Annotated in this window: 38 protein-coding genes (2 of these 38 cut by a window edge); 19 read left to right on the top strand and 19 right to left on the bottom strand. The window is 35.2% G+C overall.

Going from position 1 to position 57,671, the window contains the following annotated elements:
• Positions 1-137, top strand: the end of a protein-coding gene (gene uppP / locus E7Z81_RS02200; protein WP_292743547.1) for an undecaprenyl-diphosphatase UppP. Its footprint begins 700 nt before the window's first position; the window shows 137 of its 837 coding nt (coding positions 701-837); its start codon lies beyond the left edge, outside the window; it ends in the stop codon at positions 135-137.
• Positions 138-567: 430 nt separating this feature from the next.
• On the opposite strand, the gene E7Z81_RS02195 is transcribed toward uppP, so the two are convergent.
• From E7Z81_RS02195 to E7Z81_RS02185, 3 genes are all read right to left on the bottom strand, one after another.
• Positions 568-972, bottom strand: coding sequence for a hypothetical protein (locus E7Z81_RS02195; protein ID WP_292743546.1), 405 nt, complete (start codon positions 970-972; stop codon positions 568-570).
• Between the two features lie 84 nt (positions 973-1,056).
• On the bottom strand, positions 1,057-2,124 hold the full coding sequence (gene cobT, locus E7Z81_RS02190; RefSeq protein ID WP_292743543.1) for a nicotinate mononucleotide-dependent phosphoribosyltransferase CobT: 1,068 nt from the start codon (positions 2,122-2,124) through the stop codon (positions 1,057-1,059).
• Positions 2,117-2,620, bottom strand: a complete 504-nt coding sequence (locus tag E7Z81_RS02185) for a hypothetical protein (RefSeq protein ID WP_292743541.1) — start codon at positions 2,618-2,620, stop codon at positions 2,117-2,119. Before E7Z81_RS02185 ends, cobT begins: the two co-directional genes overlap by 8 nt.
• Before the next feature lie 79 nt (positions 2,621-2,699).
• Between E7Z81_RS02185 and E7Z81_RS02180 the strand changes: the two genes are divergently transcribed.
• The 8 genes from E7Z81_RS02180 to E7Z81_RS02145 all read left to right on the top strand — a co-directional run bounded on the left by E7Z81_RS02180 (position 2,700) and on the right by E7Z81_RS02145 (position 12,640).
• On the top strand, positions 2,700-4,298 hold the full coding sequence (locus E7Z81_RS02180; protein ID WP_292743538.1) for a bifunctional N(6)-L-threonylcarbamoyladenine synthase/serine/threonine protein kinase: 1,599 nt from the start codon (positions 2,700-2,702) through the stop codon (positions 4,296-4,298).
• 164 nt (positions 4,299-4,462) lie between these two features.
• A complete protein-coding gene (locus E7Z81_RS02175) occupies positions 4,463-5,884 on the top strand; it encodes an ATP-binding protein (protein WP_292743535.1) in 1,422 nt (473 codons plus the stop codon).
• Between the two features lie 230 nt (positions 5,885-6,114).
• Entirely contained in the window at positions 6,115-6,666 is a 552-nt protein-coding gene (locus E7Z81_RS02170) for an XTP/dITP diphosphatase (protein WP_292743532.1), read from the top strand.
• Positions 6,667-6,719: 53 nt separating this feature from the next.
• Positions 6,720-7,118, top strand: coding sequence for a 30S ribosomal protein S15 (locus tag E7Z81_RS02165; protein WP_292743529.1), 399 nt, complete (start codon positions 6,720-6,722; stop codon positions 7,116-7,118).
• Positions 7,108-8,442, top strand: a complete 1,335-nt coding sequence (locus E7Z81_RS02160) for a DHH family phosphoesterase (protein ID WP_292743736.1) — start codon at positions 7,108-7,110, stop codon at positions 8,440-8,442. The genes E7Z81_RS02165 and E7Z81_RS02160 overlap by 11 nt, the downstream gene beginning before the upstream one ends.
• 1 nt (position 8,443) lies before the next feature.
• On the top strand, positions 8,444-9,631 hold the full coding sequence (locus E7Z81_RS02155; RefSeq protein ID WP_292743525.1) for an aconitase X catalytic domain-containing protein: 1,188 nt from the start codon (positions 8,444-8,446) through the stop codon (positions 9,629-9,631).
• A 122-nt stretch (positions 9,632-9,753) separates the two neighbouring features.
• On the top strand, positions 9,754-11,139 hold the full coding sequence (locus E7Z81_RS02150; RefSeq protein ID WP_292743522.1) for a Mur ligase family protein: 1,386 nt from the start codon (positions 9,754-9,756) through the stop codon (positions 11,137-11,139).
• A complete protein-coding gene (locus E7Z81_RS02145; RefSeq protein WP_292743519.1) occupies positions 11,132-12,640 on the top strand; it encodes a Mur ligase family protein in 1,509 nt (502 codons plus the stop codon). The genes E7Z81_RS02150 and E7Z81_RS02145 overlap by 8 nt, the downstream gene beginning before the upstream one ends.
• On the opposite strand, the gene E7Z81_RS02140 is transcribed toward E7Z81_RS02145, so the two are convergent.
• Entirely contained in the window at positions 12,635-13,036 is a 402-nt protein-coding gene (locus tag E7Z81_RS02140; RefSeq protein ID WP_292743516.1) for a pyridoxamine 5'-phosphate oxidase family protein, read from the bottom strand. The two genes, E7Z81_RS02145 and E7Z81_RS02140, sit on opposite strands and share 6 nt — an antisense overlap.
• Positions 13,037-13,246: 210 nt before the next feature.
• Here E7Z81_RS02140 and E7Z81_RS02135 point away from each other — a divergent pair, with 210 nt between their 5' ends.
• Positions 13,247-15,565, top strand: coding sequence for a DEAD/DEAH box helicase (locus E7Z81_RS02135; protein WP_292743515.1), 2,319 nt, complete (start codon positions 13,247-13,249; stop codon positions 15,563-15,565).
• A 1-nt stretch (position 15,566) separates the two neighbouring features.
• Here E7Z81_RS02135 and E7Z81_RS02130 read toward each other — a convergent pair whose 3' ends face one another.
• The 4 genes from E7Z81_RS02130 to hisS are packed head-to-tail and all read right to left on the bottom strand — an operon-like array spanning position 15,567 to position 19,879.
• Complete coding sequence (locus E7Z81_RS02130; protein WP_292743512.1) at positions 15,567-16,322, bottom strand: sugar phosphate isomerase/epimerase; 756 nt, start codon at positions 16,320-16,322, stop codon at positions 15,567-15,569.
• 4 nt (positions 16,323-16,326) lie between these two features.
• Positions 16,327-18,171 carry a PINc/VapC family ATPase gene (locus E7Z81_RS02125; protein ID WP_292743509.1) on the bottom strand — a complete coding sequence of 615 codons (1,845 nt, stop codon included), beginning with the start codon at positions 18,169-18,171 and terminating at the stop codon, positions 16,327-16,329.
• Between the two features lies 1 nt (position 18,172).
• Entirely contained in the window at positions 18,173-18,580 is a 408-nt protein-coding gene (gene hisI / locus E7Z81_RS02120; protein ID WP_292743506.1) for a phosphoribosyl-AMP cyclohydrolase, read from the bottom strand.
• A 3-nt stretch (positions 18,581-18,583) separates the two neighbouring features.
• Positions 18,584-19,879 carry a histidine--tRNA ligase gene (gene hisS / locus E7Z81_RS02115; RefSeq protein ID WP_292743503.1) on the bottom strand — a complete coding sequence of 432 codons (1,296 nt, stop codon included), beginning with the start codon at positions 19,877-19,879 and terminating at the stop codon, positions 18,584-18,586.
• 186 nt (positions 19,880-20,065) lie between these two features.
• On the opposite strand from hisS, the gene E7Z81_RS02110 reads away from it, so the two are divergent.
• Positions 20,066-20,911: a shikimate dehydrogenase gene (locus tag E7Z81_RS02110; protein WP_292743500.1), complete on the top strand. Its 846-nt coding sequence runs from the start codon at positions 20,066-20,068 to the stop codon at positions 20,909-20,911.
• Between the two features lies 1 nt (position 20,912).
• Positions 20,913-21,602, top strand: a complete 690-nt coding sequence (locus E7Z81_RS02105) for an ATPase (protein ID WP_292743497.1) — start codon at positions 20,913-20,915, stop codon at positions 21,600-21,602.
• Here E7Z81_RS02105 and E7Z81_RS02100 read toward each other — a convergent pair.
• A complete protein-coding gene (locus E7Z81_RS02100) occupies positions 21,599-23,104 on the bottom strand; it encodes a replication factor C large subunit (RefSeq protein ID WP_292743494.1) in 1,506 nt (501 codons plus the stop codon). The genes E7Z81_RS02105 and E7Z81_RS02100 overlap by 4 nt on opposite strands.
• Positions 23,105-23,113: 9 nt before the next feature.
• Positions 23,114-24,061, bottom strand: coding sequence for a replication factor C small subunit (locus E7Z81_RS02095; RefSeq protein ID WP_292743491.1), 948 nt, complete (start codon positions 24,059-24,061; stop codon positions 23,114-23,116).
• Positions 24,062-24,209: 148 nt separating this feature from the next.
• On the opposite strand from E7Z81_RS02095, the gene E7Z81_RS02090 reads away from it, so the two are divergent.
• The 3 genes from E7Z81_RS02090 (at position 24,210) to E7Z81_RS02080 (ending at position 27,065) form a co-directional block, all read left to right on the top strand.
• Positions 24,210-25,169: a zinc metalloprotease HtpX gene (locus E7Z81_RS02090; RefSeq protein ID WP_292743488.1), complete on the top strand. Its 960-nt coding sequence runs from the start codon at positions 24,210-24,212 to the stop codon at positions 25,167-25,169.
• Positions 25,170-25,177: 8 nt separating this feature from the next.
• Complete coding sequence (locus tag E7Z81_RS02085) at positions 25,178-25,909, top strand: tRNA (adenine-N1)-methyltransferase (protein WP_292743485.1); 732 nt, start codon at positions 25,178-25,180, stop codon at positions 25,907-25,909.
• 112 nt (positions 25,910-26,021) lie between these two features.
• Positions 26,022-27,065 carry an acyltransferase gene (locus E7Z81_RS02080; RefSeq protein WP_292743483.1) on the top strand — a complete coding sequence of 348 codons (1,044 nt, stop codon included), beginning with the start codon at positions 26,022-26,024 and terminating at the stop codon, positions 27,063-27,065.
• On the opposite strand, the gene E7Z81_RS02075 is transcribed toward E7Z81_RS02080, so the two are convergent.
• The gene (locus tag E7Z81_RS02075; RefSeq protein WP_292743481.1) at positions 27,066-27,923 is read right to left on the bottom strand and encodes an alpha/beta hydrolase; all 858 of its coding nucleotides are present in this window, start codon (positions 27,921-27,923) and stop codon (positions 27,066-27,068) included.
• A gap of 180 nt (positions 27,924-28,103) precedes the next feature.
• Here E7Z81_RS02075 and E7Z81_RS02070 point away from each other — a divergent pair, with 180 nt between their 5' ends.
• The gene (locus E7Z81_RS02070) at positions 28,104-29,996 is read left to right on the top strand and encodes a SpoIIE family protein phosphatase (protein WP_292743478.1); all 1,893 of its coding nucleotides are present in this window, start codon (positions 28,104-28,106) and stop codon (positions 29,994-29,996) included.
• A 47-nt stretch (positions 29,997-30,043) separates the two neighbouring features.
• Here E7Z81_RS02070 and leuS read toward each other — a convergent pair whose 3' ends face one another.
• Positions 30,044-32,899, bottom strand: a complete 2,856-nt coding sequence (gene leuS / locus E7Z81_RS02065) for a leucine--tRNA ligase (protein WP_292743475.1) — start codon at positions 32,897-32,899, stop codon at positions 30,044-30,046.
• 10 nt (positions 32,900-32,909) lie between these two features.
• Positions 32,910-33,698 (bottom strand): NAD+ synthase, encoded by a 789-nt coding sequence (locus tag E7Z81_RS02060; protein WP_367263000.1) that lies wholly within the window; start codon positions 33,696-33,698, stop codon positions 32,910-32,912.
• 65 nt (positions 33,699-33,763) lie between these two features.
• Here E7Z81_RS02060 and E7Z81_RS02055 point away from each other — a divergent pair, with 65 nt between their 5' ends.
• Positions 33,764-34,159: a nuclear transport factor 2 family protein gene (locus tag E7Z81_RS02055; RefSeq protein ID WP_292743471.1), complete on the top strand. Its 396-nt coding sequence runs from the start codon at positions 33,764-33,766 to the stop codon at positions 34,157-34,159.
• 285 nt (positions 34,160-34,444) lie between these two features.
• Here the strand turns inward: E7Z81_RS02055 and E7Z81_RS02050 are convergent, their stop codons facing one another.
• The 3 genes from E7Z81_RS02050 to E7Z81_RS02040 form a co-directional block, all read right to left on the bottom strand.
• A complete protein-coding gene (locus E7Z81_RS02050; RefSeq protein WP_292743468.1) occupies positions 34,445-34,681 on the bottom strand; it encodes a hypothetical protein in 237 nt (78 codons plus the stop codon).
• 180 nt (positions 34,682-34,861) lie between these two features.
• Entirely contained in the window at positions 34,862-38,656 is a 3,795-nt protein-coding gene (locus E7Z81_RS02045; RefSeq protein WP_292743465.1) for a hypothetical protein, read from the bottom strand.
• A gap of 261 nt (positions 38,657-38,917) precedes the next feature.
• Positions 38,918-55,000 carry an Ig-like domain repeat protein gene (locus E7Z81_RS02040; RefSeq protein ID WP_292743462.1) on the bottom strand — a complete coding sequence of 5,361 codons (16,083 nt, stop codon included), beginning with the start codon at positions 54,998-55,000 and terminating at the stop codon, positions 38,918-38,920.
• Between the two features lie 237 nt (positions 55,001-55,237).
• Here E7Z81_RS02040 and E7Z81_RS02035 point away from each other — a divergent pair, with 237 nt between their 5' ends.
• Both E7Z81_RS02035 and E7Z81_RS02030 read left to right on the top strand, forming a co-directional pair.
• On the top strand, positions 55,238-55,846 hold the full coding sequence (locus tag E7Z81_RS02035; protein WP_292743459.1) for a TetR/AcrR family transcriptional regulator: 609 nt from the start codon (positions 55,238-55,240) through the stop codon (positions 55,844-55,846).
• 19 nt (positions 55,847-55,865) lie between these two features.
• Positions 55,866-56,468, top strand: a complete 603-nt coding sequence (locus E7Z81_RS02030) for a TetR/AcrR family transcriptional regulator (protein ID WP_292743456.1) — start codon at positions 55,866-55,868, stop codon at positions 56,466-56,468.
• Between the two features lie 3 nt (positions 56,469-56,471).
• On the opposite strand, the gene E7Z81_RS02025 is transcribed toward E7Z81_RS02030, so the two are convergent.
• From E7Z81_RS02025 to E7Z81_RS02015, 3 genes are all read right to left on the bottom strand, one after another.
• Positions 56,472-56,648: a hypothetical protein gene (locus tag E7Z81_RS02025; RefSeq protein ID WP_292743453.1), complete on the bottom strand. Its 177-nt coding sequence runs from the start codon at positions 56,646-56,648 to the stop codon at positions 56,472-56,474.
• Complete coding sequence (locus E7Z81_RS02020) at positions 56,645-57,094, bottom strand: FAD/NAD(P)-binding oxidoreductase (RefSeq protein WP_292743450.1); 450 nt, start codon at positions 57,092-57,094, stop codon at positions 56,645-56,647. The genes E7Z81_RS02025 and E7Z81_RS02020 overlap by 4 nt, the downstream gene beginning before the upstream one ends.
• A gap of 548 nt (positions 57,095-57,642) precedes the next feature.
• On the bottom strand, positions 57,643-57,671 hold the final stretch of the coding sequence (locus tag E7Z81_RS02015; RefSeq protein ID WP_292743447.1) for a HEPN domain-containing protein. The gene runs 343 nt beyond the window's last position; only the last 29 of its 372 coding nucleotides appear in the window; the start codon falls outside the window, past its right edge; the stop codon is at positions 57,643-57,645.

The raw sequence follows: 57,671 nt of genomic DNA, 5'->3' as shown, positions 1-57,671 counted from the left end.
CATCAGTCATAGCAGGATATATGGCTATCAAATGGATGTTGGATTTAATTAAAAACAGAAGTTTGGATATCTTTGCTTTTTACTGCTGGATAGTTGGTATAGTGGTATTTATAGGCTCAGTTGCCCATATATTCTAGATATTGAATTGAATTTAAAAAAAGAAAATCAATTATCGTATGATAATTGATTATTTAATTACTTTAATTTTTTTAGTTAAGGTAGTGGTTCCATAAGTTTTAGTTTACTTGAAACCTACTTTAACGGTATATTTTTTATTTGCTTTCAGGTTAATAGTAAGTTTTGCCTGTCCTTTGCTGTTTGTTGTTTTGTAATATGTTTTACCGTTGATTTTGAATTTAACTCTAACATTTTTTATTACTTTTTTATTTGCATCCTTAAATGTAACAACAAATTTTCCTTTTTTACGTATTGTAGTTTTTGAAGCTTTAATGGTTGGTTTAACTACTTTAACTTTTATGGTCTTTGTAGTCGCTGTATAATTTTCATTTCCTTTGTAAACAACTTTTATATTGAAAGTATTAGGAGTATCCTTAATACTAAAAGTAGCTATTCCGTTTTGTTGGTGGTTGAAGTATAGGTTTTACCTGCCATTACGATAGATACCTTTTCATCAGCAATGCCTTTATTATTTCCGTCTATTAATTTAACAGATAATTTTTTGCTGGTTTTATAATATTTTGTAAAATCATTTACAATCAGAGTGGTATAATTTGAATGCACATTCAGGTTCAATATCTGATTGTCGATTTTTGCATAAACTACCTCGTCACCGGCCCCAGGCTTAATGTTAAAGGTTGCAACATCGTTAACCAATTTTTGTGTAATAGTTTGTGAATCAGTGTAGACTGTAACTTCTAACGGAAGATTAATGCTTTCATTTAATTTATAGATTTCTTTTGTTTCATTGTCAAAGTAATAATCTAATTGAAAAATTTCAATGGTATTGTACAATAATTCTTTGCATTATGTTGGTAATGTTCAAAATTGTAAAGTTGTGGTGGGTTGTAAATTAAAAAAAAGTAGAGATAAAAATCTCTATCTGCAAACTTTTTCTATTTTCTTTCTAAGTTTTTCCTGAGAATTTCCTAAAGCAAGTGCACTGTACATTGCACCTCCGGCACCTGCACCTTCTTTAACAAATCCTTTTAGGTAATTTCTTAACCCTTCATGTTCTGACTCTTCGAATTTCGGGTCTACAACATTAACGGTAATGTTATCATCAATCTGTTTTAATATTCCGAATAAATCTGCAGTTTCATCGCCTGCAACAAAGACTGTAGTGGCTAGGTTAATTCTTGAAAAGTCAAAGCTAGGCTGGATGGATTTGATGATAGCACATGCGGCAGCCATTTGAGTTCCGCCTGCCAGAATAATAGGAATGTCAGAGCCCAGAACTATTCCGGCTATTGCAGGAAGTGTAGGATCTCCCACTGCACCGATTGCCTGCATTGCATCAATATCGTCTGTTTCAGGGTCAAGGCCGGCATTTTTCAGTCCTTCATTTACAACTTCTGTTTTCATGTCATGAGGATTATGCGGCATGCTTCCGCTTACTTTTTCATTAGCATCATATCCAAGTGCCCTTAAGACTCCCAATGCAGTTGTAGTTCCTGCAGCTATGCTTTCACCTATGAGAAGCATTTCATGTCTTCTTGATAATTCAGCACCTAAATCTTTAGCGTTTTCAAATATTTCTAAAGGATTCAAAACACCTTTTCCGGTTCTTATGTCTCTTCCGTATTCCTTTCCAAGGTTTACATATTCCACATCAGGTTTGATTTTAGAACCTGCATCAACAATAACGAATGGGATATTTGAAAGTTGAAGTGCTGCTTTTGTAAGTCTTGCAGGTGTAGGTGCAGCCGCATCGCCCACAACAGTTTCGGCAGGGGCTTCACAACATCTGACTTCGCCCAATACCATAAATTCAACATCTGAAGCGGGAGTATATTCTGTTAAATCAGCTGAAGGTCCAGCACCTGAAATTCCATCGATTAATGAGGTTTCAGTTGTTCCAATTGTAAGTAAAAATACTGGATCATCACATTCCTGTAATTTTTCAGTTAATTCACTTGATCCGTAAGTTTTAATTCCTTCAATCATTGTTTTCACCCTGTTTTTTCAATAAATCTATAATAATCTTGTTCTGATTAATAATCTTTTTATTCTGGAGCATGATTTTCTTTAACATTTCCATTTCAGGAAGTTCATCATCTGTTTTAAATGTTTTCCCGTCTCTTGCCCTAGGCGGAATTTTAATTTGTTCTTTTGGAGGAAGCTTCTCTTCTTGTTCTGGCATTGCAGGAACTACTCCTTTGGAGGCGCTGTCTTCTCTAGATACAAAATCCACATATCTGTGTGTGACCTTGTTTTTTCCCCTTTCTTCCAATAGTTCCATTAATCTTGCATCGACATTGTCGACTCCTACAAGTTCTTCTTGTTCAACTTCATGAATCAGTCTTTTTTGAATGTTGTATGCATTGTAAATAGGTATTCCTCTTGCATTACATTCGTTTTTAAACATATCATGAATGTTAATGTCTCCAGTTAATTGTTTCACTCTTTTCTGCTCAAGAGTATTAGCACTATAAAATCCCATGTTTTCACTTTTGTTTTTTGAATTAAAAAAATATTTTTATATTTTTAAATATTAATATATAGTTAATTAAATTTTTTAGTTGATTATTTTGATAAGTTTAGGAATTGAAGGAACTGCGGAAAAGACTGGTGTAGGCATTGTAGATAGTGATGGAAATATTTTAGCTATGGCTGGAAAACAACTGTTTCCAGAGGAAGGCGGTATCCATCCAAGAATTGCAGCAGAACATCACGCAGAATGGATTCCTAAATTGATACCTGAGGCAGTTGATCAGGCAGGTATTTCATATGATGATATTGATTTAGTTTCTTTTTCACAGGGGCCGGGTTTAGGTCCTGCATTAAGGATAGTTGCAACTTCTGCAAGAACCTTGGCGTTATCCTTAAAAAAACCTATAATTGGTGTCAATCACTGTATTGGACATGTTGAAGTTGGAAAGCTCGACACCGGTGCAGTCAATCCAGTATCTCTTTATGTAAGTGGAGGTAACAGCCAGGTAATAGCTTATGAAAGCGGAAGATACAGAATATTTGGTGAAACTTTAGATATTGCCATCGGTAACTGTCTTGATCATTTCGGACGTGAAACTGGTTTGGGCCATCCTGGCGGACCGGTTATAGAAAAACTTGCAAAACAGGGTTCATACATAGATTTGCCGTATATTGTCAAAGGTATGGACTTTTCATTTTCAGGACTGCTGTCAGCTGCACTGCGCGAACATGAAAAGGGAACAGCAATGGAGGATATATGTTTTTCACTTCAGGAAACTGCATTTTCCATGCTTGTTGAAGTAACTGAACGTGCACTTTCCCATACTCAAAAGGATGAGGTAATGTTATGTGGAGGGGTTTCAGCAAATTCACGTTTAAGAGAAATGCTCAAAACAATGTCTGAAGAGCATGGTGCAAAATTCTACATGCCTGAAATGAAGCTCTGCGGTGACAATGGAGTCATGATTGCATGGCTCGGACTTCTGATGTGTAAAGAGTTCGGACCGATGGACTTGAAAGATACTGGAATAATCCAGAAATTCAGGACTGATGAAGTTGACATTCCATGGATTGACAATTCAAAAAGCTATCTGACTTTACCTGATGAACTGATAGCAAAAGGCGCTGAATCAAACATTGTAAAATCAGATTACCTGGGTGAAAAAGCAGTTTTAAAAGACAGAATCCCTAAAGGATACAGAATTTCCGAAATCGACAATAAAATCAGAAGGGCAAGATGCAAGCTGGAAGCCAGGTTATTGTCCGATGCAAAAAGAGCAGGCGTTGTCACTCCGATTTTGTATGATGTTAACTTAGAGGACAAGTCAATTTTAATGGAGGAAATTGACGGAGTAATGGTTAAAGACATTATTGATGATGATTTGGCCTTTAAAATAGGTGAAAACATTTCCAGACTTCATTCTGCAGATATCATTCATGGTGACATTACAACTTCCAATATAATGCTTCGCGATGGCCAACTTGTTTTCATTGATTTCGGCCTTGGAAGACATTCCACTCTTGATGAGGATAAGGCAGTCGATTTACTTGTTTTAAAAAAATCATTGCAGAGTATTGACTATAATTTGGCTGTAAAATACTTTGACTGTGTTTTAAATGGATATGATAATGAATCCATTGTTAATACAATATCTGATATTGAGTCCCGTGGAAGATATACTCACTAGTTGTCTTCTAAATGAAATCAATTTTACAATTTGAGGACAATTTTTCTAAGTGACTACAATAAAACGATTTAAAATCAATTTTTAATTAAAATAACAATTTAAAAACCTTTAAATATTAAATTAAACTAATTATTATCAATTAATTTAGCTTTAAAGGTTTTATCATGAAATTTAAAATTTTCTTAAGCAGTAACCAACAGGAATTTGAAAACGAACGTGAGTTTGTTAAACGCGAAATCGAACAGGATTATGTACTAAATAGGTTTTTTGAGGTATTTTCATTTGAAGAAACATCTGCTTCAGGTAAAACTCCTGTTGAACTATATTCTCATGAGGTGGTTAATTCAGATGTGTATATAGGTTTGATTGGTTCTGATTATGGGAATATTTCGGAATCTGGAATATCTGCAACAGAATACGAATATAATCTCTTCAATAAGGCTCACAATGACGTGTTAATATTCCTTAAAGATGTTAAATTCAGGGAAGATAATGTCAATACTTTCATTGAAAAAATAAAAGATGAACATAGCTATCAAACTTTCAAAGACAAATATGAATTATATTTTGAAGTTAGAAGAAGTTTATGTGATTTTTTAGAAAAGAATTTGATTAATTATAGGGCTTATGATTCTGAATTGTTACTTGACTCTTCATGTGATGATGTCGATATGGAAGCTGTTGAAATGTTTTTTAATAGTGTGGACTATAGTCCTATTAAAAATTTAAGAGATGAAAAAGGACTAGTTAATGCATTATCAACAATTAATGCAGGTGAATATTATAATGGCGAGTTTAAATTGAATGTTGCAGGGGCATTATTTTTTGCTAAAGATTTATCTAAATTTAATATTCCTCATGAAGTAAAAATGGTTCATTTTTTTGATGATAGTGGATTTAAAAAATTTGAAAAAAATGTTTCAAACACTTCATTAATTAAAGTATTGAAGGAATGCGAAGAATTTTTCTTTAAACATACTCGCCATATTTCAGAAGTAAAAGGTTTTCATAGATATACTTCTCATGAATATCCATTCAATGCTATACGTGAAGCGTTAGTGAATGCTTTAGCACATAGAGATTATACTATATCTTCAGCATCAGTTAATTTTTATATTTATCCAGATAGAATTGAAGTAAAAAGTCCAGGACGTTTAAAATATCCATTAAATATTTATAATTTTGAAGAAAATGAACCAATTCATAGAAACGCCAATATTTGTAATATTTTTTCTAATACAATATATATGGAGCATGTGGGTAGGGGAATTAAGCAAATGAGAGATTTGATGAAAAATCATGGTTTGGATGAACCTGATTTTTTTGAAAATAATGATTTTTTTAAAGTAGTATTTAAAAGTAATTATATCCTTAATTATTCAAATGGTTTAAATGATAGGCAAATTAAATTTTTAAGAAGTGAAAAATCCCAAATTACTATTTCACAGTATCAAAAAATGTTTAATGTATCTAGAAACACTGCAATACGAGATTTAAATAAATTAGAAGAAGAGAATTTTGTAATAAAATCTAAAAATGGAAGAATAAATATTTTTAAAATAATTTCTGATGTTGGTATTAAGTAATTAATTATTCAATGACTCATATCAACCCATAATTTTGGGTTATATTAATGAAAATTTGGGTTATTTTAAATCGATTTTGCTTTCAATTATTATCTCATTTCAGTTTAGTAACCCTAATTTAATTGTTGGTTGAGATAAAAATTAATTAAGGATAAGAAGTACTGAAATTTTTTTCATTTCATACTTTTTACCAACATCTATAATAAAAATTAATTTCATATTTAAAAGATATGATAACATTTATAACTGGTAACGAACATAAAGTTAAAGAAGCAGAGAACATTTTCAAAGATTATGACATTAACTTGAAGCATATTGATTTAGGTTACACAGAACCTCAGGGAACTCTTGAGGAAGTGGCCATATCAGGCGCAAAATATGCTTGTCATGAACTTGACTGTCCTGTGATTGTTGAAGATGCTGGTTTATTCATTAAAGCTTTGAATGGATTTCCTGGAGTGTATTCTCATTATGTTCAGGATACTATTGGAAATCAGGGAATTTTAAAGTTATTAGCAGATTCAAATGACCGTTATGCCGAATTCAGGTCAGTTATTGGGTACTGTGCCCCCAATTCTGAGCCCAAGACTTTTTTAGGCAAGGTGTCAGGTGAAATCGCAGTTGAAGAAAGGGGAGATTTAGGATTTGCTTTTGATCCGATTTTCTATGTTCCTAGTGAAGGTAAGACCTTTGGGGAACTGACAACTGATGAAAAAAACCAATTTTCACATAGAAAAAATTCTTTAGAAAAATTCATAAAATGGTATTCTTCTAGAGAATAGTTTAACTTAATTGGGCTTATTTAAGATTTAAAAAATTTAAAGAGGTTTATATTATGGCAAGACCAGAATGGGTAACTTATAGTGATGAAGAAATTGAAGAAATGATTTTAAAATTTAACAGAGAAGGTAAAAGTACTTCCGAAATCGGTATTGTATTAAGAGACCAATACGGAATTCCATCTGTTAAAGATGTAACTGGTGAAAGAATTACTGAAATCTTAAGAAGAAACGGTCAAGCTGGAGAATACCCAGAAGACTTATTAAACTTAATCAAAAGAGCAGTAAACATCAGAGATCACTTAGAAGAAAACCCTAAAGACTTACACTCAAAAAGAGGTTTAACTATCATCGAATCAAGAATCAGAAGATTAGCTTCTTACTATGTAAGTGAAGGTAGATTACCAGAAGGTTGGAGATATAATCCAAGAGAAGCAGCACTCCTTGTTAAATAGAGCTAGTGAAGCTACACGTATGCTCAAGGAGCATATGGAAAATGATTCAGTTATAAGATTAATTTCTCATAACGATGCTGATGGAATTTCCGCAGCCGCTGTTATAGCTAATGCTTTGGCTGAGGAAAATATTCAATTCCATACTACAATTGTCCCACGTCTAAAAGAAGATATGGTAAATCAGCTTAGAAGTGAAAAGTATGATTTATTTATCTTCTCAGATATGGGAAGTCCATTTATAAAGGAATTTAACACTTATAAACATGATGTCATCGTTGCAGATCACCATCAGGTAGACGATACTGAAAGTGAGAGCAATGTCGTCCACATCAACCCTCACCTTTTCGGTGTTGACGGTAGTAAAGATTTATGTGGTGCGGGCTCAGCTTATTTGGCCATTCGTGATTTGGATAAAAAACATTTGGCTTATTATGCTCTGGTTGGAGCATTTGGTGATATGCAAGGACAAGGCGGATTCACTGGTGTTAATAAACTAATCCTTGATGATGCCCTTGAAAGTGGTAATCTGGAAATTCATGAAGGCTTAAAGATTGTTTCCAAATCAACTGAACCGATTTTTAAATCTTTAGCTTATACTTTTTCACCTCCTCTTCCTGGAATAAGCGGTGACTTTGACGGTGCCCGTGAATTTTTAGAGAAGATGAATTTATCTTACGGAATTAAATTCACAGATTTGGAAGATGAAGAAAAAGATTTGCTAAAAGATGCGCTGATTACTATTAATCCTGATATTTTCGGTGACTGTTACACTGTTGCAAAACAGGTGCCTATGTTACGTGATTTGGAAGAATTCTCTTATATTCTCGATGCTTGCGGTAAAAATAAAAAACAGGGCTTGGGTTTAAGTATTGCTTTAGGTGAAAAAGACCAGGCTTTGGATGCCGCCTTAAGACTGCAACGCCAATACCGTGACCAGATTGTCAAAGGTCTTGAATGGATTAAAAAGGAAGGTGCTCAACAGTTAAATTCAATTCAGTATTTGTATAGTGAAGACAAGGTATTGAAATCTGTAATGGGAACTATTGCAAGTATTGGATTGTCAGTTGAGATATTGGATGATTCCAAACCGGTTATTGGAATGTCACGTCTTCATAAGGATATTAAAATTTCAGGCAGAACCACAAGGGATATGGTTGCAAAAGGCGTTAATTTAGGAAAGGCCTTAAAAGATTCTTCAAATAATTTTGGGGGTACTGGAGGCGGTCACGATATTGCTGCCGGTGCTATGATACCATATGAAAGCAAGGATAACTTCCTGCATATTGTTGATGAAATGGTTGAATATCAATTAAATGGTGATTAACATGTTTTTAACAAACGAAGAACAGCAAATGTGTGATGGAGAGTTCGGTGAAACTATTAGGAAAAGCATGGATATTCTTGTTGCTTTAGGAGATATCTATGGAGCTTCCAAATTGGTTGACATTACTTCTGCACAGGTTTCTGGAGTTTCTTACAAAACTATTGGGGATGCCGGTTTAGAGTATCTTGAAGATTTGGCTCTTGATGGGTCTGGAAAAGCTACTATTAATGCTTCACTCAATCCTCCTGGAACAGATTTGGACAACTGGGAAAAATTAGGGTTTCCAAAGGACTTTGCAATTAAGCAAAATCAGATTGTAGATGCATATGCAAATCTCGGAATATCTAAAACATGTACCTGTACACCATATCTGGTAGGTAATGTTCCAAGATTCAGGGACCATGTTTCCTGGTCAGAATCTTCAGCCGTTGCTTATGTTAATTCTGTAATTGGTGCTAGAACAAACCGTGAGGGAGGCCCTGCAGCTCTTGCAGCAGCTATTGTAGGTAAAACTCCATTATATGGTTTTCATTTAGAGGAAAATAGGCAGGCAAATCTTGTTGTTAATGTAACAACTGAATTGAAAGGCGCTGATTTTGGAGCGTTAGGCTACATTATCGGTAAATTTGTCGGTGGAGGAGTGCCTTACTTCAAACTTCAAAACACTCCAAACAACAACGATTTGAAAACCCTTGGTGCGGCTCTTGCTTCATCAGGATCTGTTGCACTTTACCACGTGGAGGATGTTACTCCTGAAGCCAATTTAATTGACAGTGGTGAAATTGAAGATATAATGTTCATTTCAGACAAGGAAATCCAAGAAACCCGCCAGAAATTAACAACAACAGATAAAGAACCTGACCTTATTTGTTTAGGATGTCCTCATGCATCACTTGAAGAAATTAAACAAGTAGCTGGTATCGTACAAGGTAAAACAATAAAAAACAAATTGTGGATTTGCACATCAGTTAGCGTAAAGGCAACTGCTGACAGAATGGGTTACACAGAAATAATCGAATCCGCAGGTGGAAATGTTGTATGTGACACCTGTATGGTTGTGGCACCTATTGAAGAGATGGGCTTTGAGGTAATTGGTGTAAACTCTGCAAAAGCAGCAAATTATGTTCCATCAATGTGTGGACTTGATGTTGTTTATAATGATGTAGAAAATCTTATTCAATTCGAATAAGGTTTTTAATATTCTTTTTTTTTAAATTTAACTGACAAATTCGAATAAAATTTTTTTTAATTAAAACTTTAAATTAAATAAAAACTATAAATTAAACTAATAAATTGTGAGGAAGACTTTTTATGAATTATTTAGTTGTTGGTGCTGGAAATGCAAGTAGGCCTGTTGCAAGATTGCTAAATTATTTGGGCCATCAAGTTGTTATAACTGATTTAAAAGACATTTCAGAATTTAAAATAGAATTTCAAAGAAGTTTAATTGAAATGGAAAAAGAAGGAGTTACTCTGGATTTAGCAAATAAAGACCCTTCTGTTGATGGCTTCGATGCGGTTTACATGCCTCCGACATTACCTGAATCAGCTCCAATAGCTCAAAAAGTAAAAAATTCAGAATTAAAAGTTTTAACCAATGAAGAATTCTCAAAAACTGTTAATGATTTGATTCCGGTAGACATTATCGGAATTACCGGAACCATGGGTAAAACAACCACTACATTCATAACTACAAGCCTCTTCAAGCAGGCTGGTTATAAGGTATGGTCATGTTCATCTTTAGTAAACAACTTGGTTTCAGAAGCTATTATCGATGGAATTGTTAAAGGTAAAGCACAGGACTGTGATATAGCTATTTTTGAACTTCCTCATGGTACTATAGGCCTTTTGGACAGGCTGGATATTAAAATTGGTCTTTTAACCAACATAGCAGAAGACCACCTGTCTGAATTTGGAGGCTCCCTTGAAAAATACCAGCAACGTAAATTGGTTTTACAGGCAATGAGTGAAACATTCATAGCCAATAATTCCTGTCGTGACATTATCGAAAGCGTTAGGGATGATGCAATTTTCTATGCTCTTGATGAGGATGTTGACTTCAAGGGAACAGTTGGAGATAAATCATTAACAATCAAATCAAAAGATGTGGAATTCACAACTCCGTTCAATATGATGAGCTACTTCTTTGAAAATTCTGTTGCGGCATCAGCTGTTGCCCTGACATACGGAGTTGCTAAGGAAGATATTATTGATGCCTTAACCGTATTTAAAGGACTGCCTGCACACATGGAAGATGTCGGCGATTACAATGGCAGAAAAGTAATTCTTGATTCTGCATTCTTGTATGATGGAATGAAAATCACCTTGGATTATTTCAAGGATGAAAGTGTAGTGTTATTCTTAGATCATTTTGATACATTGTCCGTTAGAGACAAGGCTGAAGTTGGTCAGTTAGTAAGTGGATATGACATTAAGACAGTTATTGCTAGTGGATTTAACGAAGTTACACAGGAAGTAGAAATGGAAGCTGCTCAGGAGATTTTAGATGCAATAACCAATCCAAAAATTGAAAAGGTGGCTGTGGAAAACATTGAAATCGCAGCATGTGAAACCTTCAAATATTCCGAACCTGGAGATATAATTCTCCATATGGGACCGCTTATAGCATATGACAGGCTAACTACAGTCGATAAGATTATGAAGGGGCTTGAAGAAGGGAGTAAAAAATATGAATAAAAATAAGACCTTTGGAGTTATTGGTGTTTGCGGCGCAAACGGAAATTTAATAGCAAGAATTTTAAAACAAAGAGGCTATAACGTAATTGGGACAGATTTGTCATTCAAAAAAGACTGCCGGTTTGCAAATGCCCTTGAAGGATATGACATTGAAGTGTACTATGGAAAGACTCCCGATAAATTTTTCGAAAAGTCCGATATTATAATTCCTCCTGCAAGTTTGCCTAAGGATTCTGATGTATTGAAAAACTGTGATAAACCTATTTTAGGAATTGATGAAGTTATTGATATGATTCAGCCTGAAAAGCCGGTATTTGGAATAACCGGAACCAACGGTAAGACAACTTCAACAACTCTTCTCAAAAAAATAGCTTATGATAACGGAATCAAACCATGTGAACATGATTTGGAAGGCATGCAGGGCAATGCCGAATATATTCCTATCCTGCAGTCAAGATTAAATGGCGATGTGGGAATTCTGGAGGTAGGAACCTTTGGAGTTCCGGGCACTGTCGGAAAAATTGTAAAAAACACATCCATGTCAGGAGGTTTAATTACCAACATCACTCCGGACCATTTAAGAGATCTTGGAAGCTTCATGGATTATGCTAATGTTAAAGCGGAATTCATTAAGGAATTGGGAATAGGACAATTGGTTGTTAATGCACATGACCCTACAATAGTTGGACTGTTGCGTGAACTTGACTTTAAAGGTGAGGTCATAACATTCGGTGTAGACGAACTTCCGGATTCAATAGGTATGAAAGAATGTGTATGCGGTCGTGAAATCGCAGTTAAGGAAATCATTTCAGGATGCGGATATTACTTCTGCCAATGCGGAGTTACAACCCCTCAGGTGGATTATATTGCAACCAATGTAGATTTGCCTAACAGGACTTTTGACTTGCACACTCCTACAGAGAAATTGACAGTTAAAATGGGTGTGGATGGTCTACATAATGTTTATAATATTACTGGAGTCATTATTGCGGCTCACAAATTTTTAGATTTACCTTACGATAAGATATTGCCATCTATTGCAAGTTTTACAGGTGTCAGCGGTAGAATGGAGGAAGTCGCTCAAGTTAAAGGTAAGGACATATTTGTTGACTTTGCTCATAACCCCGCAGGTGTTGAAACAGTCTTAAAGGAATTTAAAAAATTGCATGGTGACTTTACTACTGTTATAACAGTTTCATCCGAATCAGGATACAAGGGTGATTTGGACATTTTCAACAGTGTTTTGAAATTCTCTAAATTCATAGTTCCTGCATCCACAGCATCCCAAAAGATTGCCTCTGAAAAACTCACTGAAAATCCTAAATTGAATGACAGGATATTTTTAAATTATGTAAGTGATTTTACAAAAACAGGAACAATGGGTGCATCTAAAAATCAGGTTAGGGATGGTATTAAAAAGGCTTTAAATTTAGATTGTGAAATGGTAATAGCTATTGGTGAAGCTGCTACCAAATACAAATCTTTAATCTTTGATTTATAAGTCGTATGTTTTAGGTGGATTTCCTGAGAAATCAGCAATAGTTGCTTTTCCTGAGACTGTAAATACTTCAAATGTTGGATTCTCAGCAGTTTCATATAATGCTTTTACAAGTTCATTTGAGTCGATTACTTTTTGTTTTAACTCTATAGAATCAGTGAATTCAACTTTACCTGCAATTCTTAACCATGCGAATTCAGGGGTTGCAACTGTTATTTCACAGTTAGGGTTTGCATCTAATTCTTTAAACATTGGTTTGGTGTTTGCGGTACAGAAGTATGGTTTTTCATCTTCATCAAAGTAAAAGAGAATTGGTCTTACTTTTGCGTTTCCGTCAAGTCCACTGGTTGCTAAATATATTAAAGAGTTTTCTTTTAAAAAATTTATTACATCACTCATTTTTTCTATCTCCTAATAGTTTGTTGTTTATAGTTTATTTCAAGGTATATAAAGGTTTTTTGTAACTAACAGGTAACTAAGTAACCTGTTGGTAACTGGGATTACTTATCATATGCTCTCACTAATCTTTTATAAATAGAAAAAATTAATATGATAGTAAGGGTTATTGGTAAACTCATTTTATATTCATTTAAGTTTGAAGGTTGAATTATGGCTAATTATATTTCACATCCTTTGATTAAGAAAGATTCTATTGAGGCTAGATTGTATCAGCAGATTTTAGCGGGGGATGTATTAAAAAAAGGAAATACGATGGTTGTTGCACCTACTGCATTAGGTAAAACTATTATTGCAATACTTGTAGCTGCAGACAGGCTTCAGAAAGTTAAAAATTCAAAAGTTTTAGTTCTCTCACCATCAAAACCTTTAGCCATTCAACATGAAGACAGTTTTAAGGAATTTTTAACCCTTCCATGCACTTCCATTACAGGTGCCATAAAAACTGATGAGAGAGTTAAAAGATGGGAAGAGTCTAGAATTATTTCCGCAACTCCTCAAACAGTTGAATCTGATCTATTAAATGGCCGATATGATTTATGCAATGTTTCTCTCATTGTCTTTGATGAGTGCCATCATGGGGTCGGTGCCTATTCCTATGTATATTTGGCTTCCCGTTACGTTCAGGAATCCAATTACAATTTAATTTTAGGCCTGACAGCGTCTCCCGGATCAGACAAGGCAAAAATCAAGGAAGTGTGTGAAAACCTTTATATCCAGAACATTGTTGTCAAAACTGAAGATGACCATGATGTCAGACCATACTTTAATCCTGTTGAAATCGACTGGGTTAGAGTTAAGATGAGCAGTGAACTTGAAAAAATCAAGAAATATGTTGATAAGGCCTTAAAAGTCAGATTAAAAGCTTTAAAAAATATGGGCATTATAAGAACAGTTTCTGTAGGCAAAGTCGATATCCTTAAAGCAAGAGGAAGAATTCAGGGAGAGATTGCAAGATCCGTCAACCCTGACAAAGACCTGTTCCAGGCAATCTCAATTTTAAGTGCTGTAATCAATATTCAGCATTCCCAGGAACTGATTGAAACCCAGGGTATTCAAACATTCAACAAATATATTGCCCGTTTACGAAAAAAGAAAACAAAAGCGGCTAAATCTCTAATGTGGGATGATAATTTCGGAAGAGCTGTTAAAATGGCTCGTGATGCTGAAAGGCATGGATGGGAACATCCAAAACTCAGGGAAGTAACAAATATTTTGAAAAAAGAACTTGGAACTGGTGACGGTCAGACCAAACTCCAGTCCGACCGTGTAAGCGGTAAGGATGAAAAATCATCCAAAATCATTGTTTTCACTCAGTACAGGGACACTCTCGAAATGATTCATGAAAAACTTGAAAAAGAGGGAATCAAATCTGCAAAATTCTTCGGTCAGGCTGCAAAGGACGGTAAAAAAGGACTCACTCAAAAAGAACAAAAAGCAATCATAAAATCATTCAGAATGGGAGAATATGACGTGCTTTTATCAACAAGTGTTGCCGAAGAGGGTATTGACATTCCTGCTGTTGATTTGGTTGTTTTATATGAGCCGGTTCCATCTGAAGTTCGTATGATTCAGAGAAGAGGTAGGACCGGACGTAAAAGAACCGGCCGTGTCAAAGTCCTGATTACCAACGGTACAAGAGATGAAGCCTATTACTGGTCCAGTGTAAGAAAAGAAGAAAAAATGAAATATCAGTTAATTGATCCGAAAGTTTTGGAAGAGCTTAATGCGTCTGCAGTTGAGAGAATGGAAGACCAGAAAAAAATTAAAGTAATTGAAAGACCAAAGGTCGAAAAATCAAAAACTGTTGTTTTCGCTGATTCTAGAGAGGGCAATTCCAAGGTAATTAGGCATTTGTCTGAAATGGAAATGGATGTTAAAGTTAGGTCCATGGCTGTTGGAGACTATCAGGTCAGTGATGAAGTTGTAATTGAGAGAAAAACAGCAAAGGATTTTGTTGACTCCATAATTGACAAAAGATTATTCAAACAAGCCCGTGAATTGTCTGAAGAGTTTAAACGTCCGATTCTAATTTTAGAGGGGGATGACATTTACAACGGTATGATTCATCCGAATGCTGTAAGGGGAACTATTGCGGCGATAGCGATTGATTTTGGTATTAGTATTATTCCTACAAGAAACTCTGAAGATACTGCTGCTATGATAAAAAGAATTGCTGTTCGTGAACAGACTGGTGAAAAAACTCCTATTCAGATTAGAACAGATAAAAAACCGGTAAGTTTATGGGAACAACAGTTGTTTATTGTAGAATCTCTGCCTAACATTGGTCCTGTAAATGCCAAAAATTTGCTTCAGCATTTCGGCAGTGTTGAAAAGGTCCTTAACGTTTCTGAAAGTGAGCTTCAGGAAGTTGATGGTATTGGTGAAAAAACTGCTAAAAATATAAGAAAAGTAGTTGAATCTGAGTATTTGTATTTCAATAAAGAAATTAAAGAAAAAAAACTTCTTTAATTTAAATTTTAAAGTTTTTCTTCATATATTCATAACTATTTTTTATGGAATCGTAATCATTTACTTCGATGATATAGATGCCATCAAAATTTTTTTCCTCTAAAGTATTGACTATATCATTTAATGCAATAGAGCCTTCACCTAATGCAAGGTGTGAGTCATCATCACCAAAATTATCATGGATATGTATGTGTTTAATTGAATCAAAAATCATCTCGTCTGCGGCATATCCTGCATGGTTTGCATGACCGATGTCCAATGTCATTGCCATGTCAAGTGATACTAACAAATCATTCAAATCATTGATGTCATAATAAATCATGGACTCAAAAGTAGGCATGTTTTCCAGGGTTGTCAAAACGCCCAAATCATTTGAATAATCCCTAAGTTCTTCACTTGATTTTCTTACGCAGTCATAGACCTCTTTGAGGAAATATTTTCTAGGTAAATAGGAAGCCAGCCCAGGATGCACAACAACCGCTTCAGCGTTAATCTTATTTGCCAAATCAATTGAATTTTTTATTTGCTTAATTGAATTCAGTCTGCTTTTTTCCTGAAGGGATGCAATATTGACATCCATAAAAGGAGCATGGATACTGTATTTGAGGTTATAGCTTTCTAAAATATCTGTGTCAAACTCTTCTGTTGGAAACTGATGTACCAATTCAGTGTATTCAATTCCTAAATTTTCAATAAATTCCAATGTGTCTTCTAAAGGTCTGTCTATTCCTGCAAGAGATGATGCACCAATTTTCATATTATCACTGTTTTCTAACTGCTGTAATTTCCAATCCCATCTCAATAGCGTCCAAGATGATATCGGACAATTCAATTCCGTTTTTAATTTTAATTTCTCCTTTTTTGGAGGTAGTGGCTGTAAGCAGATACTCTCCGTCAATAAGGATATCAAAGTTCTGTCTTCCGTTTTCTCTTCCCAATTCCAAAATCATCTGTTTTCTGGTATGTGTGATGTCTATTTCAAATGGAGTTTTATCAACAGGTTTTTCATCAATGATTTCCACTCCAAGGCTTATTCCGATATCACGTTCAATCTCGGCAATTCTCTTTCCATTTTTACCGATAATTTTTGGAACGTATTGATCCGGAATGTAAATGTTTGCTCTGTCGGGAGAGATTACTTCAACTTCAACTTTGGCTTTTTTAGGAAGGATTCTTTTTATTTTTCTTAAAATTTCCGCTTCGGCAATGATGTCAACGGAAGATTTTTGTTTTTCACCGGTTGATGTTCCGTTTACCAGATTCATATCCATTACAATGGTCTGTTCACCGTAAGTGTAAATTTCATTTTTAAGCTCGCCGGTTTCAAAGTCCCTTACTTCAATTACCGGTCTTGCAAGGTCTGCTTCTTTCATACCGGTTGGAACTTTAACGGTCATTTTTGTTTCATAAACGCTTGTAACTTTACCGTTTTCAATATAAATGCTTGTATCCACGATTGATGGAATTACTCCAAGTTCAACCCTTGAAGCGATTCTCTGAATTGCATCTATCGGACGTGTTGCATGGACGACTCCAATCATTCCTACCCCTGCAAGTCTCATGTCTGCAAATATGTTGAAATCGGTATTTTTCCTGAGTTCGTCATATATAGTGTAATCTGGTCTTACAAGCAGTAACACGTCAGCAGTATTTTCCATGCTTCCTTCAAGTGGAGCATATTGGGTAATTTCATCCGGCAGCTGCAGGTCTCTTGGTGATTCCATTGTTTTAACAATCTTATTCAATTTTGAAGAGTAGTATTTGGCGATTGCCTGAACAAATGTGGATTTACCTGCTCCCGGTGAACCTGAAATCAATATTCCTTCAGCGCTGGTTCTGATTCTTTCCAGTAATTTGTCTGAAAGGTTATATTCGTCCAAGCTGATGTTTGCCACAGGTTTGACTGCAGTAATTTCCAGAGCTTCGGCAAAAGGGGGATATGCAATTGAAATCCTGTACTCCCTTGACTGAACAACGAATGAACCTTCCATATCTGATTCAAGATAAGTCTTCGGATCATTTTTTGCTTTTTCAAGAATCTCTTCAACAATATCTGAAAGTTGTGAATATGAATATGGTTTGTTTTCCAGTTTAACAAACTCAATATGGCCAGGAGTTCCTTTTTTAGCCATTGGAGCAACGTGTTCCTTTAGATGAACTGACATTGTTTCACTGTCAAATAAGCGTTCTATGGAAAGGGGAATTTCTGTATATGTCTGTTTGAAATAATGAACCGGAATTCCCTGTGCCTTTGCCACTTCGGCCTGAACCTTGTCATTTGTAAGCAATGTTGCAAATTCTGATCTTGCAAGGTCTCTGATGATGCTGTCTATTTCTCCGCTTTTGGCATATCTGATATCATAATTGGTAGGACGTTTGCCTTTAAAGCTGATTGCCAACTCACCGTCTTCCTGCATTTCCTGAAGTTTTTTAAGTTCTTCCAATCCTTTTCTTCCTTCGGCCCTGTTGGCATTAGCCTGATGTTCTAACTCACAGACTACTGCTTCGGGCACAATTATTTCCGGATAGTCAAAATCTCCATTTTCAATCAGTTCGCTTACTGCACCAATTATAACTGCACTTGTGTCTGGTACTATACATTTCATTTTAATACACGTCATCGGGGTTTACAAGTCTTTCTAAAATTATCTCTAAATCGTCATCCTTCAAATCGTCAATATCGATTTCATTTTCGGTGTTGATTTTTCTAAAAAAGCATGAAAGATATCCTTCATGACAGGCAGCACCTGTTTGTTTGATTTTTAGGACAACAGCGTCCATGTCGCAGTCAACCAGTATTTCCTTAACTTCCTGAAAATGGCCGGAGCTTTCACCTTTAAGCCATAACTGGTTTCTTGATGTGCTCCAGTAATGTGCCTTGCCTGTTTGTATGGTTTTAATCAGTGCCTCTTTGTTCATATTGGCGAGCATCAAAATCTGATTGGTATCAGCATCCTGGGCCACTGCGGTTATAACTTTAACGCCGTTTATTTCATGTCTGAAGTTAATTTCCATTTTTTATTCCCCTTTGATGCAGGTCACTATGTCGTTAATGTCAACCAGTTCCTGTTCTCCGCTGACCATATCCTTAACTGTGACCTTGTTTTCTTTCAAATCATTTTCACCGATGATAATCATTTTCGGAACTTTGATTTTGTCAGCATAATTCATAAGCTTTTTGAATTTCTTTCCGTTTAAATCAACATCTACCTTGATGTCATTTTTTCTTAGCTCCTGGGTAATTTCATAGGCTTTTGGCCTTACGCTGTCGGATATTGGAGCAACATAAACGTCTAAGTGTGAAGGCAATTCTTCATTGTCGGTGAGCTCTTCAATTGCATTCATAAGCCTGTCAAAACCAAGTGCAAATCCTGTTGATTCTACTTCCTGGCCTCCGAATAATTTAACGAGGCTGTATGATCCTCCTCCGCAGATTTGCTTTTGGGCTCCAAGTTCCGGAACATATATCTCAAACACGATTCCTGTGTAGTAGTCAAGTCCTCTTGCAACACCGAGGTTAAGGGTATAGTTTTCAACTTTAAATGATTCTAGAAGTGTAATCAGTTCTTTTAATTCTTCAAGAGCTTCTTTAGGTTCTTCATATGGTGCAATCAATTCTTCAACATCACTTAATATGGATTTGTCTCCGACTAAATCAATAAGCTTTAAAAGTATTTGATTTAATTCGGAATTGTCGATTACAGGATTGTCTCCGCTTAGGGATTCGATTAATAAATCTTTATCTCCTTTGTCTATGACGACCATTATTTCCCTTTGGGTTTCCTGTGTGATGTCAAAGTGCTTGAATAGGCCTCTTATGATTCCGAGATGGTTTACATTAACGTCGGCGGTTGTAATTCCCAAAGCGTTGATTGCATCTGTACAAAGTGCTATGACTTCAGCTTCGCCCTGAGGAGTTTTGGCTCCAATCAGTTCACAGCCGAATTGCCAGAATTGTCTGAATCTTCCTTTTTGAGGTCTTTCATATCTAAAGCAGCTTCCATAATAATAAAGCTTGATAGGTTTTGCAGATGTCTTTTCAAGCTCATTTAAATATAATCTTGCAACCGGAGCAGTAATCTCTGGTCTTAAAGTTAAATCTCTGTCTGATTTGTCTTTAAAATTGTATAATTGATTTACAATTTCTTCTCCGGATTTGGTTGTAAATAATTTCAATTCTTCAAATAAAGGTGTTTTGATTTCCTGATAACCGTAATTTTCGAATATGTTTCTTAAGGTACCTTCAGCTTTTTTTCTCTGTCTCATTTCATCAAATAAGAAATCTCTTGTACCTCTTGGTCGTGTAAATTCCATTTTAGCTCTCCTATGAATAAATTTATTATAATTAAAATATGTTTTTTAGATGTTATATAATCTTTTGTTGGCGACACTTTTCGGAGGTTTTGTTGAAGGGGATATGAAAAATTCAGACTTATTTTTTAAGTAATGTCCTATGGAAACTGAAAAGTTTTTAGTATTATATCAATCAACTATAATTATATGAATATTAAAGGCAGTACAAATATCGTAGGTTTGATAGGTCATCCTGTGGAACATAGCTTTTCACCGCCGATGCATAATGCAGCATTTAAAGCATTGAACATGGATTATGCTTATGTTGCTTTTGATGTCAATCCTTCAAATTTAAAATCAGCAATTAACGGTGCACAATCATTAAATATCAAAGGTTTCAATGTAACAATTCCTCATAAAATTGATGTGATGCAGTATTTGGAGGAACTTGATGAAGTTGCAGAATTGATAGGTGCCGTAAACACAATAGATTTTAAAAATCTAAAAGGTTACAATACCGATGGAATAGGGGCTATAAAAGCTATTGAAGAGGTCAGTTCAGTTAAAGGTAAGAATATTGTAGTTGCAGGTGCGGGAGGCGCTTCAAGAGCAATATCCTTTTACCTTGCAAAATATGGGGCAGGTTCAATAACAATACTGAACAGGAATGTGGACAAGTCTAAAAGGCTGGCGGGTGATGTTTTGGCATCCGGTTTAATCAGTGATGTTAATGCAGATTCAATTTCTGAAATTTCCAGCTGTTTAAATGATGCGGATATTCTGGTCAACACAACTCCTCTGGGCATGCATCCTAATGTTGAGGGGTCAGTTGCCACATCTGAAGATATGCATGATGATTTAGTTGTTTTTGATGCAGTTTACAATCCTCATGAAACATTACTTTTAAAGGAAGCCATTAAAGCCGGAGCCAAACCGGTTTATGGAATTAAGATGTTACTTTACCAGGGAGCTGAAAGCTTTAGGATATGGACTGGCAGGCAACCTCCGATAGATGTAATGGAAGATGCTTTAAAACAATATTTGGGAAGATAATATGGATTTAATGTTTGATATTTCAGGATTGGCTTCTGAAGAAGAGAAATTTTCAACATCTAAAAAGGATGTATTGAAATACTTAAAAATAATTGGAGTAGATACCCGTTTTATTTCATACACTCCCCAAAAAATTTATATCAATTCTTTAAGGTTTTCCAAGTTTTCAAGAGCACGTGAAAAAACATTTTATAAACAGTATCCTGATATCGAAATAGTCAGAAACAGCCTATTTCAAAAAATATGCTCCAGATCAGCCAAGCTATTGACATTGGAAATTAAACCAAACTCTACAATACTGATGCCTGAAGACAATTTCCTATGCGAATTGCTTCTTGAGCCCTATACCAGAAAATATGGTGTTAAACTGGTTTATGAAGGAGATTACGATTTAAAAGTCAATCCGTTAATCTTGGATGATAAAGTTAATTCAATCTTTGAAGGAATTTTCAACGGTGAAGGCTTAAATCTAGTCAATGATGAAAATGAAATATATCCTTTAGCTAATGTTTCACTGGAATGGATTAATTCATTTTTAGAAATGGATGGTCAGGAATTAATTGAAAAAGAAAATGATAATGATTTGGCCAATTCATTTTCGGAATTTTTAGAGGATGTTGCTCCCCAGTTCCGTGAGAATGTGGTTAGCGCATCCGAGTTCATTGAAATTAAATTAAAAAATAAAAATTAAAAACTAAAAAGAGACACCTGTTTATCAGTTTTCTTTTTAGATTTTTCTTCTTTATCTTCTTTTTTAGGTTCTTCAATAACTTCTTCTTTTGGTTCTTCCTCAACAGGAGCTTCTTCAACAGCATGTTCTTCGCTGATTCCATCTATTTCAAATGGAAGCGCTTCTTCTTGAGTCTCTTCAACAATCTCTTCAGGCATGGCCATCATTTGATTTTGAAGCTCTTCAAACCTCTTGTCCCTCTCTTCAACTCTCATTTGAGCTTTTTGTTTTTCCATTTTGGTTATGACTTTTTTAGGGATTTTCTTTTTCCTGAATCTTTTTATTTCGTTTTCTTCCAATTCTAAAAAGTCAGAAATTTCCCATGCAAGTTCGTCATTCTGGAACATGATTTCAAGGTATGGAAACATTGAAATTGCAACAGCATGTGAAATGTGCATTTTTTCAAACATCTTTTCTGCAATTCCATCCCTTAAGTTTCTTTTGCCTCTGTTACGTCCCATTAATGTGAAAATTGTAGGGGTTTGTATTTTGGAGAATTTTTTATAGGTTTCTTTTTTGGAAGAACTTACTCCAATTCCCATAAAGTCACTTGCATATCTCCAGTAACCGTAATTCCTGCTGCTTCTTGCTCTTCCGAAATATAAATCAGCTTTAGCTATGTTTTCATATGCCTTTTTGATTTCATTTTTGTTGGTGTATTCTCTCGGAATGTTTTCCGCAATATATTCCATAACCAGTGTAGGGTCTTCGTCAACCCTTAAAGCTTCCCTTACATGCACAGGATTTTTACTTTTTAAAACGCCTGTTATTGCATTGAATATGTCTGATCTGTCGTCTTTGGTACGCAGATTTTCAACATCTTTTGGCTCCAGCACAATGTCCTTGTCAGCTAAAGCCTGGAGGGTATTTATTGCAGAACGCATGTCACCATTTGATTTTTTAGCAATCAGGTCAAGTGCTTTTGGATTAGCTTTAATTTCTTCTTTTTCTGCGATTTCCTTTAATGCCTTTCTGATACTTGGACTTCTGATTTTAGGCATTTTGATAACAGTACATTTCGGTTTAATGGATTGCAAACGTTTTGAATAGAAGTCATTAGCCATCAGTATCATTGGATGTTTGGAATTTTTAATAATTTCTCCAATGGCCCTTACTCCTCCACGGTCATTGGTTCCGTGAATACCGTCCACTTCGTCCATTATAATCAGTTTGTATTCGTCTCCGAACAGGGATCTTGATGAGGATGACTCTCCAATGGTACTTTTGATAGCATCCTGTGAACGTTTATCACTTGCATTAAGTTCAATATGTTCTGAAAACTCCTTAGCGATTACAAGTGCAAGTGTTGTTTTTCCAATTCCCGGTGGTCCAACTAAAAGAAGGGGCTTTTGAGGATTGCCGTTTTTCCAGTTTCCAACCCAATCTAGGATTATTTTTTTCTCTTTATTATTACCTACCACTTCATCCAAGGTTTGCGGTCGGTATTTGTCAGTCCATAACATTTCTATACCTTAAATGAATTTGGTTAGGAGAGCTTCAAGCTGTATTCTTGGGTTTGCTCCTTCTCTTATTCTAAAGTCACAGTCTGCGATTGATTCTATTAATTGTATGTAAAAGTCAGGTTCCATTTTGCCTTCAACAACTCTTTTGGAGACTTCCTGATAAATTTGAGTAACCATGTCCTCTCCGCTGGTACCCTGTAAAACCATAGTTTCTCTTAACAATGTTCTGGCCGCTAAAAAGTCACCTACAAGAGCCTTATTAATCATATTGGAAATTTCCTGAGGTTTTGCTTTTGAAACTACTTCATAAACTGATTCTTCGCTAACTACTTCACCTTCTGAAGTTGCCGCCTGTAAGACATTAACTGATTTCCTCATATCTCCTTCAGCAAAATAAACAATAGTTTCAATACCTTTTTCATCATATTCGAAACCTTCGCTTTCGCAGATGAATTTCAATCTTTCAGCTATTTCTTCGCCTTTTATAGGTGCGAATCTGAATATTGCACATCTTGACTGAATAGGATCGATGATTTTTGATGAGTAATTACAAGAAAGAATAAATGAAGCGGTTTTTGTATACATTTCCATTTCACGTCTTAAAGCGTGCTGAGCATCTTTTGTCATGTTGTCTACTTCATCCAGGAATATTATTCTAAATGGAGCACCAACAGGTTTCAATCTACAGAAACCTTTAATACGTTCTCTTACTGTATCAATTCCTCTGGCATCGGATGCATTCAATTCTAAGAAATTGTTTCTCCAGTATTCTCCTAAAATTGATTTTGCAAGTGCAAGTGCAGTTGTTGTTTTTCCAACACCTGCAGGTCCTGTAAACATTAAGTTAGGCATACTTCCTTCGCCTACATATTTTTCAAGTCTGGTAATGATTTGTTTTTGTCCTACAATGTCTTCTAACTTTTGTGGTCTATATTTTTCTACCCATGGTCCGCTCATTTAATCACCATTTTTTTACTAGTAACATTTATGTATTATGTAATTAAATTATTTTTTGATTAACTTTTTTATTATATGAAAAGTTATAAATATATAATTAAAGCGAGCATTTGATTAGTAATATTTTCAAAATTTAAAGGTGTTAAAAATGAGAGGCACATGGAAACTTAGATTAAGAATGATTCTCACATCTGTTTTAATGTTTTCAATAATCTACTTCCTAATATTTCTAGTTGCTCAATATTTGGGAGTAGGTACTTGGAGACTATACGCCGGTGTGAGCTTAGTAATCGTATTTTTACAGTATTGGTTTGGACCATCATTGGTTAAAAGTTCTATGAATGTAAGGCCTTTGTCCGAAGCGGAAGCGCCTCATATTCATAAGATGATTGCCGAACTTGCTCAGGAAGCTGGTGTTCCTAAACCGGAAATAGGATTATCTGAAATCAATATTCCAAATGCATTTGCTTATGGTAGAACAAGCAGAAGCGGTCATATTGCTATTACTCGTCCGATTTTAGGTTTGCTTGACTATGATGAGCTAAGGGCAGTATTGGGTCATGAAATGGGTCATATAAAACATAATGACATGGCAGTGACTGCAGCCGTTAGTGTTATTCCAATGATTTGTTATTACATTGCATTATCTTTCATGTTTTCAGGAGATAGTGAGAATGGAGGCGGTTTCATAATCGGAATTTTAGGTTATGTGTTCTACTTGGTAGGACAGTTACTGGTATTGTTCATTTCAAGAACCCGTGAATACTATGCCGATGAGGCCAGTGTCGAATTTGGAAACCGTCCGGCAGCATTGGTGTCCGCATTATACAAATTATCCTACGGTGCAGCAAGATGCAGCAAGGAAACAATTGATGAGGTAAACACCAACAGGGCATTCTTTGTAAATGACGTGAATAATGCCAGAAACGATGTCACTGATTTCCAGCAAATCGACTTTGACGGAGACGGAAAAATAACTGATGAGGAACTGAGAAGATTAGCTAATTCAGATGTTAAAATTTCCAAGAAAAATGGGCTTATGGAATTATTCTCCACTCACCCAGATTCATTAAAAAGAGTAAAAAGATTAGCAGAATTAGAAAATTAGGTGTAAATATGAAGATGATTTTAGATGAACGTGGTAAAAAGTATGTTTTAAAACCTGGAGAGGAATTTCAAAGTGACTTGGGCATTGTCAAAGCCGATGTATTGGATAATGCTGAAGTTGGCGATGAGGTTAAAAGCCATCTTGACCACACATTTAAAATCATGAAACCTAACATTAACGATTTCATAGACATAATGGACAGGCGCTGTTCAATACTTCTTCAAAAGGACATAGGACAGGTTTTAGCCCATACAGGTTTGGGTGCAGGATCACGCGTAGTTGATGCCGGAACCGGTGCCGGCGCCATAGCCCTTAATTTCGGAAATGTCGTTGGTCCGGAAGGTGAAGTTTTCACATATGAAATTAGGGAAGACTTTGCTGAGGTTGCAAGCAAAAACATTGAAAAATTTGGAATTACCAACATCACTGTTAAAAATCAAAACATTAAGGACGGAATTGATGAGGACAACATTGATTTGGTTTTTCTTGATTTGCCGAAACCGTTTGAAATATTTGAAGATGTTCAGGAATCATTGAATGTTGGCGGATGGCTATGTGTCTATGCTCCGTATATTGACCAGGCTGAAATATCTTATAGGATTGCCAAGAAATTAGGATTTTATGATATTGATATCATTGAAATCCTGGAGAGGGGTTTGGAGGTCAGAACTCAGGGAGTAAGGCCAAAAACCCGTATGGTCGGTCATAGCGGATATCTTGTATTTGCTAGAAAATTATAACTTTTTTTAATTTTTATCCAATTTTTTTTCCATTGTATCTTATTTTTTTCAAAATATTTATTTTTAGAAAAACATAATATTAACTATTGTAATATAATTTTGGTGAAAATTAATGAGTAAAACTAGAATTCAGTGGATTGATCTGGTACGTGCAATAGCAATTTTAACCGTATTGTTTGTTCATGCATCTGATGGTATTTTTATAATCTCTTCTGATGCTATTCTAAATTTCACACTTACTTCAAGAATTTTTGAATTCGTTGCATTATTTATTGGACGTATTGGTGTTCCATTCTTTTTAATGATTACAGGTTATCTGTTGTTGGACAGGACTTATGATGATGAGAAGGTTAAAAGATTCTGGACAAAAAATGTAAGGGATTTAATTATAGTTACCGTAATCTGGTCTGCTATGTATGCTCTTAGTTTACAGTTCATTACAGTATTCTATGATGCTGTAAATCCTTCAGAAGCTGGAAACTTGTTCTATTCCCATATGTGGTATATGCCGATGATTATTGGAATGTATCTTTCAATTCCATTCGTAACAAGTGCCCTTAAACATTATGATACTAAAACAATTAACAATGCAACAATAGTATTTGCTCTTTTAGCATTCATGCTTCCATTCATTACAACATTATTAGACATGAACGGTATTCAAAATGTGAATATTCAATACTGTCTCGGTTTCAGTGGAGGAGTTTATGGAATATACATCCTTTTAGGATATCTGGTTAAAAAAGATTACTTCAAGAAATATTCCTCTAAAAGTATGGCGCTTTTAGCTATCGTTTCATTCCTGATTTGTGTAGGATTCCAGTACTATGCATTTTTAAGAGGATATAACTTTTTCCTCTGGTATGAATTCCCATTCATTTTGACCGGTTCATTTGCATTATTTGAGTTATGTTCAAGAATGAAAACAGTCAAGGCTTATAAGGGTGTTCAATTTTTATCCAAATATTCATTTGCAGTATTTCTGATACATAACTTATTCAGATTCCCATTATTGCCATTCATTGTTTATTTACCGTTCACAGAACCTGTTAAAGCTTTAATTCTTTGGGTTTTATTAGTAGTATTCAGTTATGCTGCGGCAGTTATTATCTATAGAATCCCAAGACTTGGTAAATTTGTATTGTATATGAGATAATTAACCCATTATCTCTTTTTTTATTTCTTTAAACGCTTTTTTTGCCTCAGGTATAGGGAAAAGGGGATAGATGTGGAAGAGTCCTTCGCCTGTTATGAATCTAACGTCAACATCGCTTTTTTTAAGTTTTTCAACATATAACCTGATGTCCTTATAAAATATTTCGCTATCTCCTGCAAAAATAAGTGTGGGGGCCTGATTTGATACATCACCAAAAAGCGGGCTGACTTTATAATCCCGGGTGTCCAGTTTTCCCGCCCATGATTTGCCGATTTCTCTAAGGCCGATTTCTCCGAGAATTGGATCGTCTTCATCATCATAGGGTGAATTGCTCATTGAAATGTCAACCCATGGGGAAAATGTAATGATATGTTCCGGCTGGGGAAGGCTGATTGTTTTGATGAACTGACAGAATGATAAAATAAATCCTCCTCCGGCAGAATCGCCCATTAAAGTAATATTTGAGTCAAAATCAAGCATATGTTTATACAGGTCTGTAATTTTTTCATAACTTTCTTCCGCTTCATGTAACGGCGCAAGAGGATATACAGGTGCAAGTACATATGCATCAAGTCTTTTTGACATTAAACTGCAGAAAATGAAGTGCTGATAATTAATTTCATTCACATATGCTCCGCCATGAATGAAAAGAATGGTGTTTTTAGATTTCTTCTCTCCAAAGGTAAAGACTTGCATTCCATTAAAATCTGTGCTTTTAAAAGAGGATTTCACAGTCTCTTCAGGTTTTTCTGATTTTTCAAGTAGATATGAATCTATTTTTTCCTGTGAAGTCATATAATCAGGTTTTGTAAATTTCAAAATCTTTTCTTCAATTTTTGCAATAAATGATTTGCCCATGTAATGTCACCGGAGGGTTTTTCTATATTTAATTATTATATTTCAATGTTTAAAAAATTATTTTATGGAAAAAAAATAAATTTAACAGTAATAATTATACTTAATTAAAATTTTTTCATTGATGGGTGGAATTATTAACTAAATTAGAATGTTTTTAAAAATTAGTAAAACAGTGAAATAATGAATGATAAAATAAAAAAAATATTTATTCCGTTTATTTTAATGGTCCTGATTAATTTAGGATTTTTTTATTTGTCCTCTTCCAGAAATGTCAGTCAGGGAATAAATGGCCATATAGGTACGCTTTTAATTTCAGGTATGCTTTTCGGCCCATATGGTGCATTGGGGGCTTCTTTTGGAAACCTGATTTCAGATTTTATTAGAGGTTATCCAGTTGATTTTGCTGTTTTTTCTAATATTGTAGGTTTTTTCGTATCTTATTTAGGTTTTAAGCTATGGTATAAAGATTATAGAAAAAGGTCTCAAATTACAAAACCTAGATTAAACAGTACTTCAAACTTTTTGCTGTTTCTAGCCATTGTAGTCGGAACAGGATTGTTATACTCATCTATTCATCAAAATATATATTCTCTGCTTTATTCAAGTGTGGGTTATGAGAATGCCACAATTGGTATTAGATACTTTTTAAACTATATCAATTCATCATTTGTTGTTGGAATTATAGGCATGTGGCTTTCAAAGAAAATTGATTTTGTCTATGTTCCTAAAACTTCTAAAAAGAAAATCAGCATGAACTTTTTCAAGATTGCATTTTATTTGCTGATTTTTTCAGTAATATTTGACCTTTTAGACCCTTTCAGCATTTCTGAAAACAGTATTTTTTGTATTATTCAGACAGTTGTATATATTATTTTAATTGGCATTTGTCTATTTGAGCCGTTTACATCTAAAATATCTCCGATACGGGATGATTCCATTCCGGAAAAGATTATGAACATCTTTCTGCTTTCAATCTTTTTCATGCTGATGATTAGTGTCATACTGGCATTTGACCAGGTGCTGATAATGGCTGTTGATGACTTTCTGCCGTTAAGTTTTATGGAAATAGTAATTTCAACATTTATACTTACAGATATCTTACTTTTGCTGTTCATGATTCCTTCACTTGCAGTTTTAAGGGTTGTTGAAAAACAAGCTATCAGACCTATGCTGGACTTTTCCCAAATTGAAGATTTTGTCAGTGAAGGTGAAAAAATCGAGTCAGACGGTTTGGTAAAGGTATATTCTGATTATCTGGATGAACCTACCGAAGTTGGGGTTTTGGCCAGAAGTTACACTGATTTGATTAATTATAATAATCGCTATATTGATAATATTGCACAAATTGAAGGTGAAAAGGAGCGTATCAAGGCCGAACTTGATATTGCTACCACAATCCAGGCGGCAAGGCTTCCAACAGAGGCTATAGAAACTGATAATTTCATCGTTGAAGGTTCTTCCAGACCGGCTAAGGAGGTTGGTGGAGACTTTTTTGATTACTATATGCTGGATGAAGATAATTTGGCTCTTATAATTGGTGATGCATCAGGCAAGGGTGTTCCTGCAGCATTACTTGCAGTCATTACTCAGGAAGTAGCAAGGCAGATAATTAAAAATGAAAGAGACCCTTCAAGAGTATTATATATGCTCAACAATCAGTTATGTGAGAATAATCCTGAAATGATGTTTATAACATTGTGGCTGGGAATTTATAATAAAAACGAAAAAACCATAACATTTTCAAATGCAGGACATAATCCTCCATTAATTAAAGATAATGGGGAATTTAGGTTATTGGAAGTTAACAACGGATTGGTTCTGGGAGTTATGGAAGACTTTGAATTTGTCAGTGAGGAAATTCCATTTTCAAGTGAACTTGTAGTCTTTACTGATGGAATAACTGATGCAACAAGTATTGACGATAAAATGTATGGCGAAGAGAACCTTATAGACTTCTTTAACAATAACGATTATAATCAGATTGATTTGCTGTTTGATAAAATCGACGAGTTCTCTAAAGGCACAGAACAGTTCGACGATATGACTGTATTGATTTTAAAAGATAACTCCTGAAAAATTATAATTCCAATTTCTAAAATAAAAAAGTGGAATAAAGTTAATTATTCCATAAAAATAGCTGGTTTGTATGGCATTGCGTTTCTTGCCTTATTCTGTGGGTCGTAAGAATCATCGGTGTGTATTATTACTTCATTTCCACATTCTTCTTTGATGTAGTCAAGTGCATCAGTTAAAATAGCTTCCTCATCGATTTTACCGATGTATCTTGTTTTTGTAATTTCTTTACCGATTTTTTTAGCCACCATTGCTATTTCTTTTTTGTCATCGTAAATATTAGCTGCGATAGCTCTGCCCATTATCTGACCGATATCAGGTTTTCCAACTTCATCGGCAATTTTGTACAAGTCCCATTTCCAATCAGGAGCAAGGTAAATATGGACTTTTTCGATTTCGTCCCCAACCATCTGTTTGATATGTGCAATATCCTTAATGGTGTTTTCAACCAGGGCTTCTGATTTTTCGATTTCAGGACTTACTTTTGTCTCGTCAGCTACAGGCCATGCAGCTTCACTTACAAATCCTTCTCCGCCATAAGTGCTCCATAACTCTTCTGAAGTGTGCGGAGTAAATGGTGCCAGGAGCCTGATCCATGCTTCAAGCACAGTTGACAGAACATATATGATTGCAGGGTCCTGTGCGTCAAGTAAATGTTTGACCCTGTATAAGTAATGATCCACATCTTTTTTAAGCAGGAACAGTGAATCCTGTAAAGCCTGTCTTGTCTGGAAGACTTCTAAAGCTTCTGTTGATTTTTTAACATGTTCATTTAACTGACTAATCATCCATAAATCAATTGTTCTTGTTAGCTCGACTTCTTCAATGTTGCTTAAGTCTAGTTTGGAACCTTTGATTTCTTCAACTTTAGCTGCAAATTCCCTAAACCATTCAAGTCTTCTTTTGGTTCCAAGAACTTCTTTTTCCCTCCAGTCAAAGTCTTGCCATGGTTCGGCTGAAGCCATCAGGAAGAGTCTTACAACATCAGCTGTGTAATCGCGAATTGCATCTTTTAGGAGAATTACATTTCCTTTTGAGGAAGACATTTTATTTCCTTCCAAAAGACCCATTCCAAAGACTACGGTTCCTTTTGGCCATTTGTCTTCAGGATAAATTGCACTGTGGGTAAACATTAAAAAGCTTAAGTGGTTTCCTACAAGGTCTTTTGCAGATAATCTCCAGTCAAGAGGGTACCAATAGTTAAATTCGTCTTGGATTTCTTTAACCTTGTCTGCAGGTACGGTAATGTCTCCGGAATCCTTGTTTAACAATACTTTATCAAAGAATGCTCTGTTCAAATCCTCAGGATTCATGTCTCTTAGATATTTTGCAATGGAATAATATGACATGTAGATTGTTGAGTCTGTTAGAGGTTCAATTAACCATTGATTGTCCCAAGGCATTCTTGTTCCAAGTCCGACTTTTCTGGAACATGCCCAATCATCCAACCAGTTAATGTAGTATTCGAAATTGCTTTTGAGTTCTTTTGGAATGATTGTTTCGCCTTCAAGAACTTTCAATGTCTTTTCAGTCCATTCTTCGTTACCGTATTTCATGAACCATTGGTCGTCCATGATTTTAACAACACAGTTGTTACCGCATCTGCACACCACCGGCCTTTCAGCAAAGTCATACATGATTGTTGCCATATTGTCTGCAATAAGTTTTTCTTTTAACTCTTCACGGGCAAAACGAACTTTCATTCCACCGAATTCCGGAATGGAGTCTATGATTTTACCTTTACTGTGCTGTGCTTTGTACAGTTCATTGGTAGCTTCATGTAACTTTTCATCGTTCTGGTCAGTAATTCCTAATCTTTCGATGATATCTGCAGCCGGAATTTCACCGTATCCCTTAAGGGTACATACTGGAATCGGTTCAACATTTTCGACAATTCCTTCCAGATGGTATTTTGCAATTAATTCATCGTTATTTTTTAAGTCTTGAAGTGCAATGTAGTCTGCCGGTGCATCAGCAGGTTCGGAAAATACGACTCCGCTTCCGTATGATGCACTTACAAAGCTTGCTGGGAAAATTGGCAATTCATCGCCTGTAAATGGGTTTGTTGCCATTTTACCTATTAAATCATTAGGATCAATTTCTTCAATGATGTCCAAATCTTTTATTTGATTGGATAAGTTGTAGTGAGCTTCTTTTGTAATTACCCATTTTTCTCCTTCTGCATTGACAAGAACATATTCCACATCAGGGTTTAACCAGATGTTTGTTGCTCCGACGATGGTTTCAGGTCTGAGGGTAGCGGTTACTAAAACTTTATCGTCAATTTTGAATTTTAAAAGTGTAAGTTCATTTACCCCTACTCCTTCTCCTTCAAGCAGGTCGTGGTCTCCGACAGGATTGTCACAGTTCGGACAGTATTTTACAGGGTGTTCTCCTTTTTGAACTAATCCTTTTTCATATAATGTGGTTATTTGCCATTCTATGAATTTTTTATATGTCGGATCGATTGTTCTGAATTCCCTTCTCCAGTCAATTGAATAACCCATATCTTCCATTACTTCATGATATTCGGTTGAGAAGTATTTTACAATAAATTCAGGGTCTTCTAATTGTGGCAAGGTTTCTTTTGGAACTCCGTGGACTCTTTCATATAAATCTAAGGTCCAAGGGTCTTTTCTTTTAATCCTGTCAGCAATTCCAATAACGGGAGCTCCTGTAACGTGCCATGCCATCGGGAACAGTACATTGTATCCTTCCATTCTTTTAAATCTTGCATAAACATCAGGTACAGTGTAGGTACGTCCGTGACCTATATGCATAGCTCCGCTTGGGTATGGAAATGCTACTGTAATGAATAGTTTTTCTCGTTCATCAGGGTTTGATTCAAATAATTTTGCATCTGCCCATTTTTTCTGCCATTTCTTTTCTATATTTTCGCTCACTAAATCACCATCATAATATTGTTTTTTTAGGGCTTTCAGGAACTTTACTTTTGTGCTCGCTCCTAATAATCTTTGTAATAATCATATCAACGTCATCAACTGATATATCTAACTTTTCAGCTATTTCAGTATCTTTTAAATCTTTTTCCGTATATAAATAAAGAATCTGGTCAAGTAAATCATAGCTCATTCCAATTTCATCCTCATCGGTTTGACCGTTCCACAGGCCTGCACGGGGAGGCTTTTCAAGGATTGCTTCGGAAATGCCTAAATATTCACTTAATTTGAAAACTTCAATTTTGTACAAATCTCCAATCGGTTCCATGTCACATGCGCCATCTCCATGTTTTGTAAAATAACCGATTAGAATTTCGCTTTTATTGCCTGTTCCACTGACCAGGTAATTTTTCTGATTTGCATAATAATAAATGATTGACATTCTGATTCTAGCCTTAAGGTTGCCGATAGCCAAGGCATTTTCTTCCAGTTGTGTCATTGATAAAAACTCATTTAAAATGCCGTCAATAGCTATTTCTTTATAATCGATTCCTAAATTTTGCGCTATTTTAATGCCATGCTCTGTATCTTCAGTTGGTGTTGTAGCGGATGGCAATACAAGTCCAAATACATTCTCTTTTCCCAATGCTTCGCAAGCCAGATATGCTGAAAGGGTAGAATCAATTCCTCCACTCAAACCAACGACAATTCCATCAGTTTTTGACTCGCTGACTTTGGATTTGATGAATTCAACTAGGTTTATTTTTGTTTTTTCTAAGTCTATATCTGGAATTATGCTAATAGTTTCACCAACTTAAATCATTTATACATAAAATAATATGTACTTATTAATTAATAAATTATATTATGTCAGATGTAGAACTTATTTCTAAAAAATCATTTTCAGATGTTGACAGTGAGATTATTGATAGGTTTATGGAATTTCAGCAGGCATTGATTGATAAGGATGAAGCTAAGCTGAACGAGATTTTAACTGAAAAATATGAGCTTATCCATATGTCAGGCAAAAAGCAGACTAAACAGGAGTTCATAGGTGAAATTATGGATGGAACTCTGAATTATTATAAATCTGAAATCATTGATCCGACAATTCTATGGGATGATGATGAAAGGCCGACATTGATTGCTGATGTCACATTAACCGCTAAGGTTTATGGTATGAACGGCAAATGGACATTGGATACCACAGTTGATTTTGAAAAGATTGATGGAAAATGGTACTTTTCAAAATGGGATAACTGATTTTAAAGTACTTTAACATCCGCTATGTTAAAACTTGGCTTGTTTTAAGTCTGTGATATATATCCTCATAAAAAATCATATTAAAAAAACAGAAACGTCAACGTTAAAGTAAATTACATTGAAGGAAATAATAAAAAAGTAGGATTCAATTAAAATAAAAGGACAACACTTTCAGAATTTTCAAGTTAAATGAAAAATAACTTTCGAAAAAAGATATTTAAGGAGTTAAACATAACCTTCTAAAATTAACAATCTATTTAGAATTCAATTCTTCAGTCAACCTTTTCACTTCAGCTTCCAAATCACGAATTTTTCGTTTGCCTTGTCTAAATCAGAATTAGTCTTATCTAACTTGGAGTTTGTCTTATCCAATTCGTAGTTTGTCTTATCTAACTTAGAGTTAGTCTCTTTCAACTTAGAATAGGCAATATCTAAATCCTCTCTAGCATAGTTTAAACTTTCAATAGTGCTTTTATGTGCCTCAGAGATGTGTTTACTTTCCTCAGATGTGTTATTATCCATCAAAACCCGACTAGTTTTTAGGTCGTGATATATATCCTCGTAAAAAATCATCCTGAAAAACCGAAACGTTAACGTTAAAGTAAAATATGTCCAAGAAAAATAAGAAAAAATCCTGGCACTATCAAAATAATCTGTCGACACTTTAAAATAAAAAAAGTTTAGAAGAGAATAGGGTCTCTTCTATTTGATTGTTATTTTAACTTTTTTGGATGCTGATTTGTATGTATTGTCACCAGCATACTTGATTACTGCTGTGAATTTGCCTTTTTTGGTTATTTTAATGCTGAATGTTGCCTGACCTTTGGCATTTGTTTTTGCAGTATAGGTTTTGCCGTTGACTTTTAAAGTTACTTTTTTACCTGATGCAAGGTATGTTTTACCATCAATGGATGCTCCTTTAATGGTTTTTAAAGTAACTGTGTATTTTTTGGTTTTTGCACTGACCTTGAAAGTCTTTGCACTTGCAGAAATTGAAGTAGGTTTCTTGTTGATAGTTACTTTAAATACTTTCATGGATGCGTTGTAGTCATTATCATCTAAAAATACAACAACAAATGTGTAAAGACCTGCGTTTTTGAGGTTAATCTGAACATTTGCAAAACCGTTTGCATCGGTTGTTCTGTTTAAGGTCACGCCGTTATAGCCGATATAAACTGTTTTATTTGATAGAGGATTACCATCCACATCTGTAAGCTGTACTGTGAAGTTTTTACCTCTCTCACCGACATAATAGTCACAGGCGTACTGTGTAAAGTCTTCTCCTACAATAACTGTAGACTGTCTTTGAGGAGTAGTCAATTTAATTGTAATATTAGACCCGACATAATCATCACTGCCTGCATAATCGACAAATATTTCAGCTCCGGAAGCTGCAACAATAACAAATGATCCGTTATCGTCACTGACAGTAGCATTTGAAACGCCGTCTATAGCATATGTAATATTTGTGCCTGAAATCGGATTTCCGTTCTCATCACACAAAGTCAGTGTAACATTACCACCCATTACGACAACATCTGAAAATTTAGAAAGTGCTTTTAAAACAGTAACAGTCGCATTCCTAACAGCTACATTGTCCAGTCCGACATAGCTTGCATTGACTTTGTAAACCGCACATTCATCGAATGTATGCATTGCCCACCAGGTACCGTTACCGCCGTAAGTCGCATTAATCTGAGTGCCGTTCGGCAATATAAATACCAAGTTACCAGGCATGACTTCACTTAAAATATTGGATTCTGCAGTAAGGTTAACAGTCCTGTTTGAGGTTGTCTGAGAGACAACATTCACATTGAAAGCTATGTTTGTGAATGTTTTTTCACCTTCAGAGTAGTATGAATCTGCGTCGTGGCGAACAGTGAGGAAATAATTATCCTCTGCGCTAATATTTAAAACAATTTTGCCTTCCCCATTTGTAACTGCACTGAGATTTAGAGGCTCACAGTTAACAAGACCTGAAACTGTGACGTTCTGACCTGCTTCAGTATATAACATGGCAGGCACAATGGTGGCATCCCCTGTGTTTTCAACACCATTAGCTCCCCAGTAGGTAACGTTTGTGATGTTGACATCACTCATCTTTCTGGACAGTATTGCATTTAAAAGGTTGTCGTAACCCTCAAAAGCGATTTCAATATTATTTTCATTGACTGTTAAAGTAAATGGAGATAAAGAATCAATACTTGCCCTATTGTTCAGGAAAGTAGAATGGGAAATGGACCTGACGTATTTGAAATCCCCAATAACCCAGAAGTAAATTGCAGAACCCCTATAAGCTTTATTGCCTGTGAAATTACAATTTACCACAGTAACATTGCGGTCAACGTAAACAGCACCACCGTCACCTTCACTATCCTCATCACTTGCATTGTTGTTGGCGAAATTGGAATTTACAATATTACCTGAACCCATATAGAGAGCACCGCCCTCAACTGATGCTCGGTTAGCTGTGAAATCACAATTATTCACATTAACATTAAATTCATCTGCGACAGCTCCGCCAAAGCCTGCGAAGTTATCTTCAAAGCTGCAGCCAGTCACATTAGCTGAATTTTTAATTAATACTGCGCCTCCAAGACTGCCGGCACTGGTTGCCCTGTTGGATATGAAAATGCTGTTAGTCACCTTACCTGAACCGATGTAGACGGCACCTCCACCACTATACTCATCAGTTGCAGTATTGTTGGTGAAAATACAGTCTGACACTTGACCGGTACCGTTAATGTAAACTGCACCACCTTCTTCAGCACGGTTATCGCTGAATATAACACAGTCAATAATACCGTCAACAGCAGCGATTGCACCACCTTTGACTGCGGAGTTTCCAATGAAATCACCATTGAATATTACATTTTCAAATGTTTCGAAGAAATTAACTCCTCCGCCTCTAGGGGAAGTGTTGTTTATGAAATTGCTGTTGAATGTAATGTTGTATGGAGTTTGGCGATAGTTTACGCCCCCGCCGTTCAAATTAGCAGTGTTGTTTATAAAGTCACATGTGAATATGCTGTTGGATGAAGTGTCCTTAAATGTTATTGCACCACCGTTTCCAACACTCTCATCAACCTCACCTAAAGCATTGTTAGCAGTAAAATCACCTGTAAAGTTATTTCCATCAGTAGTGTTGTAGAAAAAGATTGCACCACCGCAGGATTTAGCAGTGTTATTTGTAAATTCGCTGTTAAACACATTACTGTTTGCCTTGTTGTAGAAAAAGATTGCTCCACCGTAGATAGCGTAATTGTCCCAGTAACTGCCTTCAAATGTGTTGTTGTCAGCCTGATTATAAATGAATATTGCTCCTCCGCTGGCAGCTCTTGCTTCATTAGCTATAAAATCAGCAGTGAAATTGTTGTTCATGGATTTTCCACGCACAAATATCGCACCTCCGCCTCTTTGAGCAACATTGCCTATATAAATTCCGCCGATTGTGACATTGCTTATTCCTCCGTTGAAGTATATTGCTCCACCGTTATTTGCATGGTTGTCAATGAATGTTGAGTCGATTTTAGAAGCATTGTAAACCTCATCAACATATACTGCTCCGCCGGATTTACCTGCAGTGTTATTAATAAAATTACAATTTGTCACATTATCCGCACTAGCGAAGTAAACTGCACCACCTTCAGCTGCAGTGTTTTCGCTGAAGTTTGCATCAGCAATGTTTACACTGCCAAAGGAATTTAAGACTGCACCGCCCTTACTGCCGGCAGCATTGCGGGTGAACTGTGATTGTGTAACATTGACATTTCCACGGAAATTATATATTGCTCCACCGTACTGTGTTGCATAGTTGTCTTCAAAATATAAATCACTCAGCTCAACGTCACTATTGAAGTTATAGATTGCCCCACCATACTCTGTTGCATTGTTGGAGGTGAAGTATGACTCTGAAATAGTCATTTTAGCGTTGAAACTCTCAACTGCTCCACCGTCAACGGCAGTGTTGTTGATGAAACTGGACCTGGCAATATTCACGTTACCGTATGCAAGTATTGCTCCACCGTTGCCCTCAGTGAATCCGTTTGTGAATATGATATTGTTTAAAAGCACATTTGTGCCGCCGTCAATATTGAAGATCCTTGATTTGCCCTGTGCGTCTATTGCAAATCCGTTACCGTTGATTGTTAAGTTCTTGCTTATACTTATTCCCTCAGTTATAGTGTCTGTACCTACTGCGTAGGTGTAATTATGCTCAAGATTGATTATGCCATTGTCTGAAGCATTATCAATTAATTTTTGAAGCTCATCAAATTCCCCTGAGCTTGAAAGTTTATCTGCATAGTGATTACCTGTTTGTTCCACTATAGCATTTTCTTCGCTTGCCTGGAGGTTATCCTCGACTGTTGAGGACACCTCGATTTGACTTGCATCTTCACTTGCCAGTGCATCATCCATTTCACCTGCATATACATTTGCAAGGCTTACGAGAAAAACGACAAGCGTCAGCAAGATTATTGTTTTTTTAACCTTCATATTAAATCTCCATATTATGAAAAAAAAAACATGATTTTACATGCTAGATATTTATAATGTTCAATTTTAATGAAAAATAATAACTCCATTTCAATAAAATTAAATTAAATCAAATATACAATACAATATTTATCAACGAAGCAATATATATGTATATTATTATTGGGCCGAAAACCCGGTGAAATTTAAAAAATCAGATTAAATATTACTAATTCAAAAAATAAATCTTAAAAAAAAAGTTAGAAGAGAAAGTGATCTCTTCTATTTAATTGTTATTTTTACTTTTTTGGTTGTTGATTTGTAGGTTACATCGCCAGCAAATGATATTTTAGCTGTGAATATACCTTTTTTGGTCAATTTAATGTTGAATGTTGCTTTTCCTTTAGAATTGGTTTTTGCAGTGTATATTCTTCCATTAATAACCAATGTGACTTTTTTACCTGCTTTCAAGTAAGTTTTTCCATCAATGGATGCTCCTTTGATGGTTTTTAAAGTCACTGTGTATTTTTTGGTTTTTGCAGTTGCCTTAAATGTTTTTGCACTTGCAGTTATTGAAGTAGTTTTCTTGTTAATGGTTATTTTTTGTACAGCCAAAGATGCATTGTAATTATCATCATCCAAGAATACAAGTACAAATGTGTAGAGGCCTGCGTTTTTCAGATTAATCTGGACACTTGCATAACCGTTTGCATCAGTTGTTCTGTTTAATATTACTCCATTATAACCGATGTAGATTGTTTTGTTTGCAAGTGAGGTTCCGTTTAAATCAACCAATTGGAAAGTGAAATTTCTGCCTCTTTCGCCTTCATAGTATTCGCAAGCATATTGTGTGAAGTCTTTGGCTAAAATTTCAGTACCTCGTTTTTCAGGTTTTTTAGCAACATTAAATGTAGATGCTTGATAAGCAGAAGCGTGTTTATCATCACCTGAGTAAATTACAACAACATCGTGTTCACCACCAGAAACATTGCTGATAGGAACTTCAGCACTGCCGTTAACCAGTTCAATAACAGTTTCTTTTCCGTCAACAATAACAGTAACGTTTCCTGTAGCACCAGGGATTTCAACTTTAACGGTTGCATTATCTCCTTCCTTGAGGTCTTTTGGAACGGTAATGTTTACAACAGTTTCTTCACCCTCCGCTACGCTAAATGAAATTACAGTTTCATTACCATTAAAGTCTTCATCACCGAGGTATGCTGCAACGACTGTGTAGTTTCCGGCTGGAAGAACAGTAGTTACAATAGCTTTACCATCTTTGACTTCAGCAAATATGTCGCTACCACTTGTTGTGAATTTAACAAATCCTGTAGCATTTTCATTAACAGTAACTGTAATCATCACGTTATTGCCATCAACAACAACATCTGCTGTGATTGGTGTATCTTTCTTTACATGTCCGAGGATTTCAACGTCTTTGGATGTAGTGTTGGTGTTGAATACTGAGTCTCCCATGTATGTTGCAACTACGGTGTAGTTTCCAGGTTCGATGCTGTTGGTAAAGGTTTCCACATGGCCGTCTATAATGTCCATGTACATTGTATATTCTTCACCGGTTTCTTTACCTACCATATACAATTTAACCAGTCCTGTTGCAGATTCGTTTATATCAACCATAACCAAAGCGGTGTCTTCATAAACATCAATATTAAGATCAATATCGGTATTTTGCTTGGTAATATCTGTTATAGTGAATGTCACAGAGGTTCTGTTCATATTGTAGTTGTTATCACCAAGGTAAGTTACATCAACAAAGTAACTGTTTGGTACCAGTACAGTTGTTAGCTTTGCGACACCATCTTGTACTTCAATATTAGTAACAGTACCACCAACAGTTAGTTTTACAAATCCTGTAGCGTTTTGATCAACGTTCACAGTCAATGTAACCCTGTTTCCACTCACATCAGCACGGGCAGAAATAGGAGTGTCCTTCTTAATATGGCCTACGATAGTGAAATCTTCAGAAGTAATGTTGGTATTATACCAGTCATCTCCCATATATGTTGCAACTACAGTGTAATCACCAGTTAAAAGAACATATTCAAGAACTGCTTTACCGTTAATTACATCTGCATAGAGAGTGTATTCTTCTGGACCAGTTATCTGGAATTTGACAAGGCCGGTTGCAGTATCATCAACAGTAACAGTCATAGTCACATTGTTTTCTACAGTATCAATATCTAATGAAATTGTAGTGTTTTCCTTAGCAGGTTCTACAAGTGTGAATTCTGCTTTGGTGGAGTTTTTATTGTAGTTTGCATCACCAAGGTAAGTTACATCTAATGCGTAGCTTCCGTAAGGCAAGGTGATTGTTAATGTAGCTTCACCATTTTCTAATGCAATATTGGATACGCTTACGCCAGATTTGACTTCAACAAATCCTGTAGCGTTTTCATTAACTTTAACAGTTAATGTAACTCTGTTTTCATTGGTTTCAACTTCTACGTCGATTGGAGTGTCTTTCATGAGATGTCCGAGGATTTCAACGTCTTTGGATGTGGTGTTGGTGTTGAATACTGAGTCTCCCATGTATGTTGCAACTACGGTGTAGTTTCCAGGTTCGATGCTGTTGGTAAAGGTTTCCACATGACCGTCTATAATGTCCATGTACATAGTATATTCTTCACCGGTTTCTTTACCTACCATATAGAATTTAACCAGTCCGGTTGCGGCTTTATTTAAATCAACCATAACCAGAGCGGTGTCTTCATAAACATCAATGTTAAGATCAATATTGGTGTTTTTCTTGGCGACATCAGTTATAGTGAATGTCACGGAGGTTTTGTTCATATTGTAGTTGTCATCACCAAGGTAAGTTACATCTACAAAGTAACTGTTTGGTACCAATACGGTTGTTAGTGTTGCGACACCATCTTGTACTTCAATATTGGTAACAGTTCCTCCAACAGTTAGTTTTACAAATCCTGTAGCGTTTTCATCAACATTTACAGTTAATGTAACTCTGTTACCATTCACAACAGCAGATGCTGTGATTGGAGTATCCTTCTTAATGTGGCCTGCGATAGTGAATTCTTGAGATGTAATATTGGTGTTGAATCTGCTGTCTCCCATGTATGTTGCAATTACTGTGTAATCGCCGGTTTCAAGAATATCTTCAAGAACCGCTTCACCATTGACAACATCGGCATAGAGAGTGTATTCTTCTTCGCCGGTTACTTGGAATTTGATAAGGCCGGTTGCAGCTTCATTTACTGTAACTGTCATTACTACATTGTTTTCTTCACTCACAACGTCTAATGAAATTGGAGTATTTTCCTTAGCAGGTTCTACAAGTGTGAATTCTGCTTTGGTGGAGTTTTTATTGTAGTTGTCATCACCGAGGTAAGTTACGTCCAATGTGTAGCTTCCGTAAGGCAATGTGATTGTTAATGTGGATTCGCCGTTTTCCAATGCGATATTGGATACGCTTACGCCAGATTTGACTTCAACAAATCCTGTAGCGTTTTCATTAACTTTAACAGTTAATGTGACTCTGTTTGCATTGGTTTCTACGGCTACATCGATTGGAGTATCTTTCATGAGATGTCCGAGGATTTCAACGTCTTTGGATGTGGTGTTGGTGTTGAATACTGAGTCTCCCATGTATGTTGCAACTACGGTGTAGTTTCCAGGTTCGATGCTGTTGGTAAAGGTTTCCACATGGCCGTCTATAACATCCATGTACATTGTATATTCTTCACCGGTTTCTTTACCTACCATATAGAATTTAACCAGTCCTGTTGCAGATTCGTTTATATCAACCATAACCAATGCAGCATCTTCATAAACATCAATGTTAAGATCAATATGGGTGTTTTTCTTGGCAATATCTGTTATAGTGAATGTCACAGAGGTTTTGTTCATATTGTAGTTGTCATCACCAAGGTAAGTTACATCTACAAAGTAACTGTTTGGCACCAAGACAGTTGTTAGTGTTGCGGTTCCGTCAACTACTTCAATATTAGTAACAGTACTTCCAACAGTTACTTTTACAAATCCGGTAGCGTTTTCATCAACGTTTACAGTCAATGTAACCCTGTTACCATTCACAACAGCAGATGCTGTGATTGGAGTATCCTTCTTAATGTGGCCTACGATAGTGAACTCTTCAGAAGTAATATTGGTGTTGAACCTGCTGTCTCCCATATATGTTGCAACTACTGTGTAATCGCCGGTATCAAGAATATCTTCAAGAACTGCTTGACCCTCAATTACATCGACATAGAGTGTGTATTCTTTTTCACCGGTTACTTGGAATTTGACAAGGCCGGTTGCAGCTTCATCAACATTAACGGTCATTACCGCACTGTTTTCTTCAGTCACAACGTCTAATGAAATTGGAGTATTTTCCTTAGCAGGTTCTACAAGTGTGAATTCTGCTTTGGTGGAGTTTTTATTGTAGTTGTCATCACCGAGGTAAGTTACATCTAATGTGTAGCTTCCGTAAGGCAATGTGATTGTTAATGTAGATTCACCATTTTCTAATGCAATATTGGATACGCTGAGACCAGATTTGACTTCAACAAATCCTGTAGCGTTTTCATTAACTTTAACAGTTAATGTAACTCTGTTTGCATTGGTTTCAACTTCTACGTCGATTGGAGTATCTTTCATTACGTGTCCGAGGATTTCAACGTCTTTGGATGTGGTGTTGGTGTTGAATACTGAATCTCCTATGTATGTTGCAACTACGGTGTAGTTTCCAGGTTCGATGCTGTTGGTAAATGTTTCTACATGACCGTCTATAATGTCCATGTACATAGTATATTCTTCACCGGTTTCTTTACCTACCATATAGAATTTAACCAGTCCTGTTGCAGATTTATCCACATCAACCATAACCAATGCAGCATCTTCATAAACATCGATGTCAAGATTAATAGGAGTGTTTTTCTTGGAAGCCTCAACTATGGTGAATGTCACAGAGGTTTTGTTCATATTGTAGTCATCATCACCAAGATAGGTTACATCAACATAGTAACTGCCCGGCACCAGGGTAGTTGTTAATGTTGCGATACCATTATCCACTTCAATATTAGTAACAGTACCACCGACAGTCAATTTTACAAATCCTGTAGCGTTTTCATCAACTTTAACAGTTAATTTAACTCTGTTACCAGTCACATCAGCACTAGCAGAAATAGGAGTGTCCTTTTTAATATGGCCTGCAATAGTGAACTCTTCAGAAGTAATATTGGTGTTGAACCTGCTGTCTCCCATGTATGTTGCAATTACTCTGTAATCACCAGTTTCAAGAATATCTTCAAGAACCGCTTTACCATTAACAACATCAGCATAGAGTGTGTATTCTTCTGGACCAGTTACTTGGAATTTGACAAGGCCGGTTGCAGCTTCATCAACATTAATGGTCATTTCTACATTGTTTTCATCAGTCACAACGTCTAATGAAATTGGAGTATTTTCCTTAGCAGGTTCTACAAGTGTGAATTCTGCTTTGGTGGAGTTTTTATTGTAGTTGTCATCACCGAGGTAAGTTACATCTAATGTGTAGCTTCCGTAAGGCAATGTGATTGTTAATGTAGATTCACCATTTTCTAATGCAATATTGGATACGCTGAGACCAGATTTGACCTCAACAAATCCTGTAGCGTTTTCATCAACTTTAACAGTTAATGTGACTCTATTTGCATTGGTTTCAACAGTTACATCAATTGGAGTGTCCTTCATTATGTGTCCGAGGATTTCAACGTCTTTGGATGTAGTGTTGGTGTTGAATACTGAATCACCCATGTATGTTGCAACTACGGTGTAGTTTCCAGGTTCGATGCTGTTGGTAAATGTTTCTACATGACCGTCTATAACGTCCATGTACATAGTATATTCTTCACCGGTTTCTTTACCTACCATATAGAATTTTACCAAACCAGTTGCAGATTTATTCAAATCAACTATAATTAAAGCAGTGTCTTCACCAGCAATAATGTTAAGATCGATAGTGGTATTTTCCTTGGAAATTTCTGTTACAGTAAATGACACACTAGTACTGTTCATATTGAAGTCATCATCACCAAGATAAGTTACATCAACAAAGTAACTATTTGGAAGTAAATTAGTAGTTAATTTTGCAACACCATCAACTACTTCAATATTAGCAACAGTACCACCAACAGCTAACCGTACAAATCCAGTAGCATTTTCATCAACATTCACAGTCACTGTAACTCTGTATCCGACCACTTCAGCACTAGCAGAAATAGGAGTATCCTTCTTAATGTGACCTCTGATAGTGAAATCCTCATAAGTGATGTTAGTATTAAGTCTGTAATCACCCATATAGGTTGCGATTACTGTATAATCACCAGTTTCAAGAATATCTTCAAGAACTGCTTTACCATCAATTACATCGACATAGAGAGTGTATTCTTCTGGACCAGTTACTTGGAATTTGACAAGACCGGTTGCTGCATCATTAACAGTAACAGTCATTGTCACATTGTTTTCTCCAGTTGCGACATCCAATTCAATTGGAGTACTGAATTTATTTACGTTAAATGTTGTGGTATTATATGCAGTGTAGTTACCGTTAACAATTGTTACAGAAACTAAAATATCTTTATCAAGACCCAAATCATAAAGGGTAATATTTCCGGTACCATCAACAACATTTACAGTGTAATTCTGATCATATACTCTTACAATGTATTCGCCGTCAACTTCACCATAAACGAAAACAACAGCATCCTCATCATAGAAAATATCTTCAACAGAAACAATAACTGAAACGGATTTAGGAGTCACGTTAAATACTGTTTCGTTAAATGCTGAATATTTACCATCAACAATAGTAACATTAGCAGCATAACTTCCAACAGTTAAATTAGAAACAGACACATTTCCAGTACCGTTTATAACAGTAACCACCATCTTTTCAGTTCCAACATAAACAAGATAGTCACCATCAACTTTACTGTTAATAGTAACAGTGACATCTTCTCCATAAGTTGTATTGGATACAGTAATGTTTACATCTACAATTCCTCTGACGAAGATGAAGCTAGAATTGACTATTGAGTTAGCAGTGTAGTAATCATCACCTTCATAAGTACCTGTGACAATATATTGTCCAGCAGCCAAATCAGGAACAACAAGATTTTCCAGACAGGATTGTGTGATATTGTAAACCACATTCATATTGCTGTCATATACCTTGTATGTAATGTTTCCATATGCATTGACCGGAACTGTCACATTAATGGTTGCATTTTCACCCTCTGTAATTAAATCTTTTGATAAATTGAAGAATCCTTTAGCTTTATTAACTGTTAAATTAGCATAGGCAAATGCTTCATTATAATCATCAGTTTCAAATTTATAAACTTTGATTTCATATCTACCAGGTTTGAAGTTTGCACTTGAGAATGTAAATATTGCATTATTATCAACGTATAATGAAACTGATTCATTGTAACCATTGTCTATAAATACAGTATAATAATCCGCAATATCAGCAGATACATCAATTTTAATATCTTCACCATAGTCAACTTCAACATCACTTACAGTTATTTTTGGAGTGATTTTGTCAACTTCCACATAAATTGGTATACCAACTGGATAGTAGTTTTTATTTCCACCATATGATGCTGCAACTAAATAGTTACCATGGGTCAATGTGAGATTTTCAAGCTGAGTCTTGTTATACCATTTTCCATCCAATTGATAGAGAATCTTATCGGTAGCATTATTGATGAGTGTTGCATTAACTTCTAATTTTTCACCCTGAGTAATATTGGATATTGTAACTTTTAATCCAGGATCTATACGATTTACAGTGAATGTTTTGGTTATTTGATTAAATACAAATGTGTTTGAATCTCTGTTTTGTGCATTTAATACCACATCATAGTCTCCACCTGTTAAATCTCTTAAACTGCAGGCGAATTTATTGTCAACTGCGTAGACTGAAATGACATTGTTGTTAATGTTTATATTGACATTGAAGTCGAAGTTTGTACCTATGTCAATAGTACCATTAATTTTTGCAGTATGTCCATAGTCAATGTCACTAACATTATAATCAACGTTTATAGCATCAAATACTGTATTGGAGATTTTCGGATTGTAGCTACTATAGATGTTTCTATAGTTGTCTGCCTTGTTCTCTGCAAACAAACAGTCATCGATGGTAACATCTTTTGTTATGAGGTATAATGTACCATTGCCTGAAAGTGTGTTAGCAGAAAATGTGGATCCAATAACATATAGTTTATCGTCGTCACTATAAACAACATTTCTAACAGTATTGTCTGTGAATGTGGAACCTTTAATATTTTGAGTATTCTGGCTATTCTCTGAATAGATTGCATGGTCAAAAGTATTTCCTGTGAATGTGGAATTTTCAATATTTAAGCCGTAATGGGAGTATGAAAAAATGGCTTGCTCTAGAGTGTTATTGTAAAATTCAGCATTAATGTGAACATCAGTACATCGGTTAAGAAAAATACCGGCGCCTTTAAATGTGTTTTCAACAAATTCAGTTGATATAACTTTCACAGAGCTTGAGAATATCTCAATCAGGTCGCCAGAAACTAAAAATGGTGTATTGTTTTCAAATATAGTTTCATTAATGATAATGTTAGATCGACTATAGATGATTTGACATACTTTATTGTCATAAAATCCTGATTCAACAATTTTTAAATTTCCACTTGGATTTTCACTATATATAATTCCTGTCAAATCTAAAGTGTTATTGGCAAAAGTACATTCGTCAACAGTCAAATTACCTTTATTGTGAAGAACTCTATCTTTAAATCCAGAAATTACAATATCCTCGAGGGTAATATCACTGTTTTCATCAATAGTCAAAAATCCTGAATTTGTGTAGCTTCCATCAAATACAACAACACCTATTGGAATTATGCTTAATTTTTTGCCTGAAATAGTCAGTCCGACATTAGCAGGACCAGAGTAATTTCCTTCCATTACATAAATAATGTCTTCATTTCTAGAGAATTGAATAGCTAAATTTAATGTGTCGAATTTTGCACCAGTACTGTTGACAATGAAATTGCCTAAATATTCGCTTACAGTGAATGTGGTTCCGTTTGCTGCATCGTTATAGTTTTCATCACCTTCACGGACAACCATTACGCTGTAGTTTCCTTCTCCAACACTGTCCAATGTTATTTCAGCTTGACTGTCAGCAATAGTGAAAGTTGAAAGCCTATTATTGAACAGAAGCTGGAATGTTCCGTTTTTACTTGCGTTGATTTTTAAAACAGGGGTACCAATATCTGAATTTTTAAGAATCAGGTCATCTACAGTCAGATTGATGTAGACATTCGCCTTATTTACGATAAGCCTGTCTCTAATTGATTCACCATAATAAACGTTGCCGTTTTTATCATAAATGACTTCATTTAATATAACGTCATAAGCGCCTTTTGGTAAAACGCCGGTATTATATTCAAATATGCCGTCTGTAATTGTGACATTAGCGTCTTTATAGTTAACAAATCCAGGTAATGTTAATTGAAGGTCCATGTTGAATTGTGGATCAAGTGTGCCTGTAATTGTTGTAGGAATGCCGTATTCTCCATCCGGTACATACAATATCACATCATAGAAATCGAATGTGTTTCTCTCGAATTCTTGAACATCGCCTGCATTGTAAATGTTTGCAAGCTCATAAGCGAAGTTAATTCCAAAGAAGGATTCTGCAAGTTTCAAGGTTTTGTTGTTGTAGATTGCTCCACCATTGCCTGTTGCGGTATTTGCAACTAATGTGGAATTATTCACAATCAGCATATTATTATTGTAAATGGCACCTCCGTCTTTTGCACTGAAACTTCCGCTAAATGATGAATTAGCTATGTTTGCTTCACCGTCATTGAAAATTGCACCGCCATATCCGTTTGCAGTGTTATCTTCAAAAGTAGAGTTTAAGACTTCTAATGTACCTTCATTATAAACAGCTCCGCCATTTATACCTTCATTTTCATTGAAAACTGTGTCTTTAATGGTTAATGAATTTTTGTTATATATTGCACCACCATTTCCATTATTGATGTTTTCTGTGAAATTGGAAGCAACAATTTCTGCATTTCCATTGTTGTACACAACAGAATTTGTATTTATGACATTGCTTGAGAATTCAGCTCCGTCGATGAATAATTCTCCATCATTTAAAACAATAGCATTATTAATGGAATTAAGTGAAAATACACCGTCTATTATATTTAAGGAACCTGAATTGTATATGATTGATTCGGTTTCAAAAGCTGTGAATGTACAGTTTTTAAGTGTTAAACTGCCGTAATTTTCAATTGATGCATGATCTTTTATGCCTCCATCAACAAACTCAATGTTTTCAATTACAACATTACATCCTTCAGCCACTGTAAAGAACCAATTTGTGCTGTTTCCATCGAAAACAACCATACGGTCTCTGAAATTGGTAAGTGTGAAAGATTTGGTAATGTCAATTTCCATATTCTCATCAATATGATAATTTGCATTTGCATAAATAATACCCTTATCTGTAACATTGCCAATAGCATCAGTTAAGTTTTCATATACCTCATCTGCGGATATGATGAAGTTTGGCACTCTCATTTCAAATGAAGCATCTTTAAAGATATATGTATTTAAGTCATGGTCATTCATTACACCTATGGTGTAGTTTCCGCCCATTACATCCTCGAAAGTGACATTAAATGTTTGAGAACCGTTATTGTAAATTGAGTATAATGGTATATGATCTAAGTACAATAAAACGATTGAATCGAAGACATCAGTAGATGTACCGATAACAGTTACTGTCTGGTTGATTTTATCCATTGACCAAGTTACTGTATCCTTAGCGTTAAATATACAAGCTTTCTTAACTATTTCATCAGCAGCATCACCAGCAAAGTAATTCATAGTTCTCTCATCATCTTCACCTTGGTAGTTGTCTAAAAATGTACATCCTAAAAATGATGCGGATACGAACTGTTCAAGACCTTCTGAAATATAGATTGCTCCACCTTCAGATCTTGCAGTATTGTTTATAAATGTAGTGTTAACTGCAATGACATCTGCATCCTGATCTGAAGTAACTGAACCGATATATATTACTCCACCATATTCAGCTTCGTTATTGTAGAAATTACAGTTCAGCAATGTTAAAGTACCTGCATCCATTTCGATAACTCCACCATCACTGTTGGCATATCCGTTGATTACGGTAATGTTTTCAAGTGTAATTGTAGGTCCTTCTGTGGTATATATAATAGGAATAGGTGGAGCTGTCTCAATTATCTCTACTTCAGTATCATATGTTAAATACAGGAAGTCACTTTCATGTTGACAGTCAAAAATAACCTCTTCGCCTGCAAAAGCTCTGATTGTTATTTCAGCTTCCCCTTCAATATCAATACCGGCGTTTCCATCTTCGTAATAATAGGTTCCTCCTCTAACTGTAATGATTCCTCCCATTAATGAAGCCGCATCTATTGCTTCTTCCAGGGTTTCATAATATTCATAATCTGAATCTTCATCTTCCTGGTATATGAATGGATAGTAATATTCATCATCATAGTCATCTTCATCCTCGCTGAGAATATTTACATTACTTGCGGACCTCATAATGGATAATGGAGCCATTTTGATATTGCTGGTTGAATAGTATAAATCATCACCTTCAAATATTGCATTGATTTCATAGTCTCCGTCATCCAAATCGGAAACGATTAAATCGTCTCTGCAGGATTGGGTTAGGGTTTTAACAATGTTTTTATTTGAATCTGTTATTGTGTAGGTGATATTTCCTACTGCATTTTCCGGAGCTGAAACACCGACAATAGCCTCATTTGGAGATGTGACTTTATTGGAGGCACTTAATGTGACTACTGGAATATTTTTAGTGACTTTCAAAGTAGCCTCAGTGGAATTTGATTTGTAGTTTACACGTTCCTGTGAAGTGACTTTGATTGTGTAGGTTCCAGGTTCAAATATTTTATCTATTTCAACAGCTCTGCTACCGTTAACATATTTATCAGTTTTGTAATCTCCAATTTCTATTGTATAGATTGATGGAACATTTGTTTTTATGTTTACAATAACGGTACCATTATCCTCTACTTCCACATCCTCTACAGAAATGGTCGGATTGGCTTTATATACTTCAAAATTGATGGTGGAAGATGAAGGTGCGTAATCTTCATTATTGTAGGTAGCTACTAGGCTATATTTTCCTGCATCTAATTTCAATGATTCGAGTTCATCTTTTGTGTATTCTTTTCCATTCAATTGATAACTTATTCTACCTGAAGCAGTGGAAGGCAATGTTTCAATGATGTTCAGGGTTTCACCATAGGTAATATTGTCAACAGAAACATTTAATTCAATGCCTATACGGTTAACTTTGAAAGTTATGCTTATGCTGTCCATCAAGTAGGTATTATTGTTCATATCTACAATATTGTTTAAAACAGCGGTATGTTTTCCATGATTCAATACACCTGCATTATAGGTAAATGCATTGTTTTTAATTTCTGCGGTGACATTTTCACCAGAAACGGTTAAGTTTGCTAATGTGTAGATATTGACACCAGGATCTGCTGTACCTTTGATTATTGAGTCATTACCATATGAAACAGTTGACGCTTTTAAGTTAACATCGCTAACTTCAAAAACAGTATCATGAGCCACGGTAAATCCGTTGCTGTAAACATGTCTGTTTTCTCCAGTGTTATTTATAAAAATACACTCTTCAATGAGTGCTATAACTTTAGGAGAGGTTGCAACAGCTCCAGTTGTTGCATGGTTATCTGTAAATGAACTGCTATCTATAAACAATGTGAGTTTTTCATTATTAGGGTTTTTGATTAAAATTGCAGAACCCAACTTACCGCTATTGTTATTGAAGGTACAGCCTTCAATGAATGCATTTGAACTTCCGTCAAGACATAAGACTCCTCCGTCCACATCCTTGTTGGCGTTGTTTTCAAAGTTGGATAATCCTATGTCAATTGTTACCTCGGTAGTGTTTCCATTGACATATATTACTCCACCTTCAAGTTGGGCTTTTTCTCCTAAACTATTTTTGATGTTGTTTTTAACGAAATTAGATAGACTTACAGAGGCATATCTTGAATTGTTTCCAACATATATTGCAGATCCTTTAACAGCAGTATTCTGTTCAAAATCACATGAATAGATTGCTGATTCAAATTGAGCTATGTTTTTAAAGTGAACTGCTCCTCCTTCACGTGCAGTGTTGTTTATGAATTTGGAATCTGTGATTGAAATATCCTCATAACCCAATGATGTGACTGCTGCAGTACTTACTTTTAAAGGAGCGACATTGTTTATGAAATTACAGTTGTCAATTTCCAGTGATTCTCCGTCACTAAATATAGCTGCTCCACCATTTCCAGCAAATGATGTTTTTGTAATCTTATTATCTGTAAAATTACATGAATCTAGTGAAAGATATCCGTGATTGACTATAGCTCCATAATTTGTATTTCTGTTGTGAATTCCTCTGAATGCTATACCATAAATATAGACTTCAGCATTTTTGTTTACGATTATGAAATTCGCATCGCTGCCCTGAGCATCAAAGACCACAGTTTCCAGTGCAATAATATCTAAAGTCTTATTGGATATTACTACTTTTGTGTCTTTATATGTGCCGTTTTTAACATATATTGTATCTTCATTGCCGGAATTGGCTACAGCCTGTGCTAAAGTATCATATTCCACATTTGTACTTACGACGAGGAAGTTGCTGTAGGTTTTACTTACTGAAAAAGTAGTAAAATTCATGGCAAGATCAAAGTTTTCATCAGCATCGCGCATAGCAACAACTGAATAATTACCTAAATCAAGACCGGTCAGCTGCATGCTACCTTTACCGTTTACAACTTCAAGCTTATAATATTTATTTCCGATGAAAATTGTGTAATTATTATCCCAATTAGCATAAACATTTAAAACAGGTATTTCAGGTATTAATACATTTTTTACTTCAAGATTCAATAATATTTTAGCTTTTGCAATCACTACTTTTAGATATGCAGGGTTTGTTAGATAGAATTCGTTTCCATTTAAATCAGAATAATATACGTGAGTATAGAAATGGTCATTACTGTCTCCCTGAGTATACATTCCTTCCATGGCTAATTCGTGTGTTCCACCGCTAAGCACTCCAAGATTTATATTAAATTTGTTATCTTCAACAGTAAGCACTTCTCCGAAAATATTTTCATCATCCATGGTTCCGGATAAAAGGGTTACAGTATTATTTAAATTTGAACCCCAGTCAAAAACACCATTAAGAATATAATCTGCGCCATATGAAGCATCTTTTTCATTCATTGCTAAATTCAAATCATATTCATTAAACTGTAAATCAAATTTCCTTGTAGGTGATTTGGAGAATATGTTTCTCTGATTAGTTGCAATATTGGAATCAAAAACACAGGAGGTAATATTAACGAGTCTGTCGCTGCTGTCAGTTATATAGATAGCTCCTCCAGTTTCAGCTGTGTTTAGCATGAATGTACTGTCCTCAATTTTAAGATTAGTAGCATATATTGCACCACCTTCAGTTGTTGCATCATTACGGGTAAACTCTGAGTTTGTAATAGTTAAATCTGAAGAAGGATTTGCATTAATTGCTCCGCCCTGACGGCCAGTATTGCTAGTGAAATGACAGTCATCTATAGTTACAACAGTATTCATTAAGCTAATTTGGCCGTTTAATTCAAAAGTAGTACCATTTATTTCTAATTTTGAATTTTGAGCATTAATTGGAGTTCCAGGTTGGTTTTGAGAATTTTTAATATTATTAAATTCACAGTCTGTAATAGAACATTCCAAACCAGAATTGATATATAATGCATACATTGAAAATTTACCAGTAATAGTTATATCTTCCAAAATGAGTTGAGCATTAGAACCTGCTACATGCAACAGATAATTTTCATAAAGGGCTGAAAAAGTAACCGGTATTAGAGATTCAGTATCTTTAGGCATAATTGTTACTATTTTATTGCTAATGACTATGTTAAAATTATCAGTGTCATTGTAAGTTCCGGCTTCAACAGTAATTACTCCACTTCCACCATTAGGAATAGCATTAACCGCAGCACTTAAAGTTTCAAATACATCTTTATCATCTAAAACAAAATAAGGTTCTATAATAGTAAAAGTATTTCCAGAATACTCGTATCTTTTATCAGGATCTTTTATCAGGTAAACAGTATATGTTCCTTCATCCAAGTCATTGAACTCAGCATAAGGGCGAATAGCAAAAGATTGCTCTTCATAATAATAACCATCTTTATATAAAACTACAGTATTTACATCATCTGTAACACTAGGAGTTATTGTGACTGATTTATTTGGAGCGTCTACTTCAATTTCAAGGGAACCATGTCCTTTAAATAGGCAATCGTTAAAAATCCATGTTCCAGGCTTACTTGCACCATCTTCATATCCGAAGTCGTTTTCTTCTTCGACACCATTTTTAATTTTTTTATTGCCTTCAAAATAACAATTATTAAGTTGAACAGTACCGTCATCCTCACAGGAGATAGCTCCACCATCGTCTTCCGCCCAATTATTTATGAACCGGCAATTGTTGGCTATGAATGTTCCAGCATCGGCCACACTTACAGCTCCACCATAATCAAGGGCTTCATTTTCAGTCAGTATACAGTTGTTCAATGTCACTTGTCCGTGAGCAACTTCGATAGCACCACCACTGGCTGTTGCATGTCCTTTTTTGAATATTATGTTATTGAATGTGACTTTTAAGTCTGCATGGTCTAACCAAAACAGGTAATAATCTTCCTTAACACTGCCGTCGAAAATAACCTGTTGACCATCAAACGGCTGTATTGTTATTGTTGCCGCACTTGTAAAATGAATATATATGTCCCCACATGTTCCTTTGTCAAGCTCGGTGTATGTACCGCCGTTAACATATATTGTTCCTGTTTTACTAGAACTATCTTTAATATGATCCATTGCGTCACGCAAATCTTCGAACCATTCATTATTTTCAGCCCACCAAAAACAGTCTGTGTCGGCTTTAAGCACATCATCGTTTGAAGCGGAAAGCACCTCATTTGATTTAGAAGTTACCTTCACCTCATTCGAAATTGATTTTTCATCTCGACTATCAGTTACATTAATTTCAACATCTCCGCCACTTTCACTCTCCGGCGAAATAGCGTTGTCTTCGTCAACAGCAACAGAAGTCACTGCTATCTCGGTATCGCTGACTTCTTCCATTAATGTTTCATTAGCATCAGCCGCTGAAATTGCGCCAATACTTATAAACAATACAAGGATTATCAGCAATATCCCTATCGTTTTTTTCTTCATTTTAAAATACCTCAAATTTGTAAGTAATTATAGAATATTCATTCAAAAAATTTACTCAATAATATTTTTCCGTTTATTGTTTTATAAACTTATTGTTGTTTGATGAATTAAAACTATAAATTTAGTTTTTATTTTCCAATATAACAGAACGTTTGTTCTTAAAATTAATTTTACACTTCAACCGAACGTTCGTTCTCTATATCATTTAATAACTATAAAATATAAATTGTTTAATGTATGAATACAAAACAGTTAATTTTAGAAAATACTTTAAAATTAATGATAGAAAAACAAGACTCTCTCATTTCTATTAGAGAAATAAGTGCATCCTCCGGAATTGCAATTGGTGGAATATATCACTATTTTTCAAATAAGGAAGAAATATACGATGAACTTATTGAAAAATATTATATGAATTATTACAGATTCAATATAGACACGCTCAGACAGATAAATGGTAATGCAAAAGAAAAAATCCATGATGTCATGGCTGAAATTTTCAGGCAAAAAGAAACCGGAATCAGGATTGAATCTATTGATGGTGATATAGACTACAGATCAGTATTGCTGGTTTTAACCGGAGAGGGATTTGCTTATGAAAATTATGGGGAGTATACTCATTGTATTCTAAAGGAATTGAGGGATTTTCTCACAGAAATTATTGAGGAAGGTCAAAAAAACAGACAAATTAGACAGGACTTCTCAACGGAAGACATTGTAGAGTCATTAATTATCATGTACATGGGAATTCAATATAAATGGGAAGTATATTTAATTGATGATATGATTCAGGACTTCGAAGATAATTTTGATTTGGAATGGGAAAAGATAAAATTCACAGAATAACTTAAACACGGGCGGTTAGATGAACACCAAAGACTTGATTGCTGAAAAAACACTAAAACTAATATTGGAGAAAGGATCAATTGATATTTCAATTAGTGAAATTCGAAATTATACCGGACTGACAACAGGCGGCATATATTATTATTTTTCAGATAAAAGCGAGATATTTGAAGCAATTCTTCAAAAGTATATGGTGGATTATATTAAAGTCGATTTTGATAAAATCATTCTTGAAGGTTCATCAAAGGACAGAATCCATGACACATTGCTCAATATTTTACATCACTATATTAAAGGTGTGGAAATTGAAAGCATCAATGAAAAAATCAATTATAGCAGTGTAATTCTTCTTTTAACCTCAATAGGTCATGCCCATAATGACGTCAACAGGATAATTTCACAAACAGAAAATGATATTAAAATATTTTTAACAGATCTTGTCGAAGAGGGCAAAAGGCAAAATGAAATCTCCGAGGACTTTTCAACCGAAAACATTGTAGATTCATTGCATATCCTGTATATGGGAACTCAATATTTCTGGTTAAATTTTCCGGATGCAGATATTGATTTAATTTTTGAGAAAAATTTTGATATGACTTGGCAGACCATCAAATGCCAGTGAAAACTATTTATCAATCTTTTTGGCAACTTTCAATGCCACTTGAACCAGAGGATTTACAACAGTTGTCAATGATGGGGTATAAGAAAATTCCTTTTGAATGATTTCAAAGCATTTCATGTCATTTGAAATGATTAATGACAGAATATCTATTTTTGATGAAATATCAGCATCCGAAATCATACGATATCTTCGCTATCTTCAATTGATTTTTGGATAGCTCTTCCGTCAGCAATGTTTGCCAGAGAATGGATATTTTTCATATCTTCGATTTCAAATTCAGGGGGTATAGTTTCACATCCTGTGGCAATCACAAGCTTATCATATGTCATTGTTTCGGTATCGCTATCTTTTTTGTAGGTTATGATTTTTTTGAATGAATCCACATCAGTCACATCGGTGGACAAGTGTATCTGGATATTTTTGTCTAGATAGTAATCTGCATCATGCATTACTATGTCATCAAATGAGTCAACAGATCCTCCAAGCACCAGTGGAATGGCACAAGGAGAGTATGCAATCTCTTCGTTTCTTGTAAATACGGTTATTTCTGTCTCGTTGTTTTTATCTCTTAGGTTGGATGTCAGTGTCAAACCTGCCGCACCGGCACCGATTATTACTATATGCATAATATTTTCACCATGAATTGTACAAATGGATATATTTTTATTGATATAAATAAGATTGTACAATTTATACGTGCATATTTTAATCTATGTTAAATATTGGGCGGGGTCATATTAATTATAAAATTGATTGGCGATACTAATTGAATGAAAGTATTCAAAAACTCCTGTGGATTTTCGCTGATGAGGTGAGCTGTTTTTCGCTCATAACTTCGGATTCAACATTCATGAACATCATGATTATGAAGGAATTGACGAAAAACACATAATTAATTTCCTGGCCTGTGATTGGTGGGATTAAACTGGTCTTACAAAAAAATCATGAAAAATAATGTGGTTGAGGTTGCAATATTTGCTAAAATAACTAACTTTATATAACTATAAAAAATTAAAATTACATTTAGTACTAAAGTGTGATTATGGAAAATCATAAGGTTACTATTTTCAGACAATTTATAAAATACTGTCATCGTCGGTAATAAAATTTGTTTTTTTGCTGTTAGTGAAGATATAAAATCAGTAGTTACTGTAAGATTAACTACTTTAATAAATTATATGAATCTTTCTGCTTCTTTAATAA

It is taken from the genome of Methanobrevibacter sp. (genome assembly GCF_015062935.1).
Classification (GTDB): Archaea; Methanobacteriota; Methanobacteria; order Methanobacteriales; family Methanobacteriaceae; genus Methanocatella.
Note: the sequence above shows the minus strand (reverse complement) of the source record. Positions and strands in the feature narration are given on the sequence as shown.

What these genes read in the sequence shown, in the direction of transcription:
- cobT (WP_292743543.1), bottom strand. Translation starts at nt 2,124, where the DNA reads ATGATTGAAGGAATTAAAACTTACGGATCAAGTGAATTAACTGAAAAA.
- E7Z81_RS02185 (WP_292743541.1), bottom strand. Translation starts at nt 2,620, where the DNA reads ATGGGATTTTATAGTGCTAATACTCTTGAGCAGAAAAGAGTGAAACAA.
- E7Z81_RS02175 (WP_292743535.1), top strand. Translation starts at nt 4,463, where the DNA reads ATGAAATTTAAAATTTTCTTAAGCAGTAACCAACAGGAATTTGAAAAC.
- E7Z81_RS02170 (WP_292743532.1), top strand. Translation starts at nt 6,115, where the DNA reads ATGATAACATTTATAACTGGTAACGAACATAAAGTTAAAGAAGCAGAG.
- E7Z81_RS02165 (WP_292743529.1), top strand. Translation starts at nt 6,720, where the DNA reads ATGGCAAGACCAGAATGGGTAACTTATAGTGATGAAGAAATTGAAGAA.
- E7Z81_RS02155 (WP_292743525.1), top strand. Translation starts at nt 8,444, where the DNA reads ATGTTTTTAACAAACGAAGAACAGCAAATGTGTGATGGAGAGTTCGGT.
- E7Z81_RS02150 (WP_292743522.1), top strand. Translation starts at nt 9,754, where the DNA reads ATGAATTATTTAGTTGTTGGTGCTGGAAATGCAAGTAGGCCTGTTGCA.
- E7Z81_RS02145 (WP_292743519.1), top strand. Translation starts at nt 11,132, where the DNA reads ATGAATAAAAATAAGACCTTTGGAGTTATTGGTGTTTGCGGCGCAAAC.
- E7Z81_RS02140 (WP_292743516.1), bottom strand. Translation starts at nt 13,036, where the DNA reads ATGAGTGATGTAATAAATTTTTTAAAAGAAAACTCTTTAATATATTTA.
- E7Z81_RS02135 (WP_292743515.1), top strand. Translation starts at nt 13,247, where the DNA reads ATGGCTAATTATATTTCACATCCTTTGATTAAGAAAGATTCTATTGAG.
- E7Z81_RS02130 (WP_292743512.1), bottom strand. Translation starts at nt 16,322, where the DNA reads ATGAAAATTGGTGCATCATCTCTTGCAGGAATAGACAGACCTTTAGAA.
- E7Z81_RS02125 (WP_292743509.1), bottom strand. Translation starts at nt 18,171, where the DNA reads ATGAAATGTATAGTACCAGACACAAGTGCAGTTATAATTGGTGCAGTA.
- hisI (WP_292743506.1), bottom strand. Translation starts at nt 18,580, where the DNA reads ATGGAAATTAACTTCAGACATGAAATAAACGGCGTTAAAGTTATAACC.
- hisS (WP_292743503.1), bottom strand. Translation starts at nt 19,879, where the DNA reads ATGGAATTTACACGACCAAGAGGTACAAGAGATTTCTTATTTGATGAA.
- E7Z81_RS02110 (WP_292743500.1), top strand. Translation starts at nt 20,066, where the DNA reads ATGAATATTAAAGGCAGTACAAATATCGTAGGTTTGATAGGTCATCCT.
- E7Z81_RS02105 (WP_292743497.1), top strand. Translation starts at nt 20,913, where the DNA reads ATGGATTTAATGTTTGATATTTCAGGATTGGCTTCTGAAGAAGAGAAA.
- E7Z81_RS02100 (WP_292743494.1), bottom strand. Translation starts at nt 23,104, where the DNA reads ATGTTATGGACTGACAAATACCGACCGCAAACCTTGGATGAAGTGGTA.
- E7Z81_RS02095 (WP_292743491.1), bottom strand. Translation starts at nt 24,061, where the DNA reads ATGAGCGGACCATGGGTAGAAAAATATAGACCACAAAAGTTAGAAGAC.
- E7Z81_RS02090 (WP_292743488.1), top strand. Translation starts at nt 24,210, where the DNA reads ATGAGAGGCACATGGAAACTTAGATTAAGAATGATTCTCACATCTGTT.
- E7Z81_RS02085 (WP_292743485.1), top strand. Translation starts at nt 25,178, where the DNA reads ATGAAGATGATTTTAGATGAACGTGGTAAAAAGTATGTTTTAAAACCT.
- E7Z81_RS02080 (WP_292743483.1), top strand. Translation starts at nt 26,022, where the DNA reads ATGAGTAAAACTAGAATTCAGTGGATTGATCTGGTACGTGCAATAGCA.
- E7Z81_RS02075 (WP_292743481.1), bottom strand. Translation starts at nt 27,923, where the DNA reads ATGGGCAAATCATTTATTGCAAAAATTGAAGAAAAGATTTTGAAATTT.
- E7Z81_RS02070 (WP_292743478.1), top strand. Translation starts at nt 28,104, where the DNA reads ATGAATGATAAAATAAAAAAAATATTTATTCCGTTTATTTTAATGGTC.
- E7Z81_RS02055 (WP_292743471.1), top strand. Translation starts at nt 33,764, where the DNA reads ATGTCAGATGTAGAACTTATTTCTAAAAAATCATTTTCAGATGTTGAC.
- E7Z81_RS02050 (WP_292743468.1), bottom strand. Translation starts at nt 34,681, where the DNA reads ATGGATAATAACACATCTGAGGAAAGTAAACACATCTCTGAGGCACAT.
- E7Z81_RS02045 (WP_292743465.1), bottom strand. Translation starts at nt 38,656, where the DNA reads ATGAAGGTTAAAAAAACAATAATCTTGCTGACGCTTGTCGTTTTTCTC.
- E7Z81_RS02040 (WP_292743462.1), bottom strand. Translation starts at nt 55,000, where the DNA reads ATGAAGAAAAAAACGATAGGGATATTGCTGATAATCCTTGTATTGTTT.
- E7Z81_RS02035 (WP_292743459.1), top strand. Translation starts at nt 55,238, where the DNA reads ATGAATACAAAACAGTTAATTTTAGAAAATACTTTAAAATTAATGATA.
- E7Z81_RS02030 (WP_292743456.1), top strand. Translation starts at nt 55,866, where the DNA reads ATGAACACCAAAGACTTGATTGCTGAAAAAACACTAAAACTAATATTG.
- E7Z81_RS02025 (WP_292743453.1), bottom strand. Translation starts at nt 56,648, where the DNA reads ATGATTTCGGATGCTGATATTTCATCAAAAATAGATATTCTGTCATTA.
- E7Z81_RS02020 (WP_292743450.1), bottom strand. Translation starts at nt 57,094, where the DNA reads ATGCATATAGTAATAATCGGTGCCGGTGCGGCAGGTTTGACACTGACA.